We start from the raw sequence: 54957 nt of genomic DNA on the forward strand, positions 1-54957 counted from the left end.
CTCCACCTCGCCGCACCTGGTGCTCTTCCCCGCAGGGTTCCTGTCGGTGACCGTGCTGGCCTTCATCCTCATGGGCGATGCGCTGCGAGATGCGCTCGACCCGAAACGGAGCTGACGGACATGAGTGACGACAAGACCGGCCCGATTCTCGGAGTCTCGGATCTGACGATCGACTTCGAAGTCGACAAGACCTGGCGCACCGCCGTGCGCGACGTCTCGTTCGACCTCGCTCGCGGCGAGATCCTCGCCATCGTCGGCGAATCGGGCTCGGGTAAGTCCACCACCGCCATGGCGGTGCCCGGCCTGCTGGCCGACAACGCCCGCGTGAGCGGCAGCATCACGCTCAACGGTCGCGAACTGATCGGCCTGAAGGAACGTGAGCTGAACTCGGTGCGCGGCAAGGACATCGCCGTGATCTTCCAGGAGCCGATGACGGCTCTGAACCCCGTCTACACCATCGGGTGGCAGATCACCGAGGCCATCCGCGCGCACAGCGAGCTCAGCAAGGCGCAGGCCAAGGACCGTGTCATCGAGCTGCTGCGGCTCGTCGAGATGCCGGAGCCGGAGAAGCGCGTCAAGTACTACCCCCACCAGTTGTCCGGTGGCCAGCGCCAGCGCGCGATGATCGCCCAGGCGTTGGCATCCGAGCCGTCCGTGCTCATCGCGGACGAGCCGACCACGGCACTCGACGTGACCGTGCAGGCCGAGATCCTGCAGCTCATGCGCGACCTCCGCGGTCGGGTCGACGCGGCGATCCTGCTCATCACCCACGACATGGGCGTGGTCGCCGACATGGCCGACCGCATCCTCGTCATGCGCGGTGGCGACATCGTCGAGCAGGGCACCTCCGGCGACATCTTCCATCGTCCCGATCACGCCTACACCCGCGAACTCCTGGCCTCCGTGCCCCACCTCGGTTCCCGGACCGGGCAGGCGGGCACCGACGACACCCCCGACGTGCGGTACGCGCTCGAACTCGTCGACGCCGTCATCGAGTACCCGGGTTCGCGTCGCTCCGGTGGCTTCCGCGCGGTCGACGGTGTCAGCCTCACCATCGAGCCGGGCGAGGTGGTCGGTCTGGTCGGTGAGTCCGGATCGGGCAAGTCGACCATCGGCAAGGCAGCCGTCGGCCTGCTCAAGCTGCATTCGGGGTCGTTGTCCATCGCCGGAACGGACATCACGTCGATGTCGACCCGCGACCTGCGTCCGGTGCGCAGCAAGGTCGGCATCGTGTTCCAGGATCCGGGTTCGTCGCTGAACCCGCGGTGGCCCATCGGCCAGTCGATCGGCGAGCCGATGTTGCTGCACACCGAGATGGACCGTGGTCAGCGCAACACCAAGATCGAGGAGTTGCTCGATCAGGTGCACCTGTCGCGGGACATGCGCAACCGCTACCCGCATCAGCTGTCGGGTGGTCAGCGCCAGCGTGTCGGCATCGCCCGCGCCCTGGCTCTCGAACCCACCCTCCTCGTCGCCGACGAGCCGACGTCCGCGCTCGACGTGTCCGTACAGGCCAAGGTGCTCGAGCTCTTCCAGGAGCTGCAGCGGGAGTACGGCTTCGCATGCCTGTTCATCAGCCACGACCTCGCCGTGGTCGAGGTGCTGGCTCGCCGCATCGCGGTCATGAGTGCGGGCAAGCTGGTGGAGTTCGATCGGACCGACACCATCCTGCGCTCGCCGGCCGACCCGTACACGAAGCGGCTGCTCGCCGCGGTGCCCGTTCCCGACCCGGAGCAGCAGGCCGTCCGGCGCCGCGAGCGTGCCGAGTTGATGGCTGCCGAGCGGAACGCCGGATCCACCGCGACGTAGGACCACCGATAGCCTGACCGGATGACCAGCTCAGCCACAGATCCCCTCGGCCCGATCCTGGAGCTCGAGGGGGTGCGCGACGCCGCCGAGCGGGCGCGGAACGCGTTGGGCGAGGTGCACCGGCACAAGGCCAACCGGCGCGGATGGAAGGCGACGGCAGCCGAGGCGGCGGTCCGGGCCGCGCGGGCCTCCGCCGCGATGGAGGGGTCCTCCACGGCAATGCCCGAGGACGGTGAGGCCGCTCCGCCCCTGCTCGCCGGCGCGCTCCGGGTGGCCCAGGCTCTCGACGGCGACTCCCTGCCGATCACGGTGGGCGTCTGGCAGCGGGCGCCGCTGCAGGCACTGGCGCGGCTGCACCTCCTGGCCGCCGCGGACCTGGCGACGACACAGGACGATCTCGGACGACCCCGTGCGGACGCAGCCGACCGCCTCGCGTTCCTGGCGGATCTCGTGACCGGCGCCACGAAGGCGCCCGCCCCGGTGCTGGCCGCCGTGGTGCACGGAGAACTGTTGGCGCTGAAGCCGTTCGGCACGGCCGACGGCATCGTGGCCCGGGCGGCCTCGCGGCTGGTGGCCGTGTCCACGGGCTTCGACCCCCACAATCTCGGTGTCCCGGAGATCAGTTGGGCGAAGCGGCTCGCCGCGTACCGCACCGGCGCCGACGGTTTCGCCCGCGGCACCGAGCAGGGCGTGGGGAGCTGGGTGCTGTTGTGCTGCGGCACCTTCGAGGCCGGAGCAGCCGAGGCGACCACCATCGCGGACAACTCCGTCTGACGCATGAAACGGGCGACGCTGCCGAGTTCTCACCTCGACGACGTCGCCCGTCAGCACGAACGTCGGTTACCAGGCGTGCAGAGTGGGTTGCGGCGGAGCGGACTCCGCGAGGCCTCGGCGAGAAATCGTGCGCCCGGGACTCGTGTCCGCAACCAGTGCGAAGTTCTCATCCCTGATGCGCGACTTTCGCAGGCCCACAACGCTTGTGCCATCATAGCGGCGCGCTACGCGTGGGTACTGATCGGTCGTGCTGGGGAAAGCCCGGCTGGGAGAGCGATCCTTCTCTTCCGGCCCGCTCTTGGCCTTCCGTCTTCCCGTACGACCATTTGTACTCTGTGACTCGCGCCACAGCAAGGGTTTCGCGAACCCGATCGATTCAGCGTCGCCGACGCAGCAGCGTGTACGTCGCGGCGCCCGCGGCCAGGGCGCCGAACGAGACGGCGGCCATGCCGGCCACCGTGCCCGACGACGGGGCCTGGAACCGGGCGCGCAGCGAGACCGGGTCGGAGAACGTGAGGATCGGCCATCCCCTGGCCGACGCCTCGCGGCGCAGGCCTCGATCCGGGTTCACCGCGGTGGGATGTCCGACCGCGTCGAGCATCGGCAGATCGGTGATCGAGTCCGAGTAGGCGTAGGACCGAGACAGGTCGTATCCCTCGCGCTCGGCCAACTCCTCCATGGCGGTGACCTTGCCGGGCCCGTAGCAGTAGAACGAGAGCTCGCCCGTGTACTTGCCGTCCTCGACGGCCATCCGGGTACCCATGTCGTGGTCCACGCCCAGAGCCTCCGCGATGGGCGCCACGACCTCCTCGCCGGAGGCCGAGACGATGACGACGTCGTGGCCGCGCAGCTTGTGGTCGGCGATGAGGTCGGCAGCCTCGGCGAAGACCAGCGGATCGACGATGTCGTGCAACGTCTCGGCGACGATGGCTCGGACCTGCTCGACGTCCCAGCCGGTACACATGTTGGCGATGTGGATGCGCATCCGTTCCATCTGGTCGTGATCCGCGCCCGACACCAGGAACAGGAACTGCGCGTAGCTGCTCTTGAGCACGCTCCGGCGGTTGATGAGACCCCCGTCGAAGAAGGGCTTGCTGAAGGCCAGCGTCGAGGACTTGGCGATGATCGTCTTGTCCAGATCGAAGAACGCGGCGACGCGGCCGGGGGCGTCCGGGCGGAGGGGTGTGCTCACCCCGTCAGCCTAAGGGTGCCCGGAGGTGGATCGCGGGTCACGGTGTCTCCACCTGCTTCGACGGCGCGACGGACCGACGGTCGTCCGTGTCGGTGCGGGTGGTCGGCGGTGTAAGATTTCGACTACCCGGTCTCGAACCGGGCGTGTTCAGCCCGACCCCCCGGGGCTGAACTCCGACGACCCCCGCCTCCTCCCCCCCTGGCGGGGGTCGTCCCCTACTTCCGGTGCGCTAGCACCTTCTCCGCGCTGGCGCAGGCGCCGTCCCCGGGTACCGAGTTGTCCACAGGTTCGGCTCGTCGCCCTGGCGGACCGACCGCGGACGCCGCACGATCGACGGCGTGACCGACCTCGATTCAGCACTCCTGGTGATCGTGCCCGACACCGCACTCTCCGATCGCGTCCGGCGCATCGCCGCCGCCGCGGGTCGGGAGTCGTCGCACCTCGGCGCGCTGCCGGACCGCGCGCTGTGGCAGTCCTCGGACATCGTCGTGCTGGGAACGGCAGCTGCCGAACGAGCAGTGCGGGAACACCTTCCGAGGCATCCCGGTGTCGTCGTGGTGACCGACGGACCGGCGGACGTCGAGGCCTGGCAGAGCGCGTCGCGGCTCGGCACCTCCCGTGTGCTCGCGCTGCCGGCGCAGGAGGCCGATCTCATGGGGGTGCTGTCCGCGGCCGCACGCGTCCCCGTCGGTGGCGGTGTGGTCGTGACGGTGGTGGGCGGTTGCGGCGGCGCCGGTGCGTCCGTGTTCGCCGCGGCATCGGCCGTCGTCGCGTCCCGGTCCGGGCGCACCGTGTTGATGGACGGAGACGAGGCGGGCGGCGGGATGGACCTCGTCACGGGACTCGACGGCACACCGGGCCTGCGCTGGCCGGAACTGGTGATCGACGGCGGAACCGTCACGGCCGACGCACTGCATCACGCGCTGCCCGGGCGCGGCGATCTGGCGGTGCTCTCGACCCGGCGCGAGCAGACGAACACCATCACGGCAGCGGCCTGGCGCGCCGTCGTCGACGCCGGAGTCACGGCGGGCGAGGTCGTCGTGTGCGACGTACCGCGCGCAGGCCCCATTCACGAGATGTCCGTGCAGGCGGCAGATCTGGTGGTCGTGCTGGTCCCGGCGACGGTGCGGTCGGCCGCGGCGGCGCAGTGTCTCGCCCGGTCGATCACCTCGACATCGGCCAACGTGGGAGTGGTGGTCCGCGGTCCCGCGCCGTCCGGACTGACGGCCGCGGAGGTGGCCGACGTGGTGGGTCTTCCCCTGCTCGCCTCCGTGCGCCCCGAGCGTCGGCTCGCCGCGATGCTCGACGGGCGTGGACTGGTCCTCGGCCGCCGATCTCCCCTGGCGCGAGCTGCCGGCGACGTCCTGGCGCTGCTCACCTCGGCGCCCACGACATGACGGGATGGGTGTCGACGGATCTGCTCGATCGCGTCCGGGTGCGCCTCGTCGACGCCGACCGGGATCCGACGCCCGCCCTCATCGCGGAGGCGCTCCGGGCCGAGGCGGGCGGCGTGCTCGGTGACGCGGATCTGCTGCGCGCACTGCATCTACTGGACACCGAGTTCCGCGGTGCCGGCGTGCTCGACGCCGTCCTGCGCGAGCCCGGCGTGACCGACGTGTTGGTCACCGGACCCGACGACGTGTGGGTGGACCGGGGACAGGGTCTGCGGCGAGCCGGCGTCGGGTTCGGGGACGAGGCCGCCGTGCGCCGCCTCGCCCAGCGGCTGGCGCTGTCGGCCGGGCGGCGGCTCGACGATGCGCAGCCGTGGGTGGACGGTCGTCTGCCCGGAATCGATCCCGGGTCGTTCGGAGTGCGACTGCACGCCGTTCTCGCGCCGGTGGCGCAGGGCGGGACGTGCCTGTCGCTCCGCGTGCTCCGTCCCGCGACGCAGGGTCTGGCAGCGCTCGCCGCAACCGGCGCGTTCGCCGACGGCGCCGAGGATCTGTTGCGCCGCATCGTGTCCGGACGCCTGGCCTTCCTCGTGGTCGGTGGCACAGGAACCGGCAAGACGACATTGCTGGCGGCACTCCTCGGCGAGGTGGACGCGGCCGAGCGCATCATCTGTGTCGAGGATGCCGCCGAACTGGCGCCCTCGCACCCCCACGTGGTGCGGCTCGTCGCCCGGCCCGCCAACGTGGAGGGAGTGGGCCAGGTGGGAGTGCGCGATCTGGTGCGTCAGGCCCTGCGCATGCGTCCCGATCGCATCGTGGTGGGCGAGGTCCGCGGTGCCGAGGTCGTGGACCTGCTCACCGCGCTCAACACCGGACACGACGGCGGTGCGGGCACCGTGCACGCCAACTCGCCCGACGAGGTACCCGCACGACTCGAAGCGCTGGCGGCCCTCGGTGGCATGGACCGGGCGGCGTTGCACAGCCAGTTCGCCGCCGCGGTGCAGGTGGTGCTGCACACCGCCCGCACGCCGAGCGGGCAGCGTGTGCTGTCGTCCATCGGCGTGCTCGAACGGGACGACCGCGGGCTGTGCACCGTGGTCGACGCCTGGTCGCGAACGCGGGCACGAGGTCCAGGACTCGACGCTCTCACCGCGATCCTGGGCCGACGGGAGGGGTCCGCGTGATGCTCGCGGCGGTCTGTCTCGCGGCGGCTCTGCTGGTGCTGCCCTGCGCGGACGCGCGCCGCCGCCTCGGACCGGTGCGCCGACGCTCGCTCGTGTCCGTGCGAGTGCCGGCGCCTGCCTGGATACCCGTGGCGGCAGGCGCGGCAGCGCTGGGCCTCGGTGCCGCGGTGGGCGCCGCGGTGGCCGTCGTGCTGGGAACCGTCGCCCTGCGGCGCACCCGAGGCGCCGTGCGGGCGGACCGTCGCCGCGCGGGGGACACCCTGGCGGCGGCGCTCGAGACGATGGTGGCCGAACTCCGCGTGGGAGCCCACCCGGCCACAGCCTGCCGCACCGCTGCGCGCGAGCACCCCGGGCCGGTCGGCACCGTCTTCGCCGCGGCCGCGGCCCGTGCGGAACTGGGCGGCACGATGTCGGATGCCGTGCGTGTCGGCGGACACGGGCCGGAGTGGGATCGGGTGGGTGCCGTGTGGCGCGTGGCCGAGGTGCACGGGCTGGGTCTCGCGGCACTGCTCGACGCGGTGCGCTCCGATCTGCGCGATCGCGGACGCTCGGCCCGGCGCATCGAGGCGTCCATGGCCGGCCCGCGCGCCACGGCGATGGTCCTCGCCGCGCTGCCCGCCGTCGGCGTCCTGCTCGGCCAGGCCATGGGCGCAGCGCCCCTCGCGGTTCTCACCGGAGGCGGCGCCGGCGGCATCATGCTGGTCGTCGGAGTGGCCCTCGCCTGCGCCGGGCTGCTCTGGACCGACGCCATCGTCGCGAAGGTGGCACCGTGACGATCACTCTCGTGCTCCTCGCCGCCGCGGTGCTCGCGCTCCCGCCCGCCGTCGGTGTGCGCGCCCGGCTCCGGGTGCCGGGCGCGAACGGTTCCGCATCGGTGGGGGTGGCGCCGACGGACCACCACGCCACCGCGGGCGCGTTGGACCTGCTGTCCGCCTGTCTCCGTGGGGGACTCGACATCGGCAGCGCATCCTCGGCGGTGTCCTCCGTCGCGCCCGAACCCATGGCGTCGGCACTGCGCCGCGCCGCCCAGTTGCTCACTCTCGGAGCGGATCCCGATGCAGCCTGGTCGGCGCTGGCGGCGCATCCCGACACCGAGTCGGTGGCACGCGTCATCCTCCGCTCGGCGCGGTCGGGAACCTCGATGGCCGATGCGACCGCCGAGGCGGCAGCCGATCTGCGCGTGCGGGCCGACGATGCCGCCGCCGCCGCGGGCGAACGCGCCGGAGTGATGGTGAGCGGACCGCTGGGGCTGTGCTTCCTGCCCGCGTTCGTCTGCCTCGGCATCGTGCCCGTGGTGATCGGGCTGGCCGGGTCCGTCCTGAACGGCGGGGTGATGTGACCCCCGCCCGAGAACGCCGAGGGGGAACGTCCTCCTCGGAACACGAAGGGGGAGAACATGAGCAAGTTCCTGACCGAGGTGGGCGCGCGCATCCTGACGGTGGCGCGGGAGGACGACGGGATGTCGACGGCCGAGTACGCCATCGGAACCATCGCGGCGGCGGCGTTCGGTGCCGTGCTCTACACGGTGGTGACGGGCGACAGCATCGTGACCGCGCTGACGTCGATCATCGACAAGGCTCTGCAGACACAGGTCTGACGGGGGACTCGGGTCTCACGGGCGACAGCGGGGCGGTGACGGTCGAGGCGGCGCTGGCGATCTCGTCGATCGTCGCCGTCCTGGTGTTGTGCCTCGGTGCGCTGGTCACCGTCACCGAGCACATCCGGTGCATCGACGCGGCGCGGGAGGGTGCCCGGCTCTCGGCGCTCGGAGACGAGAGCGCGGTGACGTCGGCGACGGTGGTGGCCCCGCCCGGTGCGCGGGTGACGGTGACGCGCGTCGGCGATCTGGTGACGGTGCGGGTGGAGTCGTCGTCGCCGCTGCCCGGGTTGACGGTGTCGGCGAGTGCGGTGGCGACGGCGGAGCCGACGGATGGATGACCGCGGCTCGGCGACCGTGGTGGGGGCGTTCGTCACGGCGGCGCTGGTGGTGGTGACCGCGGCGGTGGTCTCGGTGGGTGCCGCCGTCTCGGCCCGTCATCAGGCGCAGTCGGCGGCGGACCTCGCTGCACTGGCGGGTGCCGCCGCACTGACGTCGGGGTCCGAGGCGGGGTGCGCGGCGGCGACGGCGTCGGCTGCCCGGATGGATGCGGTGCTGGACGGATGCGCGGTGGAGGAGTGGGACGTGCAGGTCCGGGTGCGAGTGCGGATCGCGCTGCTGCGCTTCGGGGAGAGGGACGCGGTGGCCTCTGCGCGGGCGGGGCCGGTGGAGGAGTGATCGTGGACCAGCACCTCGGTATGTCGGTCAGCGCGACTCGGCGAGCCTGCGTACTTCCGGTGCGACGGGGCGGCCGAACAGTAGGTCAGCAGTCCGACACTCTTCGGCCGCAACTGGTGCCTCGGTGATCGTGGACTATCGACCCCGGATTCCGGGGTCTGGATTCCACGATCGCGCCAGCAGGAGCACGCCCATGCCGATGGTCCACACGTTCAGGGTGTCGAGGGCGAGCCGCTCGGTGACACCCGAGCCCAGTCCCCATTTCCCGGGGCTGAGGAAGGCGATGCCGCCCACCACGGCGATCGCACTGCAGGCGTAGGTGAATCGCGAGGCGACTCGACCGACGGATCGTGCGACACACAGCATTCCGGCGAGCTGCAGGCCGAAGTGCACCTGCGCCGCGACGGTGTGGGGGACCGGTGCGACGTCCATCGGGAGGAACCCGACGGCGCACGTCGCGAGACCGGAGAGCGCCACGAGGATCCACCCCGTCCGTGCGATGCCCACGGAGGGACGTACCAGGAGCGCCGCGCCCGCTGCGGTGGCGCCGCCCACGGCCACGAACGTCGCGTTCATGACGACGTGATCGGGCGAGCAGTAGTCGGTGCACGTCGCCGCACCGAGGGCGCTGATGACGTCGTCACGCCAGCTGTACGGGGTGGTCCAGGAACGCGAGACGATCACCTGCATCGGCCAGTAGAGGACTGTGGCGATCCACAAGGAGGCGACGCTCCGACGCAGGGTCATGACACGACGGTAGACACCGGCGTCGTGACCGGCGCATCATGAGGTGAGTCACACGTGTGACGTGCGGTAACGCGCAACCGGGTTATCGCAGGCCGAGCATCGGGGGAATCGGAATGTCGAGAGTGGCGGACGTCAAGGACGAGGCACGATCGCGGCTGCGGTGGTTCGCGGTGCACGGAGTGGTGCGCTTCTTCGCCACACGCGGCATCAAGATCGGTGACCCGCAGGCAAAGCTCATCGCCGATCCGGTGACTCGCGCGAACCCCGGTGTCGTCTACCAGGAGATTCGCGACCGGGGAAAGATCGTCAAGGGCCGCGTCGCCTACCTCACCGTCGACCACGGGCTGATCTTCGACCTCCTGCGCTCGGACGACTACCGCACCGTCGTCGTGGGCGGCAATCTCCCGAAGCCGCTGCGGGCGATCGAGCGTCGCACCCGAACCGCCGCTCTGCACCCGCTGGCGCCGCCGTCGCTGCTGTCGGTCGAGCCGCCCTCGCACACCCGCTACCGCAAGCTGGTGTCGTCGGTGTTCACCGCGCGCGCCGTCAACGCGATGCGCGACAACGTGCAGCAGGTGGCCGACACGCTTCTCGACGAACTCGTGGCCGCGGGCGGCGGCACGGTCGACATCGTGTCGTCGTACTGCGCCAAGCTTCCGGTCGCCGTCATCGGTGACATCCTCGGCGTGCCGGAGGCGGACCGCGACAAGGTGCTCGAGTTCGGCGAACTCGCGGCGCCCAGTCTCGACGTCGGTCTGACGTGGTCGCAGTTCCGCGAGGTCGAGCAGGGCCTCGAGGGCTTCGACCGGTGGCTCGCCACCCACATCGCGGGATTGCGCGACAACCCGGGCGACGATCTGATGAGTCAGCTCATCGCGGCGTCCGAGGACGGGGTGTACCTGAACGATCGGGAACTCCGCGCCACCGCGGGTCTGGTGTTGGCGGCAGGGTTCGAGACGACGGTCAACCTGCTCGGCAGCGGCATCAATCTGCTGATGAACAACCCCGACCAGCTCGCGCGACTGCAGGACGATCCGTCGCTGTGGGGAACGGCCGTCGACGAGATGCTGCGGCTCGAGTCGCCGGTGCAGATGACGGCCCGCGTCGCGAAGGGTTCCGTCACCCTCGAAGGCATGGACCTCGAGGCCGGCGATCTGGTGGTGTGCGTCCTCGCGGCCGGTAATCGGGACCCGCAGGTCTTCGACGACGCCGACACCTTCGACGTCGGTCGGTCCAACGCCAACAAGCACCTGTCGTTCTCGGGTGGGCGCCACTACTGCCTCGGCGCCGCACTCGCGCGCGCGGAGAGCGAGGTGGGACTGCGCACGCTGTTCGACCGCTTCCCGCATCTGTCGTCCGCCGGCACCGGCGTCAAGCGGGACACCCGTGTGCTGCACGGGTTCCGCACGCTACCGGTGGCGCTCGGCGAACCGGCCACCGTGTCTGCCTAACTCTCCAGACAGGCGAGGACGGCGTCGAGCACGCGCACGGCGCCGTCCTTGTCCAACGGATCGTTTCCGTTGCCGCACTTGGGTGACTGCACGCAGGACGGGCACCCCGAGACACACTCGCACGACGCGATGGCCTCGCGGGTCGCGGAGAGCCAGGTGCCGATGACGGCGTGGCCGCGGTCGGCGAATCCGGCGCCACCGTCGTACCCGTCGTAGACGAAGACCGTCGGCAGACCGGTGTCGGCGTGCAGTGCCGTCGACACGCCGCCGATGTCCCATCGGTCGCATGTCGCGACGAGGGGCAGCAGACCGATGGCCGCGTGCTCCGCCGCGTGGAGCGACCCGGGGACACGTTCGGCGGTCACGCCGGCGGACTCGAGCAACTCCGGCGTGATCGTGTACATGACTGCGCGCGTGTGGAGTTCCTGCATCGGCATGTCGAGTTCCACGGAGTCGAGGATCTCTCCGGACGGCAGTCTGCGGAGGTATCCGACCACCTGGTGGCTCACCTGGACCTGCACCAGCGCGACGTCGACCTCCCCGTACGACTGCTGTTCGTGCACGTCCTCGATCACGATGTCGGTGATCTCGCGCGCCGAGGTGGTCCACTCGGGCTCCTCGGGGTGCACCACCGCGAGGCCTTCCTCGAAGTCGAGCGTGTCCACGACGAACGACTCGCCCTGATGGATGTGGACAGCGCCGGGGTGGGTCGTCGAGGGCGCGCGGCCGGCGTCGACGGTGCCGAGCATGCGTCCGGTGGAGCCGTCGACGATCGCGATCTGCGACCCGATACCGCCCCGGATGTCCACCGCCGCATGGGGGGTCGCGTCCGCGGTGATGTACCACCCGTGCGGCCGACGGCGGAGCAGACCCCGGTCCGCGAGGGACTGCGCGACGTCCTGAGCGCCGAGCTCGATCACCTCGTCGTCGGTCAGCGGGAGTTCCATGGCCGCGCAGAGCAGCTGTGGCCCCAGCACGTAGGGGTTGGTGGGATCGGTGACCGTCGCCTCGATGGGCTTGTCCAGCAACGCGGCCGGATGGTGCACGAGGTACGTGTCGAGCGGGTCGTCCCGGCCCACCAGGATCACCAGCGACCCCTGGCCGCGGCGACCGGAGCGGCCGGCCTGCTGCCAGAACGACGCGACCGTCCCCGGGAAGCCGGCAACGACGACGGCGTCGAGCCCCGCGATGTCGACGCCGAGCTCGAGTGCGTTGGTGGTGGCCACGCCGAGCAGGGTGCCGTCGGACAGCGACCGCTCGAGTTCGCGGCGGTCGTCGGCGAGGTATCCGGCCCGGTATGCCGCGATGCGCTGCGGCAGATCGGGATCGACGTCCGCGAGCAACCGCGCGGTACCCAGTGCCGTCAGCTCCGCGCCGCGTCGGGAACGGACGAACGTCAGTGTTCGGGCGCCCTCGACGACGAGGTCGGCCATGATGCGTGCGGCCTCGGAACCGGCGGCGCGCCGGATCGGCGCCCCGTTCTCACCCGTGACGTCCAGAAGCGGTGGCTCCCAGAGGGCGACGGTCCGGGGACCGTGGGGAGATCCGTCCTCGGTGATCTCCTCGCACGGTGCACCGACCAGGCGACTGGCCGCAGCCCCGGGATTCGACGCGGTGGCGCTGGCGAGAACGACGACGGGCGCGGCGCCGTAGCGCGCGGCGATGCGCCGGAGTCGTCGCAGGATCAGGGCGACGTTGGAGCCGAACACCCCTCGATACGAATGACATTCGTCAACGACGACGTACGCCAGGTTGCGGAAGAAGTGCGCCCACCGCTGATGGCCCTTGAGCAGCGAGATGTGCAGCATGTCGGGGTTGGTGAAGATCCACCGTGAGTTCGCCCGGGCCCACTGGCGCACCTCGAGGGGTGTGTCGCCGTCGTACGCACTCGGAGCGATGTCCGGGAAGCCCCGCGCGGCGAGCGAGTCCGTCATGTCCACTGCAGCCCGAAGCTGGTCTGCCCCCAGCGCCTTGGTGGGCGCGAGGTAGAGCGCGGTGGCGCGCGCGTCGGTCGACAGACGGGACAGCACGGGCATCCGGTACGCCAGCGACTTGCCCGATGCCGTGCCCGTCGAGACCACCACGTTGCGGCCCGACCACGCGAGCGACGCGGCCTCTGCCTGGTGGGTCCACGGCTGCGGGATCCCGCAGTCCTGGAAGACCTCGACGACCGCGGGCTCGAGCCACTGCGGCCATGCGGCGTACCGGGACTCACGTCCCGGCAGCTCCGCCGCGTGGGTCAGCGGAGACTCTCCCGGCGGCGTTCCCGCCAGCGCTCGTCCGAGCAGCATTCCGCCGAACGAGGAGGCCGGTGCGTCGGTCGTCGTGCTCACTGTCTCTCACTCCCTCGGTGCTCGTGTCGATCGTAGAAGAACGGGCGGACAGAGCCCGCGAGGATATTTACGAAGTTGTTGTCTCGTCGACTGTCGCGCCGCCGTCCGACGTGGTTCACTGTTCTCGGTCGCAGCTTCTGTGTTCGTTTTCACGCTCGCAGGATCTAATGTTGCGAGCGCGGTGCGTGAAGCTCTGCCCACGGGGTGACTCTTGGGGGGGATCATCACAGCGGTCGGAACCGGCCCGATGGACTGTAAGTGCCGTTCATCGCATCCGGTGTTCAAGAAAAGGATAGACAAGCATGGCACAGGGAACTGTGAAGTGGTTCAACGCCGAAAAGGGCTTCGGCTTCATCGCACCCGAGGACGGCTCCGCTGACGTCTTCGTCCACTACTCCGAGATCCAGGGCAGCGGCTTCCGCACCCTCGAGGAGAACCAGCGCGTGGAGTTCGAGGTCGGACAGGGCACCAAGGGCCCCCAGGCCACGGGCGTCCGCGCCGTCTGATCTCGATCGGACAGTCTCTACCGACACGTCCCCCGTCGCCTTCCGAGGTGGCGGGGGACGTCTCGTTTCCGTGACACTGCGTCGCGGACACCACGCCGGCGGGGCGTTCGTGGCTTACTGTCGCGATCGTGAGCCAGTTGTCCTTCTTCTCCGCCGAGTCGACGCCGCCCGACGCGGCCGACCTCGCCGGGCTGCTGGCTGCGCAGGGTCAGCCCGTGATCGTGTCCGGGCGCACGCGCATCTCCGTCGTCGTCGACGCCACCTGGCGTGCCCACGCGGTGGCCGACCTGATCGAGTCGTGCGGCTTCGACGCCGAGATCACGACGACCGACGAGGGACGGCCACTGGTCCGGACCGAGCCGGTGCCCGAGCTGGCGTCGCTCGCCGCGGAGTGGGTCCGGGGAGCGGTGAAGGCGGTGCCCGGGGGTTGGGTGCCCGGACCGCGCGCCCTGCGGGCCTGGGTGGTCGCGGCGGGACGGCAGGAGGCAGGCGGCGCCCGGTTCGTCCTCGGACTCGATCCGCACGCCCCCGACACGCATCCGGTGCTCGCCCAGTCGTTGATGCGCGCCGGTGTGGCGCCGACTCTGGTGGGAACCCACGGAGGGACGCCGGCACTCCGGATCACCGGTCGACGTCGGGTGACCAGGCTCATCGAGAACATCGGCGAGCCGCCACCGGGCGCTCTCGCCGCGGGCGGGTGGCCCGTCCTCGTGTAGAGGAAGAGGGGGACTCGGACGGAGGTCACCGATGGTCGATGGGCCGCGGTGTCACATACGAGTTGCACGTGTGTGTCACTCTGTAGTGTGTCGGCTTCGAACGGTTCGGGGTATCGACGCAGGTGAACGGGTTCCCTCTCGCGGGGACCAGGAAGGTTCGGCAGCAGGTGGCAGCAGGAGACAGCACGGGGAACTCGTCGTCCGGCGCGTCCGGGCTTCGGCGTCTCGTGATCGTCGAGTCACCCACCAAGGCCAAGAAGATCGCGCCTTATCTGGGCAAGAACTACGTGGTCGAGGCCTCGGTCGGGCACATCCGAGATCTCCCGCGTGGTGCTGCAGACGTTCCGGCCAAGTACAAGGGCGAGTCCTGGGCTCGTCTCGGTGTCGACGTGGACCACGACTTCGAGGCTCTCTACGTCGTCAGCCCGGAGAAGAAGGGCAAGGTCGCCGAGCTCAAGAGCCTGCTCAAGGACGCCGACGAGCTCTACCTCGCCACCGACCCCGACCGCGAGGGCGAGGCCATCGCGTGGCATCTCCTCGAGACGCTCAAGCCGAAGATTCCGGTTCGACGGATGGTCTTCCACGAGATCACCGAGCCGGCCATCCTCGCCGCCGCCGCCGACACCCGCGAACTGGACACCGACCTCGTCGACGCCCAGGAGACGCGCCGCATCCTCGACCGCCTGTACGGCTACGAGGTCTCGCCGGTGCTGTGGAAGAAGGTCATGCCGAAGCTGTCGGCGGGCCGCGTCCAGTCGGTGGCCACACGTGTCATCGTGCAGCGCGAACGTGAGCGCATGGCGTTCCGATCAGCCGAGTACTGGGACATCTCGGCGCAGCTCGACGCCGGCGCCGAGGCGACGCCGCGGGCGTTCGGTGCGCGCCTGGTCAACGTCGACGGCTCTCGTGTCGCGTCGGGACGCGACTTCGGTGCCGACGGCAAACTCAAGTCCGAGGGCGTCACCGTTCTCGACGAGGCGCGCGCACGCCGGTTGTCCGAGGCTCTGGACGGAGTCGATCTGACCGTCGCGTCGGTCGAGTCCAAGCCGTACACGCGTCGTCCGTACCCGCCGTTCATGACCTCGACCCTGCAGCAGGAGGCCGGGCGCAAACTCCGCATGTCCTCTGAGCGCACCATGCGTATCGCACAGCGGTTGTACGAGAACGGCTACATCACCTACATGCGTACCGACTCGACGAACCTGTCGGCGTCGGCGATCGATGCCGCACGTCGTCAGGCCACCGAGCTGTACGGCCCCGAGTACGTGCACGACACCCCGCGGCAGTACACCCGCAAGGTGAAGAACGCGCAGGAGGCGCACGAGGCCATCCGCCCCGCCGGTGACTCCTTCGCGACGCCGGGCCAACTGCACAGCTCGCTGGACACCGACGAGTTCCGCCTCTACGAACTCATCTGGCAGCGCACGGTCGCATCCCAGATGGCGGATGCGCGCGGAACCACTTTGTCGCTGCGAATCTTGGGCACCGCGGGTACCGGTGAGGACTGCACCTTCGCCGCGTCGGGACGCACCATCACGTTCGCCGGCTTCCTCAAGGCTTACGTCGAGAGTGTCGACGACCAGGCCGGGGGACAGTCCGACGACGCCGAGTCCCGGTTGCCGGTTCTCGAGCAGGGGCAGGCGGTCACGGCCACCGGTCTCGATCCCGACGGTCACACCACCAACCCGCCGGCCCGCTTCACCGAGGCGTCGCTCATCAAGACGCTCGAGGAACTCGGCATCGGTCGCCCGTCGACGTACTCGTCGATCATCAAGACCATCCTCGACCGCGGATACGTCTACAAGCGCGGCAGCGCCCTGGTGCCCTCGTGGGTGGCGTTCTCCGTGATCGCGTTGTTGGAGGCGCACTTCGGCCGGTTGGTCGACTTCGACTTCACCGCAGGCATGGAGGACGACCTCGACGCCATCGCCGGTGGCCGCGAACGACGTGGAGACTGGTTGTCCGCCTTCTACTTCGGCGGTGAGAACGGCACGGAGGGGTCGGTCGCACGGTCCGGCGGACTGAAGAAGATGGTCGGCCAGAACCTCGAGGACATCGACGCCCGCGTCATCAACTCGATCCACCTGTTCGACGACTCCGAAGGTCGCGACGTACACGTCCGCGTCGGTCGCTACGGCCCGTACCTCGAACGGATGGTGCAGAACCCGGACGATCCCGACGGGGATCCGATCTCGCAGCGCGCCAACCTGCCCGACGACCTTCCGCCGGACGAGCTGACGCTCGAGTTCGCCGAGAAGCTGTTCGCGACTCCGCAGGAGGGTCGCAAGCTCGGTGTCGACCCGCTGTCGGGTCACGAGATCGTCGCCAAGGAAGGACGATTCGGGCCGTACGTCACCGAGGTCATCCCTGAGGAGCCCGAGCCCACCCCGGACATCGTTCCGGTGGAACAGCATTCGTCCGACGGGGGCGGCGGCACCGCCGTGGCCACCAAGGCGGCGAAGAAGGCTCCCGCCAAGAAGGCCGCGAAGAAAGCGACCGCACCGAAGCCGCGAACGGGTTCGTTGCTCAAGTCGATGGATCTCGCGACGGTCACGTTGGACGACGCGCTGAAGCTGCTGTCGTTGCCGCGCGTGGTGGGCGTCGATCCCGAGAGCAAGGAAGAGATCACGGCTCAGAACGGGCGCTACGGTCCCTACCTCAAGAAGGGCACCGATTCCCGCTCGCTGGCCACCGAGGACCAGATCTTCACCGTCTCCCTCGAGGAGGCTCTGAAGATCTACTCCGAGCCCAAGCGGCGCGGACGTCAGGGTGCGGCCACGCCGCCGCTGCGCGAACTCGGTGTGGACACTGTCAGTGGTCAGCCGATGGTGATCAAGGACGGCCGCTTCGGTCCGTACGTCACCGACGGTGAGGCCAACGCCAGCCTGCGCAAGGGCGACGAGGTGGGCACCATCACCGACGAGCGGGCCATGGAACTCCTCGCGGATCGTCGCGCTCGCGGGCCCGTGAAGAAGAAGGCCACCAAGAAGGCGCCGGCGAAGAAGGCTCCCGCCAAGAAGGCGGCAGCGAAGAAGACGCCGGCCAAGAAGGCTCCCGCGAAGAAGGCGGCCGCCAAGAAGACCGCTGCGAAGAAGACGCCGCCCGCCGAGTCCTGAGGACCGCACCTGTCCGCGATTGCCCTTAGCTTTCTCCTCACACACGAGGAGAGGGGCACATCATGGCGGGGACGTACACATCCGTGGGGCCGTCGGTCGACGTCACGGGCGAGAAGCTCGATCTGGTCACCATCCTGGCCGATCAGCGCGGGATGCTCGCGATCACGGCGCGGGGGATCACCGATGAGCAGGCGCGTCGGCGCACGACCGTCAGTGAGTTCACGCTCGCCTCGCTGATCGCGCACGTCGCGTCGGTGATCCGCGGGAACGTGACCATGCTCGAGGAGCGCGACGAGACTTCGACCGTCGACTTCTCGGGATCGGGCGAGCCCGAGGTGCCCGAGTCGATCGAACAGGTGCTGGCCGAACTCGACTCCGCCGGCCGCGCGCTGGAGCAGTGCATCGCCGCGCTCGGCAACCTCGACGACCTGATCCCGCAACCCACCGCACCGTGGGCGCCGGAGCGCATCTGGTGGACGGCGCGGCGCGTACTGCTGCACCTGTTGCGCGAGATCGCCCACCACAGCGGGCACGCCGACATCCTCCGCGAGGCTCTGGACGGGCAGTCGACGATGGGTGTGGTGGCGGGTGACATGGGGTTGGAGTTCTAGGCGCGATTGCCGTCCTGGACGCGCACCTCCCCGCAGTTCGCGACCGTCCCGTGCCTGCGCGTACTGCCGAGGGCTGCGCGTCCTTCTGCTGCTGTGAGCGCTGCGCGGAGACGATCGGCGAGAGCCGACGTCGCCAGGTCGTTCCACGTCCACCGTTCGATCCGCCACTCCAGTGAGCGCAACCGGTCCTCGCGCAGTTTCTCGGCGATCACCACATCCGCTGCATCCCCGTACTCGCGGTACTTCGCAAGCCCGTCGAACTCGCCGATCACTCCGTCGAACAGGAAGTCCGGCCGTCCCACGAAGCGTCCGCGCTCGTCGAGGACGTCGCATTGGAGCGCAGGAGCGGGGAGGCCGTGCCGGTGCAGGTAGACCCGGCTCCGAGACTCACCCACGCTCTCGGCGCCACCGTCCATGAAGGCGATGGCCCGCCGCGCCCTGTCGATCCCGCGACGACCGTGCGCTCGGGCCAGCGTCGCAGCCAGATCGTCCGCCGATGTTCGGCGCAGAGCAGCATCGCCGGAGTAGACCGAGGACTCGAACGGCCGACTACAGGCGAGGTCGACCACTGTTCTGGCGAGCGAGGTGACACGCACTCCGTCGACCGTCGTCACGTCGTCCGGGTGCAGTGGCGATGCGTGCACGACGCGCGACGTGCCGGCCCGACCACCGCCGGATCGATTCGCCGTCAGGTGTGCTCGACGATCGATGTCGGGCCACAGGTCGATGCCGTGGACCAGCGCTGCCGAGCTGTGGCTCACCACCAGATCGCTGTCGGAGGAGAGGACGGCGGCGCGTAGCTCGAGCAGTCGGCGGGTGCGGTCGTCGGACAGGTCGGTCGTCGCCGGATCGACGTAGACGCCGCGGCGCACGGGAACGATCGAACCGGACCGGACAGCAGCGCGGACCTCACCGTCGGACACGCCGCGTCGTCGGAGATCGACTCGGGGGATCAGAGACATGTATCGGAGGGTGCGCGATCCGGCCGTCGAGTCGTCGGCCGTGATCCACAGGCTGGGGATGGAGAACGTACGCGCACCTCTCGGCAGTTCGCGACGGTCCAGGGCCTGCGCGAACTGCTGCGAGATGCGGGGTCGAGCCCACCCCTGGAGCGGTACTCTCACTCTCGAACCACTGACCTACTTCGGGAGTACTGATGGCCGGCGGACTCGTAGCCCTGCTCGACGACGTGGCAGCGCTTGCCAGGCTGGCGGCGGCGTCGATCGACGACGTCGGTGCCGCGACCGGCAAGGCGACGGCCAAGGCTGCCGGTGTGGTCATCGACGACACCGCCGTGACGCCGCAGTACGTGCGCGGCCTCGCCGCCGAACGTGAGCTCCCCATCGTGCGGCGCATCGCCCTCGGGTCGCTCCGTAACAAGCTGCTCATCATCCTGCCGATCGCGCTGCTGCTGAGCCAGTTCCTGCCGTGGCTGCTGACGCCGATCCTCATGGTCGGCGGTGCCTACCTCAGTTACGAAGCGATGCACAAGATCTGGGGCGCCATCTCCGGACACGGCGCTCACGATCACGAGGAGGACGGACCTCGCGACGAGGACGCTGTCGTCGCCGGAGCTGTGCGCACCGACCTCATCCTGTCCGCCGAGATCATGGTCATCGCGCTCGACACCATCGCCGCCGAGGGTTTCTGGAGCCGACTGATCATCCTGGCCGTCGTCGCCGTGGTGATCACCGTCCTCGTCTACGGCGTTGTCGGTCTCATCGTGAAGATGGACGACATCGGTCTCCGGTTGGCCGACACCTCGTCGGGCATCGCGCAGACCGTCGGGCGCGGCCTGGTCAAGGGCATGCCCAAGGTCATGGCGGTGCTGTCCGTGGTGGGCACCGCGGCGATGCTGTGGGTCGGTGGCCACATCCTGCTCAACGGCATCGACGAGCTGGGGTTCCACCCGATCTACGAGTTCGTCCACCACATGGAGGACGCGGTCCACGACGTCGCCGGTATCGGGGGTGTGCTGGCCTGGATCGTCAACACGCTGGCATCCGCGCTGATCGGTCTCGTCGTCGGCTCCATCGTCGTGGCCGTGATGACCGGGGTGTCCTCGTTGCTGGCCAAGCGTCGCGGTGGGGCTGTCGCACAGGAGCACTAAGCTCTCCTCCCATGGCGCGAGTGTTCGAACGGCTGGTCGGTCAGCACGAGGTGGTCGCCGAGCTGTCCGACGCGGCGGCGGCTGCGCGTGAGGGTGACATCGGTTCCCGCATGACGCATTCGTGGTTGTTCACCGGGCCTCCCGGGTCCGGCCGCTCCATCGCCGCTGTCTGCTTCGCGGCTGCGCTGCAGTGCACGGATCCGGACGTCATCGGGTGCGGCCACTGCCACGCCTGCACCACCACCATGCACGGCACCCACGGCGACGTGCGCCGCATCGTGCCGCAGGGCCTCAGCATCTCGGTCAAGGAGATGCGCGAGGTGGTGCAGATGGCAGCGCGTCGCCCCACCACGGGGACGTGGCAGATCGTGGTCATCGAGGACGCGGACAGGCTGGGTGAGCGCGCCTACAACGCGCTCCTCAAGGCGGTCGAGGAGCCGCCGGCCCGCACCATCTTCCTGCTCTGCGCACCGTCCGTGGATCCGGAGGACATCGCCGTCACCATCCGCTCGCGCTGTCGGCACGTGGCTCTGGTGACGCCCAAGCCCGACGACATCGCACGCGTACTGCGGGAGAACGACGGCCTGGACGAGAAGACCGCCGCGTGGGCCGCCTCGGTGGGCGGCGGACACGTGGGCCGCGCGCGCCGCTTGGCGACGGACCCCGAGGCACGCGAGCGACGGCAGCGGGCACTGGGCATCGCCAAGGCGGCGCTCCGCCCCGCCACCCAGTACGCGGTGGTCGAAGAACTGGTGAAGGCCGCCGAGTCCGACGCGGTGCAGATCAACGCCGACCGCGACGAGCGGGAGACCGACGAACTGCGGACGTCACTCGGCGCCGGCGGCACCGGCAAGGGTGCAGCGGGCGCGCTGCGCGGATCCGCCGGCGTGCTCAAGGAATTGGAACAGCGGCAGAAGTCGAGGCGCACTCGTACCGGTCGAGACTCGCTGGACCGGGCACTCATCGACCTCGCCGGGCTGTACCGCGACGCTCTCGCACAGTCGTACGGCGCCTCGTCGACGATGACGCACCCCGACATGGAGGACCAGGCCCGTGGCCTCGCCTCGGTGTCGACTCCCGAGTCTTTGCTGCAGTGCATCGAGGCGATCCTCCGGTGCCGCGAAGCGCTGGAGATGAACGTCAAGCCCAAGTTCGCGGTCGACGCGATGGTCGCCACACTGGGCGCGGCGGCCCGCTGACCCCCGTTTTGAGTTCGGGCGGGGGGACCGGTTAAACTTGCGATGGCTCCTCAGGGAGCCACGCCGCCTTAGCTCAGTCGGTAGAGCATTTCACTCGTAATGAAAAGGTCAAGAGTTCGATTCTCTTAGGCGGCTCCACACAGTTCAGAAAAAGCGGCCTCGCGATACGCGTGGCCGCTTTTCTGGTCTCTGATCCCCTGTCCTAGCCGTTGACATCCATCTCTGCGGGAGCCTGTCGCACCGAGAACAGATTGCCGAACGGATCGAGCATCTGGCACAGACGTTCACCGGTGAAGACCGTCTTGGGTCCCCGGTGCGCAACCGCTCCGTGGGCTGTCCAGTCCGCGACGATCGCATCCACGTCGGTCACGGTCCAGTAGGCGGAGACTCCGGCCGGCCCCGACGAGTTGTAGTCGTCGTTCTCGTGCAGCGTGAGCCGCACCCCGTCGATGTCGAAGGCCACCAGTGCCCCGCCCCGTTGAATCGGTGTGCGACCCAGCCGGGCGGAGTACCACTCGACTGCGGCCTCGAGATCGTCGACGAAGTAGAAGACGTTGCCGACGGGCCCGAGGGCGAGGGGGGTGGTCATCGGGCGAGGAAGTCGAGAATGTCTGCGTCCAGGGCCTTCTGGTAGTCGCCGTAGATGCCGTGCGGTGCGCCCGGGTACACCTTCAACGTGCCGTCCCGGACGAGGTCGATGGACTTCAGGGCCGCCGCCGCGATGGGGACGATCTGGTCGTCGTCACCCTGGGCGATGAAGATCGGGACCGTCAGCGCCTTCAGATCCTCGGTGAAGTCGGTCTCGGAGAACGCTCTCACGCAGTCGTAGGCGGCAGCGAGGTTGACGTGGTCACGGCGGCGTGAGGACCGAATCCACTGCATGCTGGAGAATGGCGGTCGCTCGGTGCAGCGTGGCGGGATCGGTGGGCATCGCCCGGTCCCAGAACAGGCCGTCGAGAACCGTGTTGAGGAACGCGGCGTTCAGCGACTGATCACCCTGTGGCGCTGCACCTTCGGCGGCGAGAATGTCGAGCCACTGCTCGACTCTCCGTTGCGCTTCCTCGGCGAAGGACGCGTAGGCGGCTCGGATGTCTGCGGTGGGTTCGGGTACTGCGAACGCCTCGACGGTGCTGATCAACGCGCGCCGCGCCTGCGCACCGACGGCAGGCACCAGGACCTGCTCGAGGCAGCGCACGAGGCGATCCCGAGCCGGTATCGATCGGTCGTGGATGACGTCGGCGTCCGGTGTCACCACGTCGTAGATCGTGGCGAGAACGGCCTCGCGCAGTGCGCGCTGGGTGGGGAAGTGATGACGGAGAGAACCCATGCTCACTCCGGCGCGCGCGGCGACCGATCGCACGCTGAGTGTCGACGCCGGGTCCTCACCGATCATCTCGCAGGCAGCGATGAGTATCCGCGCCCGCGTGTCCGGGCCGGGTTCCTCCGGTGTCGGCATCGCGTCCTCTCTGTTCCTCTGCGCTCGTTCCTGCTCTGAGCAGGACCGATCACGCGACCAGCACAATGTGCTAGCACGGTGTGCTAGCGTCGTCGCCATCGTTCGCGACAGTACAGCGTGCTAGTGGCACGGCCGGCGGAAGAGGAGCGAATCATGTTCGATCGAGTCAGGCGCCGCCGCGCGGCTCGTCGGGTGCGACCCGGCGACGGGCGAGCACTGCAGCCGTTCCGATGGTGGCAGTTGCTGGGACGTGCGCTGTTTCATCTCCCACCGTCGGGCCCCCATGAGCCGGAATGGTCCGTCGACATCAGGCACTGGCAGGACCAGGCCTCCGGTTCTGTCACGGCCGATCTGTACAGAGACGGTCTGTGCGAAGCACGGTCGGCACTGCCCGCCGCGTTCCCCGTCGAGGACGGCCGCATCGAGGTCGCGATGAGTGGTTTCGGTGTCAAGCGGTGCCATCTCGTCTCCGCTGACGGGAGCGAGCGGCAGCTGAGCCCCGACCCTCGCTCGGCCGAAGGGCGCCGGGCCCGATTCGACAGGCGGCACCCCGCGGCGAGTTCGGTCATCGGCGTCGTCTCGATCGCCCTCGTTCTCAGCGGAGTCCTGTCGCTCGCGGTGTATCTCGTCGAGACAGTGTCTCGAATTCCGCCGATCGCCGAGTCGGTCGGTGTCATCGCCGCACCGATCGATCTGCCGACGTGGTCGACGGTCGCCTCCACCGTCGGTGCCGCCGTGGGCAGCACGGAACGCGCTCTGCGACTGCGTTATCACTGGCTCGACGCCGCCGGTAACTGATCGGCCGTCGGCCACCCCCGCTACCGAATGGACATCCCGTGAACCGATACGACACGCGTACTGCTGCGGTGGCCGCGATCAGCCTCGTTCTCGTCGGCTGCTCGACGACCTCCACCGCGTCTCAGCCCGATACTGCAGTGCAGCAACCATATTCCATGCCCGACCTCGAGTGGGCCTCATGTCCCGACGACGTCGGTGACCCAGCGGAGGAACCGTCGCGCCTGCAGTGCGCGTCGGTGCCCGTGCCGATCGACTACGACGACCCCGACGCTGGACAGATCGACGTCATGATCTCTCGGCTGCCCTCCCAGAAGCCGGAGGAACGGCGAGGGGTGCTGTTGCTCAACCCGGGCGGCCCCGGTGGTACGGGGCTCGACCAACCGACGTTCCTGGTGAATCGGGGCATGCCGCAGTCCGTGCTGGACAGTTACGACCTCATCGGCATGGACACCCGTGGGGTGGGCCATTCCAGTCCCATCAGCTGCGGCTTCACCGACGACCTGCACTACTACGGCGCAGTCCCGCCGTACGCGTACGACCAGGCTGCCTTCGACGAGCAGGTTCGTACTGCGAGAGAAGTCGCGCGCCGGTGCGCCGCCGAGGACGACGGCCTGCTGCGCCACGTGAGCACCGCGAACATGGCGCGGGACCTCGACCGCGTCCGAGCTGCTCTCGGCGAGGACACCGCGAGCTTCCTCGGCTACTCCTACGGCTCGGCGCTGGGCGCGGCCTATGCGTCGATGTTCCCCGAGAGCACCGACCGAATCGTGTTGGACAGCAACATCGGTGACACCCATCTCGATCGAGCCGGGATGCGGCGCTATTCCCGAGGAATGGAAGACACCTTCCCGGATCTCGCCCGGTGGATGGCCGAGCGTCACGACCGATACGGTCTAGGTGCGACCGAGGACGAGGTGCGGGCGACGTACTTCGACATCGCCTCCAGGCTCGATGCCACGCCCGTGAACGGGGTCGACGGTCGCTCGTTCCGTCTGGCCACCTTCGTCACGCTGTACAACCCGGCGACGTACGAGACTGCGGCCGATGCGTGGGTCTCGTACCGGGACGGCCTCGCGGCGGGTCAGGGTGGGGACCTTCCGCAGGGGGCTCCGGTACCGTCGGCCGGCGACAACTCGTGGTCCGTCTTCCTGGCGGTCACCTGCAACGACGTCGAGTGGCCGCACGACGTGACCACGTACGAGAATGCCGTCGCCACCGACAGGGTCGACTACCCGCTGTTCGGCGCAGCGGCGGCGAACATCATGCCGTGCGCGTTCTGGGCCCATGCCCCGACCGAACCCCCGGTCTCCATCGACTCCGACGGACCGACGAACATCCTCATCGCGCAGCATCGACGTGATCCGGTCACGCCCTTGCGCGGCGGTGAACTGCTCGACGAGCGCTTCGGAGATCGTTCCCGGCTGCTCACCGTCGACGGCAGTGGGCACGGTGTCTTCGCGCTCGGAACCAATCCCTGCGCGCAGGAGGTGGTCACCGAGTATCTCGTCGGCGGCACCATGCCGGAGAAAGACGCCCAGTGTCCTCGGGCGACGCAGTGAGCACCGGCTGACGCCGTGACATCTGTCATGACCGGTCGATGACAGTGTCACCGTATCCGGTGCACGCAGGCACTGGCAGCGGTCGGTCAGCTCGACGACTCTGGTTGTCGATGAACACATTTGACCGGATCGACCGAGGCGCAAGGAGGGCGACATGACGAACCCGCCACACGACAGCACGCAGGACGCACCGACCACCGATGCCGGCGCGAGGGTGGTGGACAGTCTGGGTGGCACCAGCGGAATGCTCCGCACCGCGATACCGGTGATCGTGTTCGTCGTCGCCAACTCGATCTGGACGCTGCCGATCGCGATCGGCGCCGCGGTGCTCGTCGCACTGGGACTGACCGTCCATCGCGTCCGAGGTGGTGAGTCGATCGCCGGGGCGAGCGGCGGTCTCGTCGGCGTTCTCGCCGCCGGCGCCGTCGCGGCGATGAGTGGCAGTGCGAGCGGCTACTTCCTCCTCGGCATCTGGACCAGCCTGGTGGCCGGCGTCGTGGTACTCGCATCGGTGCTGATCCGCCGACCGGTGACCGGCCTGCTGTGGAACGCGCTGCACGGCAACCGATATGCCTGGCGACGGAACTCCTCGGTGCGCCGCGCCCACGACGTCGCCACTCTCACCTTCGCGGTGCTCTTCGGTGCCCGGTACCTCGTGCAGGACTGGCTGTACGACACCGACGCCACCGGCTGGCTCGCCGTCGCGAGAATCGCGATGGGTGCGCCGTTGTTCGCGGTCGCCGTGGTGGTCACCGTCTGGGCGTTCCGGCGTTCGACCACCCACTTCGTCCGTTGAGAGACACCACTGACAGACAGCTCGACACCCGCCCCACCAGAGGAGAGGACCTCCCATGACCACTGCACCCGATCTGATCGCGATCAACGACCTCTTCGGCCCGCCCGCCGCGGTCGGTGCCCGAATCTCTCCGGAAGGCAACAGAATCGCCTTCCTCGCACCGTGGAGGAACAGGCTCAACGTCTGGGTGCAGGACATCGCCCCGGATCTCTCCGCCGTGGGTGATGCACGATGCGTGAGCGCTGACGAGACCCGCAGCGTCATGAACTTCCAGTGGACCGACGACCCCCGGTGGCTGCTGTACCTGCAGGACAGCGGAGGCGACGAGAACCACCACGTGTTCCGTGTCGATCTCGACGATCCCCGCAGTCCCGCCGTCGATCTCACGCCGTTCCCCGGCGCTCGTGCGATCGAACTCCTGCCCGTGCACGGGAGTGCAGGCAGCTACACGGTGATGCTCAACGCGCGGAACCCTGCCGAGTTCGACCTCCACAGGATCGACGTCGCGACGGGTGAGATCACCGTGATCGGACGCAGCGCCGGGACGGACCGGTTGCTGATGCTCGCGGAGGACGACACGCTCGTCGAGCAGGAGATGACCGACGACGGCCACCTGCTCCTGTCCCGGGTCACCCCGTCGGGAACACGGAATCCGATCGCGTCGATCGACGCGACGGACTACCCGATCGGGATCACCCCGACTCAGATGACCCCGGACGGTACAGGCTTGTGGATGGGCTCGACCCGCGGCCGCGACCTGACGCACCTCGTGCGCCTCGACCTCGACACCGGCGAGGAGACCGTCGTCGACTCGCACCCGACGTTGGAACTCGACGCAGCCCGCCGCGCTGTCGAACAGACATCGTCGCCCTTGATCTGCGACGCCGAGACCGGCGGCCTGCTCGGGGTGCGATACCTGGGCGAGCGCCAGGAGATACGGGTCCTCGACGAGCGCTTCGGAGAGGTTTTGGCAGCACTCGAACTGCTCTCGGACGGCGATGTCGGCGCACTGTCCTCGGACCGGAGCGGACTGCGCTGGACCGTCAGTTTCGTGCACGATCGGGATCCCGCCGTCACCTATCTCTACGACCACACCACGGGTGCGAGCCGCCAGTTGTTCCGTCCGTATCCGCATCTCGAGCCGACCGCGATGGCGCCGATGGAACCGGTGACCATCGAGGCGCGCGACGGGCGTGCGCTGCCGTCCTTCCTGACGTTGCCTCTCGGCGTCGACCCGACCGCGCTGCCGATGGTGCTGTTCGTCCACGGCGGCCCATGGTATCGCGACTCGTGGGGTTTCGATCCCGCCGTGCAGATGCTCGCCAACCGCGGGTATGCGGTGCTGCAGGTCAACTTCCGCGGTTCCACCGGCTACGGGAAGGCTCACACCAACGCTGCGGTGGGGGAACTCGCGGGCGCGATGCACGACGACCTGGTCGATGCGGTGGAGTGGGCCGTACAGCAGGGGTACGCCGATCGTGAGCGCGTCGCGATCATGGGCGGCTCGTACGGCGGGTACGCCGCGTTGGTCGGCGCGACCTTCACCCCCGACGTGTTCACCGCGGCGGTCGATCTGGTCGGCATCTCGGACCTCGCCAACTTCATGAGGACACAACCGTCCTTTCTCCGGGCCAGCCTGGTCAACAACTGGTACCGGTTCGTCGGCGACCCGAGTGATCCGGAGCAGGAAGCGGACATGCTCGCGCGGTCCCCGATCAGCCGTCTCGACGCGTCCACGGCGCCCCTGCTCATCGCGCAGGGAGCCAACGACCCTCGTGTCACCAGAGCCGAGTCCGACAACGTCGTCGCCACCCTCCGCTCGTGTGGGGTCCACGTCGACTACCTCGTCTTCGACGACGAAGGACACGGGTTCGTCAACCCCGAGAACACCATCGCGTTCTACCGCGAGGTCGAGCGGTTCCTCGCCCAGCACCTGGGTGGGCGCGAGCATTCCGCGAGTCCCTCGTCCGTCCACGCACCGAGCGGGTCGCTGTCGTGAGCCGCAGAACGGCAGGAGTCACCGTGGCAGTCACTGCGCTGGTGCTCGCCGGGTGTGCGCAACCGCGGACCGAGCCGGATCTGAGCAGTGTTCACGACCAGGACGTGGCCTTCGAATCGTGCGACGGGTACGCGGTGACGTCGGCCGATGCCACTGCGTTCGCCGCCGACCCGACCTTCGAGTGCGCTCGCGTGACCGTGCCGTTGGACTACGACGATCCCGACGGTCGGACGGCGCAGATCGCCCTGTTGAAGGCACCCGCGCGGGGTGAGCGAATCGGATCACTGCTGCTCAATCCGGGTGGGCCCGGTGGGCCGGGAATGAGCATGGCCGCCGCGGGTGCGACGACCTTGGCGGACAGTCGCGTGACCGAACACTTCGACCTGATCGGCTTCGATCCTCGCGGGGTCGGTGCGTCGACACCGGCGATCGACTGTTTCACCGATGCCGAGAACGACGCCGGCGAGGCGTACACCACGGTGCTGACCGGCTCGAGAACGCTGACGGAGGACGACTCGCGTCGCCTGGTCGAACGCTGCGCCGAGCGCTCGGGCGGCGACGACGTCCTCTCGGCGGTCGGAACTCGAGATGCCGCGCGGGACATGGACATTCTGCGAGAGGTGCTCGGCGACGAGAAACTGAGCTACCTCGGTCAGAGTTACGGAACGAGACTGGGAGCGGTGTACGCCGAGATGTTCCCTCAGAACGTGCGCGCCATGGTCCTGGACGGCGCCATCGACCCCGCTCAGAGCACGGCCGACCGCAGAGTCGACCAGTTCACCGGCTTCCAGCGCTCGTTCGACGAGATGGCCGCGTCCTGTGCGGCGTCTCCGGACTGTCCGCTGGGCCCCGATCCGAGCAGGGCGGTCGAGAGGTTCCAGGACATCGTCAGGCCTCTCGTCGAGAATCCCATCGTCACCGAGAGCGGTCGGCGCCTCGACTTCGACGCTGCATACGGAGCGGTGGTCGCGGGACTCTACGACTCGACGGTGTGGCCTGTCATCATCCGAGGGATAGCCGAGGTCACTGCGAGACAGGGAGACACGTTGCTGAAGATCCTCGACGTGTTCGGCGGCCGCGACGAGGACGGCACCCACCCCAACTTCAGCGAAGCGCTCTACGCCGTCAATTGCATGGACGAGGACCGCAACACACCGGAGGAGGAAGTCGAGCTCAAACGGAGAATTCAGGAGATCGCGCCGTTCACGGACGCGGGACTCGGTCCGGAGGGGGCTCGTGATCCGTGCGAGTTCTGGCCGGCCGAGCCGACACTCGGAATTCCCTACGCACAGGATGTCGAGGGCGTTCCCGACACTCTGACGATCTCGATCACGGGTGATCCGTCCACGCCCTACGAAGGGGGTGTGAACCTCGCGGACACTCTGGGCGGAACGCTGCTCCCCGTGGACGGCGAGCAGCACACCGTCGCGATCTCCGGTGCGAATGCCTGCGTGAACGACATCGTGGCCGACTATCTCGTCGAGCTGGCCACACCCGAGGCAGGGACTCGCTGCACCCTCTGAACGCTCGCTCAGGCGGTGCGCGCGAGGTGAAGTCGCAAGCGCAACACGGCGTCTCGCACGCGAGTCTTGACGGTGGCGTGAGGTACGCCGAGCCGCTCGGCTGCTTCGCGGCAGGACAGGCCCTGGAAGTAGACCAGGTCGACTGCGCTCCTCTGCAGACTGGTCAGTTCGATCAGCGCCTTCGTCAGCAGATCGTTGTCGGCGTTCGTCCACACCGCTTCCCAGACGCCGTCGTGAGCGCGGTCGAAATGCGATGCGGTGTACGCCGTGTCCCGTCTCGCCGACGCCGTGTCGGAGCGCGAACGGTCGATCGCTCGTCGGCGCGCGAGAGTCGCCAACCAGGCGTGAGGTGTCCCTCGGTCGGAGTCGAACGTTCCGGCCGAGGTCCACACCTGGAAGTACGTCTCCTGAGCCGTGTCCTCGGCGCGCGCACGGTCTCCGAGAACTCGCAACGCCGCTGCGAACACCACGGGTCGAGTGACCAGCATCAGTTCGACCATCGCGCGGTCGTCCCCGGAGGCGATCAGGCCGAGCAGGACACCGCATCGGTCGCGAAGGTCTCGGTCCAGCGCAGCGGCCTTCGCCTCGGTCGCTGCACGATCGGACCGATCGACATCGAGAAATGGTGGGCGCGCTCGTCGCGGAGATGCGTACTCCGCCGTGGTCATGGGCTGATTCTGCATCATGCGGGCCCCGACGCTCGCATGAACGGACACCGCGTATCTCGCGTCGTGCGCCGTGCGGTCCGTTTCCTGAGCAGCGGGCGACCAGGAGTTCGTGAATCGCGCCAGTCTCGGTGTCAGGAAGTGTTCGAGGGTCGGTAACCCGTGAGAAGCGCCGTGAGATCGGATGTGTCGTTGCTCTCCCGGGTTCCCGTCCGACTCCGACTGATCGGCGTCGGGTGACTCACGGATGGTCGACAGGCCGGGGCAGTGTCCCGTGTCGGATCAACTGGTCGTAGATGCCCTCGAACATCGTCGACATCTCCTGCACCTGAGGGGGAGTGAGGGCATCGAAGAAGACGGACCGCACGAAGTCGATGTGTCGCGGCGAGACATCGGCGAGGGTGTCGTTACCTCTGTCGGACAGTGCAACTCGGGTCACTCGACGGTCGTCGGGGTCGGTCGCCAGGGTCACGAGTCCCCGTGCGCTCAGGCTGCGGAGCTGATGCGAGACCCTGCTGCGCTCGGAGCCGATGCGGGTGGCGAGGTCGGACACCGAGAGCGTGCGCTCGGGATCGCTGACCAGCGCCACCAGTACGTCGTAGTCGGCCAGGGAGATGCCGTGATCGCCGCGCAGCTGGTGATCCATCTCGTAGCGCAGCCGCAGGTGCACCTTCATGTAGGCGTACCAGGCCCGTGTCTCCTCCTCGCCGAGAAAGGCGTAAGGAGACTCGGATGCCACGTCGTACTCGGTCATCGTCCTGTTGTACCCGGCCGACGACGGACGGCCCGCATCGAGGCGGCCACCGACCTCAGGTGAAGATGACGGTGTAGACCTGTGCCAGGAGGCCGTCGCGAACGATGCCGACATCGGCTCCGCGGACGACGGGATCGGAGCCCTCGGGTCCGAGTGCCCACGCCAGGTAGCCGGCGTCCTGCATGAGGTGAACGCTGCCGTCCGCGGTGAACACGAATCCCGGTGCGTCGTCGAGGATCGCCTGCACCTTGGCATCGAGTGCGTCGTGGCCCTGCACCCGAGCCTCGGCATCAGAGAAGACGACGTCCTCCGTGTACGTCCGCGCGATGGCGGCCCGCCTCGCCGCGGGGTCCCGTTCGCCGAAGACCTGCAGGAGGTTGGCGTGCATCAGCTGCTCGATCGACTCTGCCATCGCTGGGCTCCAGTTCCATATGGGTGAAGGTTCACCCAAATTAGGCGCGGCCGGTCTCCACGTCAACCGCGTCGCGAGAGGGTGGCGCCACAATGGAACGGGTCAATGGACCGTCCGTGGGGGATCTGCCATTCATGCCCGAGTCGACCTCCGGTGATGGATCCTGATCGTGGAGATCGAGAGTGTGGTGTGACCTGCCGGGTCACCCTCGCGGTCAGAGCTGAGTCGGGCGATGAACTATGCGGAAATGTCCACCGATCTGTTGCAGGAACGGTACGAGCGGCTGGTGACGGACCGCCGTTCCGCCATTGCCCGCGACGCGCCACCGGACGACGTCGTGTCGGTCTCCAACGAGTGCACCCGGGTGCGCCGCGAGTTGGACCGTCGCGCCCGTCGAGTTCTGTGATCGATGAAACCCGTGGGCTCGATCTTCCGCCCCCTGCGGCGGTGCTGAGAGACGATGGGGGTGTGCTCGACGACGATCGAATTCCCCGTGATCCCCCGACCCCCGACGTCCCGACGCGGTTGCGGCGCGCCGGAGCCGGCGGAGTCGCCACGGTGGAGAAGACCCTCGCCGTGCTCGAGGTGGTGGCCGATCGCGGCGGCGCCACCGCCAAGGAGGTCTCCGAGGTGCTGGGCTTCCCGCTGCCCACGACCTACCGTCTGCTGCAGGTACTCGTCGGTTGCGACTACCTCGTTCATCTCCGAGCGCGACAGCGGTTCGAGCTGGGATACAAGTTGGCTCGTCTCGGTGTCAGCCTGCATCGCCAGGTCGGCGTGCCTGTGCCGGTGCGGCAGCGTATCTCGAAGCTGCACGAGACACTGGGGACGGCAAGCTACTTCGCCGTCTACCGCGGGTCCGACGTTGTGGTGGCGCATGTCGCCGACTGCGCCACCCACCCCCGCATCACGCCGCTGAACTTCGGTTTCCACGAGGCCGGGCACGCGACTGCCTTCGGCAAGATCCTGCTCGCTGCGATGTCCCGCGAGGACGCAGCCGAGTACCTCGACACCCATGGCACCGAACGGCTCACGTCCACGACCATCACCGACCGCGACGAACTGGAACACCACCTCGCCGAGGTGTCCCGTCGTGGGGTGGCATGGGAGCGTGAGGAATTCGTTCCGACGAAAGCGTGCGCTGCAGTGGCTGTCCATGATGCGTCGGGTGCGGTCATGGGAGCCGTGGCCATCAGCACCCCCGATCGGGAAGTGGACCGTCGACGGGCGGCCGAGGTGGAGCACGCGTTGCGGTCCGCGGCGAACGAGATCAGCCGGTGGTTGCGCACCGGCTGACCTCGTCCGCGTCAGGAGAACTGGATGCCACCGTCCACGAGCATCGTCTGACCCGTGACGTAGTCGGAATCCGGAGATGCCATGAAGCTCACGAGCTTCGCCACATCGTCGGGCACCGATACTCGGCCCAGCAGGATCGACTGGGCGTTCTCGGCGAGCGCCTCGCCCTTCTGCTGGCCGTGCTTCGCGGCGAGCTTCTCGTCGATGAGATCCCACATCGCCGTGCCGACGATGCCGGGGCCGTAGGCATTGACGGTGATGCCGTGTTCGGCCCACTCCATGGCCGCGGCCTGGGTGAGACCGCGTACGGCCCACTTCGTCGCCGAGTAGGGGCCGAGAAGTGCGAAGGGTCGGAACGCGACGATCGAGGCCGCGCCGATGATCTTGCCGCCGCCTCCCTGCGCGATGAACTGGTTGGCCGCGGCTCGGTAGGAATTGAAGATGCCTTTGACGTTGACGTCGAAGATTTTGTCGAAGTCGGCGCTGTCGTACTTCAGCAGCTCCTCGACCTGGGCGATTCCGGCATTCGCGACGAAGACGTCGAGGCGCCCGCCTGCATCCACCGCGGTACGTACCAACGATTCGACCGAGGATTCGTCCACGACGTCGACCGCGGCGCCCGTGGCCACACCGCCGGCACCGACGATCGTCTCGACGGTCTCGTCGACACCGTCCTTCGAACCAGGCAGGTCGGCGACGACGACGTGAAGACCGTCTCGGCCCAGGCGTTCGGCGATACTCTTGCCGATTCCTCGGGCTGCTCCGGTGACGACGGCGACGCGTGGGTTCTGGCTCATGGAGACCTCCGTGACTCGGTGAATGATTCTCATCCAGATCACACCTGCACGGTCTGGGGCGTCCAGGGTCGTTATCGCGGAGTGAGAACGGGGACGTTTGGATGATTCGTCCGCGGGCACGCCGCACTCATGACCGATCCACACGACGAACCCACACTCGACGACGTCCTGGTTCCCACGGAGGACGCGCACCCGGACCGCCGGGCTCACGCCAAGACACCGAGCCATCTCGACGACGACGAGCTCGAGCAGAGAACGCAGCACGAGCGAGACGAAGTGCAGGACTGACGGGGCGCCTCAGCGCCCGAGGAAATGCGGATCGCGCCCGATGAATCCGAGAAGCCTCGTCTGATCGTCGGCGTCGTCGGGTACTGCGACAGCCGGCCCGTACTGGCCGGACGACCGCATGAGCTCCTCGATCGGCCGCATGCCGCCGACCAGTTCGGCGCAGTAGTCGGCGTCGAGTGAGAGATCCTGCCCGCCGGCCGCGGCGAGGTCCCACGAGTGCATGAAGACGTCGGGTACGTAGAACTGGCCGACCGCCGCGGGAAGTGGCATCTCGCCGATCATCGGATGGTGGAACGGGGTCGCGGCGTCCGGCCCGTCCAGCACTCTCTGCACGGCGTCGCTGTGGACACGCCAGGCATCGACCGGGTCCTCGAGTGGTGAGCGCCCACGATCGAGTTCCAGCCCGGTGGCCGTCGCCAGAAACGCCGGGAACCAGTCGACGAGGTGCGCCACCACATCCCGTGCGGTCCAGCCGTCCACGGGCGCCGGGGCATCCTAGGCCGACGTGGACTCGACGAGCGTGGTGAAGGTCGCGGCGACGGCGCGGTGACGGTCGGCGGTCTCGCGCGGCAGTGTCATGCGCGCACTGTGCTCCGTCGTTGCCCTCACGTCAATCGTGCGCGAGCGAGTCCGAGCCGAGCAGGGTGCCCGTGTCGGCGGGCGCTCGGATCGTTGCGTCACCGGTCTCCCCGCGCACAGGTTGCGACCCGAATTCTGCCTGTGCCGCTGCGCTGTTCGACGGTGACGGGTCATTGATATCGAGCCCCGGTGAACTCGAACGGCGGGTGAGTCGACGTCGGCATGAACAACGTGGATACGACGTGGATCAGGCGACGGCGCCGTGCGGTCGTCAGCCGAATTCGGGTGTCGGTCCGAAGTGGGGAAGTCTCGTCGACAGTGGTTGCCGAGCCGTCGACTGTTCCGGGCGACCGTGCGCGATGAGCCCGAGTTCTGCGATGTGTGAATCGAAGGCATCGCGACCGACCCGGGTCAGCTCGACCCACGTCACCAGTCGCGAGTCCCCGCGGGAGAGTGATGTCGTCTTCTTCGTCGACACGTAGCCCTCGTCCGACAGAGCTCGGAGATGTTTGGACAGAGACGCATCGCTGATCTCGAGGGTGTCGCGGATGATGGCGAAATCGATCTCGTCGACTCGGCGTAGAAGCCCGCAGATGCGCAGCCGGACCGGTGCGTGGATGACGGCATCGAATCGTGGTTCGGGGCCCCGATCCTCGGTCACGACCGTGGTCCGGAGTGCGCCCGGCCGGACGGGCGTCGGACGTCGTCTGCGTGCAGATGGCGTCGGTACTCGCGGTCGAACAGGCGGCCGCCGAACAGCACGAGCACGAAACACAGCGCCTGTGGCACGAGGACCCACCACGCGGACAGAGATGCCACCAGACCGTAGGAGACACTCAACGATCCGAGCACGGTCACCAGGAGCCCACCGAGAACAGACCACCCGACGGCACCCACGCCTGACGGGCGTACCCCCGTCAGGCGGGGATAGAGCACCGTCGTCACGATCGCGGCCGCGACCAGAACGGACGTCGACACCGAACGCACGTGGCCGTCGGGCAGCGACGGTGTACCGACGTACAGGGCGGTCAGTGCCGCGAAGGCCGGATAGAACCACGTCGGCGCCGCGAGACGGTCGGCGAGAACGACTCGGTCGGCATGGATCTCACTCAGCAGGGCGCGAGCATCATCTGGTGACTGATGGCTTTCCATGACGGAAACACTAACACTTTCCGTGCTGGAAAGTGTTACGTTCGACGGGCCGTGCAGTCCACTCGAGGAGGGTCATGAAGAAGCATCCCATCAGCACTCGCGCCGTCGTCGTCACCGGCGCCCTGACGGCAGTCGTCACGGCGGGTGGCACCGTGAACGCCGGTGCGCAACCGATGTACTTCTCACCGGAGCAGCGCATCCACACTCTCGCCGAGGTTCCCCAGTGCCTCGCCGGAACGGTCGATGTCAGAGTGACCAGCGGCTACACCCCTGACGAGATTCACGCTGACTTCACGACCCATCTGTACAGCCCCGCGTGGGTGGGGCTGGCCGACTACGAGTGCTACGTGACCATGTACGCGGACTGGCACAATCACGACACAGGCGCTCGCGGTACCGCCGAACACCGAGTGGCGAGCTGGCGTTTCCAGGGCCCCAACGTGACCAACCCCTATCTCGACATCGACACGGGTGCAGGACCGGTCACTGTCACGTTCAGGACGAACACCCCGCACACGCCGAGCCCCACTTTCGAGGTGCCGGCCCGATGACGGCGATGCGGACGTTCGTCGTTCCGATCGCTGCACTGTGTGCGTCGGCTCTGATGGGGTGTTCCGGCGGGGATTCCGCGACGGATGCGCCGGCTGCTGGGACCACGGTGGCCACGTCGACGGTGGAGTCGACCACCGCGACACCGGCGGTGAAGTCGACCACCGCGACACCGGCGTCGGAGGAGTCCACTGCCACCCCACCGGAGCAAACTCCGGAGGAAGCGGCCGATCTCGTGCCCGGGGGTGCGCCCTTCCAGCCGTCCGGCAACGAGGCAGGCAACGTCGATCCCGCGGTGTTCCTGACCGAACCCGGGAAGTACAACTTCACGTCGCCGATGGGAAACCTGCACTGCGGTATCTGGGCGTCGGACGGTCCAGAGGGACGAGTGGGATGCCAGGCCGAGGACGGCCGAAACCCAGTCGAGGGTGCGCAGTGTTCGAACGCGGCCAACGACAAGGTGGCAATTCGTGTCACCGGTGCGGGTTCGGGGAGCTTCTGCACGACGCAGGGCATCTACGTCGATCAGAACGCTCTGGTGCTCGACGTCGGCCAGGTGCTCTCTGTCGACGGGGTGGTGTGCAAGTCCGGGCCGGACGACATCATCGCCTGCACCGCACCCACGGGCGGGTTCACGTTCTCCCGCGACATCAACTACACGTACTGACCGACGTCAGGGAACGAGGTTGCCGATCTTGGCGGAGATGGTCGAGGTGAGAACCTTCGCGACGACGAGAGCCAGGCCGGGAACCGGAGCGTCGAATCCGATGGTGTAGTCGAGAGCGGTGCCGCCGTCGGTCGTCGGGGTCAGGCGCTGGGTGCCCCAGTGTCCGCGCAGCGGTGAGCCCTTGGTGATCTTGTACTCGATGAGGGTGTTCGGTTCGGAGACGATCGTCGTCTCGTGGAAGGCGGGCAGCGGGCCGAGCTTCAGTGCGCGCGTGGAGCCGACACCGTTGCGCGAGCTGTCTCCGTCACGAACACGCGTGATCTTCGCTCCGAACAGGGGGCCGAGGTTCTCGTGCTCCGACAGGGCTGCGAACACGACATCCGGTGCGGACGTGAACGTGTGGGTGACGTGGACGCGCGTGGGTGCTGCCATCAGAGGGACTCCTGTTCGATGCGGGACCCGATCATGTCAGCACCGGTGCCGCTGTTCCGAGCCGGGAGGCGCCGACGGTCTCGTAGGGTGACGCGGTGTCCTCGAACGAGATGCCTGCGGGTCCCTCCTGGCCGACGCTTCCGTCCCACAGGTCGTGGCTCGACGGCGAATCCGCCCGGTTGCTCGACTTCGGCCGCACTCTCGATCACCCGTCGGGAGGCGCGGCGTGGCTCGATGACACGGGCGAGCCGGACCTGACGCGGCCGGTGTTCACCTGGATCACCGCGCGCATGGTGCACGTGCAGTACCTCGGTGCGCTGCTCGGGCATCCGGGCTCTCGCCGCAGAGCCGACCGACTGTTCGACGGACTCCTGACGGTGCTGCGCGACGACCGACACGACGGCTGGGTCGAGTCGACCGACGACGCGACCAAGTCGGCCTACACGCACGCCTTCGTCGTTCTCGCGGCGTCGACGGCCACCGCGGCGGGTCACCCTCGCGGACCTGCACTGCTCGCCGAGGCACTCGCCGTCGTCGATGCCCGGTTCTGGGACGACCGCAGTGGCATGTGCGTGGACACCTGGAACGCCGACTGGTCGGAACTGGACGACTATCGCGGGATCAACGCGAACATGCACATGGTGGAGGCGATGCTCGCGGCAGTGGACGCCGGCGCCCCCACGGTGTGGCGCGAGCGGGCCGCTCGCATCTGCGACAGCGTCGTCGAGTGGTCCGAGGCCAACGACTGGCGCATCCCCGAACACTTCACCACCGATTGGGAACCGCTGCTGGAGTACAACTCCGACAGTCCGGCCGATCAGTTCAAGCCCTACGGTGCGACGGTCGGTCACGGTTTCGAGTGGTCGCGCCTGATGCTGCAGGTCTCCCTCGTGGCCACCAGCGCGCGCGGCCACGACCACGTGGACGTCGCTCGATCGCTGTATCGGCGCGCCGCCGCCGACGGATGGCAGGAAGGGTCGACGCCCGGCTTCGTCTACACGACCGACTGGACCGGCCGGCCCGTCGTGACCCAGCGATTGCACTGGGTGCTGTGCGAGGCGATCGCCGCCGCCGCGACCCTGCTGCGGTGGACCGGAGAAGGGCGGTACGAGAACGACTATCGCGCGTGGTGGGATCACGCAGCCGACTGCTACATCGACCGAGCGCACGGATCGTGGCACCACGAACTCGACGAGCACAACGCCGTGGCGACGAGTGTGTGGGGCGGGAAGCCCGACATCTACCACGCAGCCCAGGCGGTGTGGACCAGTCGGTATCCCACGGGATCGAGCCTTGCGGCGGTGCTGAGCGGCGGTATGCCCGGTCCACGGTGACCCGATGCCCGTGCGCGTCGTCGCACGGTTCCCCTACTCGCTCACGCTCGGCGACAGTCGAATCGGAGCGACCGCGATCGATGCCGTGGTGGCAACGACGAGTGCCGTGGATGTGACCTGCCGCAGCGGTCTAGAGCAGGTCCACTGCGCCGACCACGCTGGGCAGCACGTGCGTCGCAGCGGACAGAGCGGCGGCGTCGAACGACCCACTCAGCACGCCGACTACGAACCCGGCGCCCGCATGGTGGCCTGCCAGAACGTCGTTCGGGGTGTCACCGGCGACGAGCACCCGGCGCACGTCGACCACGCCGGTCGCCTCCATGCACCGGAAGATCAGATAGGGAGCGGGGCGACTCGCCGGCACCGTGTCGGAGGTGATCACGGCGTCGACCGTGTCTCGGGGGTCGGTACCGACGGTCCACCCCAGCCCGTCCAGGATCGCCTTCGTGATCCCTGCCGAATAACCGGTCTGCAGCCCTACTTTCACTCCGCGCTCGCGCAACTGCCGTAGGGCGTCGGGCACACCCGGGACGGGCGACGGGGGAGTCTCCCGGTAGGCCTCGGTCAGTCGTGTCGTGAAGTCGTCGAACACGACGTCCACGTGCCGGTCGTCGGTCGACGCTCCGAGGCCGTCGAGCAGACCGACGATGGCCTCGCGCTTTCCGGTTCCCTTCCATCGGGACAGAAGCTCGTCGGACACGGAACTGTTCGTCGCGTCGGACACGGCCGCGGCGAGCACGGTGTACACCAGCCCGCCCTCGTCCACGGTGGTGCCGGCCATGTCGAGGCAGGCGAGGTCGAACGAGCGGGCTGTCATGAGCTCTCCTTGACGATGCGTAGGTCGTGAGCCGCGCCGTGCACGGCGGACTGCGTGTTGTCGATGGTGAAGGCGACGCGGTCCGGCCGATACCGGTCGTCCGCGTACTCGAGGGGGGTGCCCGTGCTGTCCGTCGCCCGGCGCCGCTCGCGGAGAAGTGGTGCTCCGGGATCGGTGTCGAGATGGGCGGCGTCGACATCGGTGGCGGACACGGCGTCGATGGTGTGTCGGCCGCCGTGCAGGTCCACCCCCTCGCCGATCAGGTAGGCGTAGATGGACCCGGAATCGGGATCGAAGTCGAACAGTCTGCGGCCGACCGATTCCACGAAACTGGATCGCTCGAGAAGAGCGGGTGCCCCGTCGAGGGTTCGCAGGCGCAGGACGTCGATGACCACGGTGCCGGCATCGAGACCGAGCGCGGCTGCGGCGACGGGTCCGGCGGCCCGGCGTGCCACCTCGAGGGTGCGCTGGCCGGGAACCCTGCCGATGGAGTCGGCCCAGGCGGTGAAGGACATGAACGTCTCGAACGGTTGCGCGACGGCGGTTGCGCACACGACGGGAGGACGACCGCGACCGCCGGCGATGAGCCCCTCGTGGCGGAGTGCGGCGAGGGCGGCGCGGACCGTGCCCCGCGACGCGTCGAACAGCGCGCACAGGCGCGCCTCGGACGGGAGCGGCGCACCGACGGGCAACGTTCCGTCGGTGATCTGACCGCGCAGCGCATCGGCGACGCGGCCGTGCAGAGGTAGAGACATCATGCGCACCCTCCGGTGGATCGGGGTATGGGCGACCTGACTGGACAACTGGTCGTACCGATGACGACTATGCCGCATCGTGCACGGCCGCGGGGCCATGAACTGGATGAACGGTCGGTAAACATGTATGTACAAGTTGCGAGAAGTTCTTGACCGGGCCGAGTTCGGGGAGCAACGTCGTCGCCGTGACCGAGACCCGAGAACCATCGACACCTCCACCGTCCCGTGCCGACATCGTCGTCGTCGGCGCCGGCATCGTCGGATTGGCGCACGCTGCGGAAGCGGTGCTCCGCGGACTGTCCGTCGTGGTCGTCGAACGAGACGATCACGCGGTGGGAGCGTCGATCCAGAACTTCGGACACATCTGCACGACGGCACAGGCAGGGGACGCGCTGACCTACGCTCTCGCTGCGCGCGAGAGGTGGCTGACGCTGGGAAGCAAGGCCGGGTTCGGAGTCCGCGAGTGCGGAACTCTCGTGGTGGCTCGCGGGGCGGACGAACTCGCGGTCCTCGAGGAGTTCGCTGCCGAACGCGGGACCGAGCAGGTCGACATGGGTGTCTGCGCCGGGCCCTTCGACCGCCCCGGCGTCACCGGTGCCGCGCGGTTCACTCACGATCTTCGAGTCGATCCTCGTGAAGCGATTCCCGCCCTCGCCTCCTGGCTCGTCGCGGAGGGAGTGCAGTTCCGCTGGGCGACGCACGTCACGGCGATCGAGTCGAGCGGTGCCGGCGCGACCGTGCACATTCCACACGGCGAGATAATCTGCGACGCAGTGGTTCACGCCGTCGGACACGACGTGGATCGACTGTTCCCGGACATCGCGGCGGGCATCGGAATGGAGCGCTGCCGTCTTCAGATGCTGGAGGTGTCCGCACCCGGCGGTGTCGTGATCGAGCCGGCAGTGCTGACCGGCCTGTCCATGCTGAGATACGCCGGACTGTCGGCGATGCCGTCCGCCGCACTCGTTCGGCGACGGATCGCCGAGGACTCGCCCGAACTTCTCGACGTGGTCATGAATCTCATGCTCACCCAACGTCCGGACGGCGCCGTCGTCCTCGGCGACACCCACCACCATGCCCGGACACACAGCCCGTTCGACGACGAGTTCGACGCCGAGCTTCTTCTCCGTGAGGGCGCGCGCCTGTTCGGCGCTCCCCTCACCGTCCTGCGGCGGTGGCGGGGTGTCTACGCCAGTAGTCCGGACACCGACTTCCTCACCGCTGCACCGTTGCCCGCCGTACGCGTGGTGTCCGTGACCTCGGGCATCGGCATGACCACGGCATTCGGCCTGGCGCCGACCGTTCTCGACTCCTTCTGACCCCGTCCCGCTCGTACCCACGCTTCCCCCATACCAGGAGACCTTCCCATGCGCGTGTCCCGTTCGACCGCCGCCGTCATCACGGCCGCGGTCACCACTCTCGCTCTCGGCGCCTGCGGTTCGGGTGGTGACGCGGTGGATGCGTCACCGACCTGCCCCGGTGGCACCATCCGCTTCGGCGTGGAGCCTTTCGAGGATCCGGCGAAACTCACCCCGGCCTTCCAGGTGGTCGGAGAAGCCCTGTCGGAGAAGCTGAACTGCCCGGTCGAGGTGACCGTGGTGGACAACTACTCGGCGGAGGTGCTCGCGATGCGCAACGGGCAGCTCGAGCTGGGAGTCTTCGGTCCGCTCGGGTACGTCTTCGCCAGCCAGGAGGCGGATGCGCGGCCGCTGGCGTCGTTCGGAACCGCCGACGGGGTGTTGTCGACCTACACGGCCGGCGTCTGGGTTCCGAAGGACTCCGACATCCAGTCGATCGAGGATCTGCGTGGCCGCAGTCTCGCGTTGTCCGAGCCGGGGTCGACCTCGGGTGATGCGCTTCCGCGGATGGCGCTGCGCGACAGCGGCATGCAGGATTCCGACGTCTCGATCACCTACGCGGGTGGTCATCCGGAGGCCCTCCTCGCCCTGGCGAACGGCAAGGTCGACGCAGCGGAGATCAACTCCCAGCAGTTGGCGACGTCCACGGGCGAGGGCCAGTTCGACACCTCGCAATTCCGGCAGGTCTGGGCATCCGATCCGATTCCGAACGACCCCATCACGGTCGCCGGCGGCACGAGTGAGGAATTCCAGAAGGCGGTCGCGGACGCGTTGCTCGATCTGCCCGCCGATGCGGTCGCCGAGGCCGGAGCACTCCTCGACGTCGAACCCGCAGGACAACTCCTCCCGGTCGACAAGAGCACATATCAGCCGCTGTTCGATCTCGCGACCACGCTGGGTCTGACGTCCGAGGACGCGGGATGAGCGCACCCACCTCGACATCGGCGCCGGCGGTGACAGCGCCGCTTGCCGCCCCGGGTTCCGGCGGCGCTGCCGCACTGACGGTGCGCGGCGTCAGATCCTCGTTCGGTGACCGGACCGTGTTGCACGGCATCGATCTCGACGTGCACTCGGGCGAGGTGGTGGGCATCCTGGGTTCCAACGGATCCGGGAAGTCCACACTGCTGCGGTGCATCGTCGGTCTCACCGAGATGGACGCGGGAACGGTCACCATCGTGGGAGACGCGACCGCGTCGATGGTGTTCCAGCAGATCCACCTGGTCGGGCGGCGATCGGTTCTCGACAACGTCTGCGCCGGCGCGTTGGGGCGGTTGTCGCTGCGACGATCGTGGTCGACGTTCGCCTTCGGTCGTGAGCTCCGTGAGGAGGCGATGGGCTGTCTCGATCGAGTGGGTCTCGCCGACCGTGCCCACGACAGGGCCGATCGACTGTCCGGCGGCCAGCAGCAACGTGTGGCCATCGCTCGCGCGCTGTGCCAGCGCGCTCCTGTGCTGCTGGCGGACGAGCCTGTGTCCGCGTTGGATCCGGCGTCGGCGATGCAGGTCATGGAACTCCTGCGCTCTCTCGCGTCCGACGGCATCGCTGTCGCGGCCGTCCTGCATCAACCGGATCTCGCCCGCCGCCACTGTCATCGCATCGTCGGAATGGACCAGGGTCGCGTCGGATTCTCCTGCGCCGCCTACGACCTCGACGACGACACGGTCGCGGCACTGTACGGGTCCGGCGACATCGCACTCGACGAGAAGGACTCGGATCGATGACCACCCTCACTGTCCGGCGTCTGGCCGTCCCGCCGCGGCCCCGCCGCCGACTGGTGGTGCTCGCCACCGCTGCCGTCGTCGTCGGGCTGATACTGCTGCACGCCTGGGCCGTCGAGGAGACCGATGTCTCGGTGTCCGCACTCGTCGGTGGGTGGGAAGGGATAGTCCGCTTCCTCGAATCGGCTGTGCCACCCGACTTCACGTGGTCGACGGTGGTGCGCCCCGGAATCGAGGCCTGCCTCGTGACCCTGGCGATCGGACTCGTCGGGACGACGTTCTCGATTCCGTTCTCGGTCGCACTGGCGGTGCTCGGTGCGCGCACCACCAACCGCAACGCTGTCGTCTACCAGGCCTCGCGGGGAGTGATGTCGTTCCTGCGGGCCGTGCCGGACATCGTGTTCGCTCTGATCTTCGTCACCGCCGTCGGTCTCGGTCCGTTCGCGGGCGTACTCGCGATCATCCTGCACAACACGGGAGTGATGGCGAAGCTGTGGTCCGAGGCGATGGAGGAGATGGACGAGGGCCCGATCGACGCGCTGCGGGTGTCCGGCGCATCGAGCAGCCAGGTGGCGGTGCACGTGGTGCTCCCCACCGTCGTTCCCCAGTTCGTCGGACTTCTGCTGTACCGCTTGGACGTCAACGTCCGTTCGTCGCTCGTGCTCGGACTGGTCGGTGCCGGCGGTATCGGCTTCCTGATCAATCAGTCCATCTCACTGTTCCGCTTCGACGAGATGATGACGTACATCCTCATGGTCCTGGTCCTCGTCGTGGCCGTCGATCTGCTGAGCGGCGCCGTGCGCACGCGGTTGGGCGCATGACGCCGATCGCCGCGGTCTGGTCGGGTGACAGATTCTCGATTCGCGAACTGCCCCGGCCGGAACTGGATCCCGGGGACGTTCTGGTCGAGGTGGAGATGTCGACCGTGTGCGGAAGCGACCGCCACACCGTCGCTGGGCATCGCCGAACGCCGGTGCCCACGGTGCTGGGCCACGAGTCGGTCGGCCGCGTGATCGAGGTGCGCGGCGATGCCGGCGTCGCCGTGGGGGACCGCATCGTCTGGACGGTGGGGACCGCATGCGGCGCGTGCCGGCCCTGTGCCGGCGGGGTGCCGCAGAAGTGTCGGAACGGACGCAAGTACGGACACGAGCGCATGACCGAGACGTGGATGTTGAACGGCGGTTTCGCGTCCCACGTTCATCTGGTGTCCGGAACCGGCACCGTGGTGGTACCCGAGCGCCTTCCCGCCGCACTCGCCGCACCGGCGGGCTGTGCGACCGCGACCGTCGTCAATGCGGTCCGTCGGGTCGGACTGGGGGAGGGTGACCGTGTCGTCGTGCTCGGGTGCGGGATGCTCGGCCTGACGGCTATCGCCTACGCCCGCGACCGGGGTGCCGCGTCGATCGTCGCGTGCGATCCCGATGCGGACCGACGAGCGGCAGCACGCGAGCTCGGCGCGGACGTCGGATGCGCCCCGGAACATCTGGCGGACGCCGCGGCGACGAACGGGGCCGACGCCGTGTTCGAGATGTCCGGGGCACCGTCGTCGGTGCGTGCCGCACTGGACGTCGTCTCGATGGCCGGGCGAGTCTCGCTGGTCGGGTCGGTGTTCCCGACGTCTCCCGTGTCCGTCGATCCCGAACGCCTGGTGCGCGAACTGATCACCGTGGTGGGAAGCCACAACTACCGACGAGACGACCTCGTGGAAGCGGTCGCCTTCCTGGCACGAACACCCGCCGCCACGCTGCTCGCGGACCTCGTGGGTCCGTGTCTCCCACTGGCCGACGTCGGTCGCGCGTTCCAGGACTCCGGGCCGTCGTCCTCGTTACGCACCGCTCTCGTCGTCTGACCGTCCCCAGTGCCCCACCGCCTCGTCGAGGGTGAGAACGTCCGCGTACTTCGCACGCAGGTCGAGCAGGTTCGACTCGTGCATCCCCGCCTCCCGATCACCACATGCGTCCGCGACCACGAGTGGCCGGAATCCGTGTTGCAGAGCGTCGGTGGCGCTGGCGCGGATGCAGCCACTGGTGGTCAGGCCGCAGATGTAGAGGGTGTCGACACCGCGTGCGGTGAGGGTCGCGGCGAGCGACGTGCCGAAGAAGGCACTCGCGTACTGCTTCGTCACGACGGTCTCGCCCGCTGCGGGCCGCGGGGCCGACGGGAAGTCGCCGAGCGCCGAGCCCTCCTCGAACACGCTCAGCGCGGGGATCTTCCGCATGAACAGCCCACCGTCGGCGCCGCCGGCCTGATAGCTCACGCGAGTGAACACGACCGGTACCCCGGCGTCGCGGGCTGCCGCGACGAGAGTCGCGGCAGCGGCGACGGCGTCCTCCACGGGAGCGCGCAGGGGCGACCCGTCGACGAGGTACGCCTGCACGACGTCGACCACCAGTACCGCCGCGCTGCGCCCCGGTCCGAGATCGCCGGCGAAACCCGACTCGCGATACGACCCGAGCGTGTCCGTCACGCGCGCACCGCCTTCCGCACGTTGACGGGCGGACGTGGCGCCGGCAGACCGGTCTCCTCCTCGCACCGTTCGAGGATGACCTCGAGGGTCGGACCCTTGTCGAACACCTCGATCTCGCCCCGCTCGGCTGCCATGCTCTCGCGTCGGCCCGCGGATGCGTCGGCATCGATGACACCGTCCGCGTCGCAGACGACGCCGTAGCCGGTCAGAGCGCCGTCGGCGCTGACGAGGCCGCGACGCACCTCGAGCGCCACCAGCTCGGGATCGCGCGTCAGCGGGTCGCCCCAGCCGCCGCCACCCCACGTCACGAAGTGCAGCACATCGCCCCGCGACACCTCGACGTCGTGAATCTTGCTGGGGAGGATCTCCGTCTCACCCGACGCGCGGATCAGCCACTTGCGTCCGCGTGCACCGGGTTTGCCGCCGTTCACACCCCACGGATAGGTGAGCCAGCGATCGTCGTGGATCGCGATGGTGCCCGGCTCCTCGAAGTAGTAGGCCACGTCCACGCCGTTGCCGCCGCGATGCAGACCGGCGCCGCCCGTGTCGGTGACCGTCTCCCACCGCTCGATGCGCAGCGGGTAGTACGACTCCAGGTACTCGCAGGGGATGTTGACGAACGACGGCCACAGCGAATGTCCGTCCGGACCGTCACCCATCGGTCGGCCGGGGATGCCACCGAAACCGATGGAGTACAGCTGGAACCACTCACCGTCTCGCGGTCCGCCGTCGTAGTGGCCCGAGTACATGAAGTGGGGTGACGACGAGAACCCGGCGGCGTTGAGGATGTCGGGATTGTTCTTGCCCAGGAGCCCACCGAAGAGGTCGAACACCCGCCCGATGCCGTGGTTGCGGCCGTTGAGCGCCGCGGGATAGCGCGGTTTCCAGAACGAGTCCTCGGGAATGGTGACGTCGATCAGCGGATAGAAGCCGTCGTTCCAGAGGATCTGCGGATCCGCCACGGTGATGACGTAGATCCCGAAGAACATCCGGACGAGGTTCTCGTTGATGAAGTAGTTGATCGGGCCGACCGCCTGCGGCGCCGCCTTGCTGAAGTCGAGGTGGATCTTCTCGCCGTGCCGGGTCAGTGTGATCGCGAGTTCGTAAGGTCCGTAACCACATCCGTCGTCGCAGATGAAGTCGTTGAACTCGATGGTCTCACCGTCGACGAAGAGCATCGCGAGCAGCACCTTCATCGCCTGGTAGTTGCGGTCCAGCAGTGCGTCGAGGGCGGACAGGTAGACGTCGACACCGAATCTGTCGCACAACTCGACGATGCGCCGGGACGCCGTCGAACACGCGGCGACGAGGCCGTTGAGATCGGCTCTGTTCCAGTCGGGCTTGCGGACCTGGTTGAGGATGATGTCGAGCGCGGTCTCGTTGAGCTGCCCCTCGCTGTACAGCTTGAAGGGCGGGATGATGACACCCTCCTCGAAGATGGTGTGCGCGTCGGTGGGCATCGACGACGGGGTCTTTCCGCCGACGTCGGACATGTGGCCGAACATCGACGACCATCCGACGACGCGGCCGCTGTGGAAGATCGGCAGCACGATGAGCCAGTCGTTGGCGTGGCTGATGGCGGCACCGCACGCGTACGGATCGGAGGTGAGGAGGATGTCGCCCTCACCGACGGTGCCGTTGAAATTGTCGAGGAAGTCGGGCACGGACAGACCGAACTGCCCGACGACCATCTTCCCGCTCGGATCGGCGATGAGCGGGAACTCGTCGTGCTGCTCGCGGATACCGGGTGAGAGTGCGGTACGGAAGAGCACCTCGTCCATCTCGTATCGGGCGTTGCGGAGCGCGTTCTCGATGATGTCGAGCGTGATCGGATCCACGGGAACCGTGGTGAAGGGCGTGGTCGAGGTCTCGATGATCGTGGCCATCAGGTCTCCTGAGATGAGTTCCGGGCGAGAGGGGATCAGCGGGGAGCGATGAGAAGGCTGGCGCTGGAATGGACCGTCGCGGCGTGACCGGAGAGGACCAACGTGGTCGAGTCCATCTCGGTGATCACGGCGGGTCCCTCGACGACGTTGCCTGCCAGCAACTTCGCCCGGTCGTAGATGCCGGCCTTCGCGTACTCGCCGTCCATCCACACGTCGTTCGTGGACACCAGTGCGGCCGACGGATCCGCACCGCCCTCCTCGAGCGGCTGGAAGGCCACGTCCGGTCGCGGCCCGCTGACCGTGACGCGCAGGTTGATGACCTCGCGTTCGTTCTTCAACAGGAACGAGAAGAGACGCTCGTGCTCGGTGTCGAATGCCGTTCCCAGAGTGGACAGCAGATCGCCGGACTCGAGTGCGCTCGCGTCGAGATCCACGGGGATCTCGAAGCCCTGGCCCTGGTACCGGAGATCCACCTGGTACTTCGCCGTCTGCTGATCCGCGGGCACGCCCTCGGCCGACAGTCGTGCGGCCGCGGACGTCGCGAGTTCCGCCAGGGCGGTGCGCAGCTCGGCGTCGTCGGTGTCGGAGAACGCACGGATCATCGTGCGAGCGCTCTCGTCGCGGACGCAGGTGGTGGCGTCTCCGTAGGCGCAGAGGACGCCGGGCGACGGCGGGACGATGACGGGCCACGCGCCGGTGAGACGCCCGAGTGCGTTGGCGTGCAGCGGACCTGCGCCACCGAACGACACCAGTGCGAAGTCGCGGGGGTCGTAGCCCTGCTGCACGCTCACCAGTCGGAGTGCGCCGAACATGTTCTCGTTGACGATGTCGACGATGCCCGACGCCGCTTCCTCGGGACTGCCGAGCCCGATGGCGTCGGCGATGGTCGCCACTGCCGTCCTGCTCGCGTCGACGTCGAGGCTCACCTCACCGCCCGCGAGGGCGGCAGGCAGGTACCCCAGCACGACGTTGGCGTCGGTCACCGTCGGCTCCGTGCCGCCGTTGCCGTAGGCCGCAGGCCCGGGGTCGGCTCCCGCGGACTGCGGACCCACCCGCAGCGCCTTCGTGAGCTCGGGGACATGGGCGATCGACCCGCCGCCGGCGCCGACCGTCCGGACGTCCACACTGGTGGCGCGCACAGCGAGGTCGCCGACCTTGGTCTCACGACCGATCCGCGGCTCACCGCCGAGGACCAGTGCGACGTCCGTCGACGTGCCGCCCATGTCGAAGGTCAGGAAGTCGGAATAGCCGGCCTGCTCGGCGAACCACACCGCGCCGGTGACGCCTCCCGCCGGGCCCGACAGCAGCAGGGACACCGGTGACTCGGCCGCCTTGGCCGACTGCACCAGGCCACCGTCACTGCGCAGGATCGACAGCGGCGCCGTGATGCCCTTGTCCTGCAGCGACCGGTCGAGGTTCCGCACGTAGCGGGAGACCTCCGGCTGCACGTAGCTGTTGGCCACCGTCGTCAGAGTGCGCTCGTATTCGCGCATCTCGGGAAGCACCTGGCTCGAGATGGAGACCGGAATGCCGGGCAGTTCGCTCTCCGCCCAGGCCGCGACCTGCTTCTCGTGCGAGTTGTTCGCATACGAGTTGATCAACGAGATGGTCAGCGCCTCGATGCCCGCACCGGCCAGTCGACGCAGTTGCGCGCGGGCCTGCTCCTCGTCGAGAGGAGTGATCTCCGACCCGTCGGCAGCCAGTCGCCCGACCACCTCGACGGTGTTCTCGAGCGCCGCGAGCGGTTCCGGCTTGGGCCAGATGATCCACCCCGCGAGCCCGCCCGGGACGAAGGAGCGCGCGATCTGCAGCACCTGGCGGAACCCGTCCGTGGTGACGAGCCCGACGCGCGCACCACGTCCCTGCAGGATGGCGTTGGTCGCGACCGTGGTGCCGTGCAGAACCTGCCCGATCTCCGACGGCTCGATCTCGGCCTCCGCGCAGACCTTCGCGATGCCGTTGAGCACACCGATCGACTGGTCCGCAGGGGTGGACGGTGTCTTGGCTCTGAAGGTGGTGCCGGTCGTCTCCTCGAGAAGCAAGACGTCGGTGAAGGTGCCGCCGACGTCGACGCCGAGTCGATAACGCATGGTGTTCTCCCGTGCTGTGAGGGTGAGAGGAGCGAAGGTCAGATGATGCCGCGCTCCGCGAGCGCCGCCCGGTCGGATTCCGTGACTCCGAGGAGTCGTCCGTAGATATCGGAGTTGTGTTCTCCCAGTTCGGGTCCGGCGTGCCGGACCGAGCCGGGACTGTCGCTGAGCTTCGGTGCGACGTTCGCCATGGGGATCTCGCCGAAGTCCGGGTGCGCCAGACGCACGATGGCCTCGCGCGCGGCGAAGTGCGGATCGTCGAACATGTCCCGCGCCGTGTAGATGCGGCCGGCGGGAACGCCCGCCTCGTGCAGGAGGTCGAGCACGGTGTCGGTGTCGAGGGCGGACGTCCAGGCCCCGACGATGTCGTCGAGCTCGGTCATGTTCTTCCCGCGCGCCTCGTGGTCGCGGTAGCGGGCGTCCTCGATCAGGTCGGTCCGGTCCATCGCGGTGACCAGTCGGCCGAACACCGAATCCTGGTTGGCCGCGACGAGGATCATCTCGCCGCCCAGGGTGGGATAGACGTTGCTGGGCGCGATGTTCGGCAGCACGGAGCCGGTCCGCTCACGCTGATACCCGCCGATCTCCCACTCGGGCAGCAGGGATTCCATCATGGCGAGCACCGCTTCGTAGATGGCCGAGTCGACGAGCTGCCCCCGTCCGGTGTTCTCCCGGTGATGCAGCGCGGTGAGGACGCCGATCGTGGCGAACACGGCTGCCAGTGAATCACCGAGGGAGATACCGGTACGAGAGGGCGGCATCTCGGGATTGCCGGTGACGTAACGGATTCCGCCCATGGCCTCGCCGATGGACCCGAAGCCCGCCCGCGGTGCGTAGGGGCCGTTCTGGCCGTACCCGGTGACCCTGGCCATGATGAGGCGCGGATTGATCTCCCGCAGTGCGTCGAACCCGAGGCCCCAACGCTCCATCGTGCCGGGGCGGAAGTTCTCCACCACGATGTCGGCGTCCGCGATGATCCGGCGGGCGAGGTCCTGACCCTCGGCGCTGCGCAGGTTGCAGGTCACGGACTTCTTGCCGCGCGCGACGACGGGCCACCACAGGGACTTGCCGTGCGGCTTCTCCCGACCCCACTGGCGCATCGGATCGCCGGTGCCGGGCGGCTCGAGTTTGATCACCTCGGCGCCGAAGTCGGCCAGCAACTGTCCGCAGAAGGGGCCGGCGAGAAGCTGACCCATCTCCACGACACGCAGATCGGACAGTGGGCCGGTGGGGGCCTCGCTCATGAGGACTCCTTCGTCTGGTCGGTCGTGAGGGCTTGGAGCAGAACATGTTTGGCGGCGCGGACGTGGGCGCGCATCACCGAGTCCGCCCACGTCTCGTCGCCGGCGCGCAGAGCCGCGACCAGGTCGCGATGGTGGGCGTGACTGCGTGCGAGATCGACGGGGGCATAGCGATGGAAGGTGCGCATCACCAACGGCAGCTGGATCACCGCTCCGAGCATCGAGATGAGGCGGGTGCTGGCCGCGGCAGTGCGCACGATGGCGTGGAACTCGTCGTTGAGCTGCGCCATCAGGTCCAGGCGTTGATCCGCTCCGTCCCCGGCCGCGGTTTCCATGAGGTCGCACAGCTCGGCGAGTCGGTCGACGTCCTTCTCGCCGATACGTGAGGCCGCCCGTGCCGCGGCCATGGCCTCGAGCGTCATCCTCAGGTCGTAGATCTCCTCGAGGTCGTCCGCCGTCCACCGGTACACCCGAGCCCCGCGATGCGGCAGAACCTCGACGAGTCCCTCCATCTCGAGCTGTCGCAGCGCCTCACGCACCGGTGTCCGGCTGGTCTCGGTGAGTTCGGCGATCTCGACCTCTCCGAGACGTGCACCGGGCGCATACGTCCCGGACACGATGCTGTCGCGGATGTGCGCGTAGACGCGGTCGACGGCTCTCGCCATGGATGCGACTCCCTGTGGTCGGTGGTGAATTGTTCACAATGTAGGCCCATGACGATGGCGTGTCCCGGTAATCGTCGTTAAATTCTCGTTTCCGATCCGCTATTGCATACAACGGCGTGTCGGCGCAGGATGGGCCCATGACTGCGGTGCAACTTGTCGAGGTGGGTCCCCGTGACGGACTGCAGAACGAGGACGCTGTCCTCTCCGTCGACGACAAGATCGAACTGATCACGCGCAGCGTCGCCTCGGGTGCCACGCGCATCGAGGCGGTGAGCTTCGTGAACCCGAAGCGGGTGCCGCAGATGGCCGGCGCCGAGGAGGTCATGGCAGGCGTCCCGCGTGACGGCTCCGTCTCGTACATCGGGTTGGTGCTCAATCGACGTGGACTCGACCGCGCTCTGGCGGCCGGCGTCGACGAGGTCAACGTCGTGGTCGTCGCGACGGAGGAGTTCAGCAAGCGCAACCAGGGGTGCTCCGTCGACGAGGCGGTGGCGGCGGCGCACGACATCATCACGGATGCGCGTACTGCGGGCGTGCCGGGCACGGTCACCATCGCCGCATCGTTCGGGTGCCCGTTCAGCGGTGAGGTGGATCCGGTGCGAGTCGGCGAACTCGTCGCGCGGATCGCCGAATTCTCACCGGCCGAGATCGCCCTCGCCGACACCATCGGCGTGGGAGTGCCGGCGAAGGTTCGTCGCCTGGCGGAGCTGGCCACCCGGAACGCTCCGAACATCCCGCAGCGCTGGCACTTCCACAACACGCGCAACACCGGTTACGCCAACGCGCTGACCGCACTGGAGATGGGGGCGCAGGCCCTCGACGCCAGCATCGGCGGCTTCGGTGGGTGCCCGTTCGCACCCGCCGCCACCGGGAACATCGCGTCCGAGGACCTGATCTACGCGCTCGACCGCTCCGGCGTCGAGACGGGAGTGAGCATGGACGTGCTGGTCGACGCCGCGACCTGGCTCGGCTCGGCGCTGGGCAAGGACGTGCCGGGGTTCCTCGGGCGTGCGGGTGGCTTTCCTCCGCGGTGACCTGCGGGAAAGACGGCCGTGACTCGTGTTCCCGCGGGCGTTTCGTGTTCCCGCGGTAGATGCAACGCCTACGGGAACACGAAAGGCAAGCGGGAAGGCCGGAGGCCGGCCGTGACTCGGGAAGGCCGGAGGCCGGCCGTTTCTCAGCGGGAAGGCCGAAGGCTCAGACGACCCGGAACCGTTCGAGGACCACGAGAGTCGAGTCGTCGATGGTGAGGCCGGCCAGCGTGTCTGCCATCTCGTCGGATCGCCAGAACCGTTCGTGCCCGGCACGCCATGCGGCGACGTCGGCGTGACCCTCACCCTCCGCGACGGCATGCGCATCGTCGACGTCGCCGAGAACGCTGACGCGTACATCGGTGATCTCGATGACGCAGGCAGTGGCGCTGCCGGAGTCGATCACCCGTTGACGCTCGCCCACTCGGGGCAGCGGCTCGTTCTCGTACTCCACCCGCAGTGAGGTGGTCGCCGTCTTGCGGCCTGCGACGATCACGGACACGAGGGCATCGCGCAGCGGCCCGGGGAAGGCGAACTCGGCCACGGGGAGAGAGTCGATGTCGGCCATTCCTCGAGTATGGCGCACGCGGGTCGGGGTTCCCGCGGACGTTCCCGGTTGCTGCGGACGCTGCGACACCTACGAGAACCTGTGCGGTCAGCGGGAAGGCCGGAGGCCGGTCGAGGTCAGCGGCTCAGCGAGTACACGAGCGTGTCCGTCCACTCACCCTTGCACCAGCAGTCCTGCAGGCGCAGTTCCTCGTCGCGTAATCCCACGCGCTGGGCGAGACGTGCGGAGGCTGCGTTGCGCGCGTCCATCTCCGCGGTGACGCGCCGGACCCGGTCCAGAGCGAGTACCTCGTCGAGCACTGCCTGCACCGCTTCGGTGGCGTAGCCGTGGCCGGAGACGTCGCGCGCGAAGGTCCACCCGAGTTCGACAGTGTCCTCGGCGACGAACCACGCGGAGACAGTGCCGATCACCCGGCCGTTCAGCTCGACCAGAGCATTCAATGCCCCCGTGTCGAGACTCGTTCGCTCGCAGCGTCTCTGCACTGCGATCCGTGCGTCCTCCGCCGTCCACGGCTCGTGCATGAGGTACCGGCAGACCTCGGGATCGGTGTAGAAGTCGAGCCGGTGCTCGTCGTCGGGGGAATAGGTGCGCAGAGTGAGCCGCGCGGTGACGGCGACGACGGTCACGAGGGCGGCCTCGTCACCGCTGCCAGGACGAGGAGGAGAGCCGCCGCGGCGCCACCGACCAGAAATCCTGTACCGGGAGAACGGGAGTCGACCACCACGCCGATACCCGCGGAGGCGAGAGCAGCGCCCGCGTTCACCGCGGTGTTGATCCAGCTCGACGCCTCGGTGCGCACGTCCGCGGTGGTGAGGTGATCGGACAGCAGGTACCCCGTCACCAGGGCGGGTGCGATGCAGAAGCCCAGCAGGAACAGTCCGACATGCAGCGGCACCGTGGTCGAGACCAGCGCCAGCACGGAGGTGAGGACGGCCATCATCAGGACCGTCGTCAGAAGTCGACGGGTCAGCGAGCCGGCCCAGCTCCGGCGCCCGTACAGCAGTCCACCGCAGACACTTCCGGCTCCGAGCGCCGCGAGAAGAGTTCCGGCCGATCCGATGGCTCCCTGCTTCGCGGCGAAGGCTGTGGCGGCGATCTCCACGGTTCCCAGGACGGCCCCGACCCCTGCCATCGCTGTCAGGACACCGACGAAGCCGGGCCGTCGGAGTGGGCGCGACGAGGGAGTGGTCCCTGTCGTGCGCGGGCCGTGTCCGCGCGAGTGCCGGCTGGTGGTCATGCCGACCGTGCCGACGACGGCGACGCATCCCGTGGCGGCGAGTGCGATCGACGGGGACAGGGCGGTGACGAGGGTGGCGCCGAGGAGGGGACCGATGGTGAACATCGACTCCTCGCTCACGGCATCGAGACTGTAGGCGCGGGTGCGGGTCGGCCCCGGCGGCGTCAGCGAGCTCCAGACGACACGCATCGAGGCGCCGAGTGGGGGAGGGAAGAATCCGGTGACCAGACTGCCGAGCACCAGGGACCAGGCCGGGGCATCGACGTACGTCAGAAAGGCCAGAGTGCCCAGGGCCGTGGCGAATCCGACGGCCATCGAGACGAGGGCTCGCCGCTGACCGATGCGGTCGACGAGACGTGCCCGATACGGTGACGCCACCACATTGGCGACACCGAACGCACCCGTCGCGGAACCCGCGACCGCGAACGATCCGGTGGCACGCTGCACCGCCAACAGGATGACCAGTCCGACCATCGCGAAGGCCAGGCGGCCGAGCAGTGCGGGGAGGAAAGCGCGTGCGGCACCGGGTAATCGGACGATGCCGAGATAGCCGAGCGGATCCGCGGCGCGGTCGTCAGTGGGAGGAGGGTACGCCACCGGTCACCATGTCGAAGACGGCGTCGAGTTGAGCCCGGCCCTCGTCGACGTCGGGGT

The 54957-nt window shown here is 68.4% G+C and carries 58 protein-coding genes, 1 tRNA gene and 2 pseudogenes (2 of these 61 only partly in view); 35 read left to right on the forward strand and 26 right to left on the reverse strand.

Annotation, left to right across the window (positions count from 1 at the left end; translation table 11 throughout):
• The 3 genes in view from HQ314_RS16315 to HQ314_RS16325 are tightly spaced (at most 21 nt apart) and all read left to right on the forward strand, a layout consistent with a single transcriptional unit that may run on beyond the window.
• A protein-coding gene (locus HQ314_RS16315) for an ABC transporter permease (protein WP_222650610.1) crosses the window boundary here: on the forward strand, window positions 1-115 show its 3' portion. Its footprint begins 812 nt before the window's first position; the window shows 115 of its 927 coding nt (coding positions 813-927); its start codon lies off the left edge, out of view; it ends in the stop codon at window positions 113-115.
• Between the two features lie 5 nt (window positions 116-120).
• A complete protein-coding gene (locus HQ314_RS16320; protein WP_261770335.1) occupies window positions 121-1809 on the forward strand; it encodes an ABC transporter ATP-binding protein in 1689 nt (562 codons plus the stop codon).
• A 21-nt stretch (window positions 1810-1830) separates the two neighbouring features.
• The gene (locus HQ314_RS16325; RefSeq protein WP_222650611.1) at window positions 1831-2583 is read left to right on the forward strand and encodes an oxidoreductase; all 753 of its coding nucleotides are present in this window, start codon (window positions 1831-1833) and stop codon (window positions 2581-2583) included.
• 376 nt (window positions 2584-2959) lie between these two features.
• Here HQ314_RS16325 and HQ314_RS16330 read toward each other — a convergent pair whose 3' ends face one another.
• The gene (locus HQ314_RS16330; protein ID WP_027506702.1) at window positions 2960-3775 is read right to left on the reverse strand and encodes an HAD-IB family hydrolase; all 816 of its coding nucleotides are present in this window, start codon (window positions 3773-3775) and stop codon (window positions 2960-2962) included.
• 338 nt (window positions 3776-4113) lie between these two features.
• Here HQ314_RS16330 and ssd point away from each other — a divergent pair, with 338 nt between their 5' ends.
• Genes ssd through HQ314_RS16365 form a run of 7 tightly spaced genes read left to right on the forward strand, consistent with a single transcriptional unit; the run spans window position 4114 to window position 8625 of the window.
• Window positions 4114-5172 (forward strand): septum site-determining protein Ssd, encoded by a 1059-nt coding sequence (gene ssd, locus HQ314_RS16335; protein ID WP_222650612.1) that lies wholly within the window; start codon window positions 4114-4116, stop codon window positions 5170-5172.
• Entirely contained in the window at window positions 5169-6350 is a 1182-nt protein-coding gene (locus HQ314_RS16340) for a TadA family conjugal transfer-associated ATPase (protein ID WP_222650613.1), read from the forward strand. Before ssd ends, HQ314_RS16340 begins: the two co-directional genes overlap by 4 nt.
• The gene (locus HQ314_RS16345) at window positions 6350-7123 is read left to right on the forward strand and encodes a type II secretion system F family protein (protein ID WP_261781804.1); all 774 of its coding nucleotides are present in this window, start codon (window positions 6350-6352) and stop codon (window positions 7121-7123) included. The genes HQ314_RS16340 and HQ314_RS16345 overlap by 1 nt, the downstream gene beginning before the upstream one ends.
• The gene (locus HQ314_RS16350; RefSeq protein WP_027506706.1) at window positions 7120-7689 is read left to right on the forward strand and encodes a type II secretion system F family protein; all 570 of its coding nucleotides are present in this window, start codon (window positions 7120-7122) and stop codon (window positions 7687-7689) included. The genes HQ314_RS16345 and HQ314_RS16350 overlap by 4 nt, the downstream gene beginning before the upstream one ends.
• 57 nt (window positions 7690-7746) lie before the next feature.
• Window positions 7747-7947 (forward strand): DUF4244 domain-containing protein, encoded by a 201-nt coding sequence (locus tag HQ314_RS16355; RefSeq protein WP_222633341.1) that lies wholly within the window; start codon window positions 7747-7749, stop codon window positions 7945-7947.
• Window positions 7948-7982: 35 nt separating this feature from the next.
• A complete protein-coding gene (locus HQ314_RS16360; RefSeq protein ID WP_222650615.1) occupies window positions 7983-8288 on the forward strand; it encodes a TadE family type IV pilus minor pilin in 306 nt (101 codons plus the stop codon).
• On the forward strand, window positions 8281-8625 hold the full coding sequence (locus HQ314_RS16365) for an Rv3654c family TadE-like protein (protein WP_222650616.1): 345 nt from the start codon (window positions 8281-8283) through the stop codon (window positions 8623-8625). Before HQ314_RS16360 ends, HQ314_RS16365 begins: the two co-directional genes overlap by 8 nt.
• 135 nt (window positions 8626-8760) lie before the next feature.
• Here HQ314_RS16365 and HQ314_RS16370 read toward each other — a convergent pair whose 3' ends face one another.
• On the reverse strand, window positions 8761-9372 hold the full coding sequence (locus HQ314_RS16370) for a DUF998 domain-containing protein (protein ID WP_222650617.1): 612 nt from the start codon (window positions 9370-9372) through the stop codon (window positions 8761-8763).
• A 113-nt stretch (window positions 9373-9485) separates the two neighbouring features.
• Between HQ314_RS16370 and HQ314_RS16375 the strand changes: the two genes are divergently transcribed.
• Window positions 9486-10823, forward strand: coding sequence for a cytochrome P450 (locus HQ314_RS16375; RefSeq protein WP_222650618.1), 1338 nt, complete (start codon window positions 9486-9488; stop codon window positions 10821-10823).
• Here the strand turns inward: HQ314_RS16375 and HQ314_RS16380 are convergent.
• Window positions 10820-13114, reverse strand: a complete 2295-nt coding sequence (locus HQ314_RS16380; RefSeq protein WP_222650822.1) for a DEAD/DEAH box helicase — start codon at window positions 13112-13114, stop codon at window positions 10820-10822. The genes HQ314_RS16375 and HQ314_RS16380 overlap by 4 nt on opposite strands.
• A gap of 344 nt (window positions 13115-13458) precedes the next feature.
• On the opposite strand from HQ314_RS16380, the gene HQ314_RS16385 reads away from it, so the two are divergent.
• The 4 genes from HQ314_RS16385 (at window position 13459) to HQ314_RS16400 (ending at window position 18105) form a co-directional block, all read left to right on the forward strand.
• Window positions 13459-13662 carry a cold-shock protein gene (locus HQ314_RS16385; protein ID WP_005248460.1) on the forward strand — a complete coding sequence of 68 codons (204 nt, stop codon included), beginning with the start codon at window positions 13459-13461 and terminating at the stop codon, window positions 13660-13662.
• Between the two features lie 128 nt (window positions 13663-13790).
• The gene (locus tag HQ314_RS16390) at window positions 13791-14378 is read left to right on the forward strand and encodes a hypothetical protein (RefSeq protein WP_222638935.1); all 588 of its coding nucleotides are present in this window, start codon (window positions 13791-13793) and stop codon (window positions 14376-14378) included.
• A 167-nt stretch (window positions 14379-14545) separates the two neighbouring features.
• On the forward strand, window positions 14546-17494 hold the full coding sequence (gene topA / locus HQ314_RS16395) for a type I DNA topoisomerase (RefSeq protein WP_222650619.1): 2949 nt from the start codon (window positions 14546-14548) through the stop codon (window positions 17492-17494).
• 62 nt (window positions 17495-17556) lie between these two features.
• Window positions 17557-18105: a DUF664 domain-containing protein gene (locus tag HQ314_RS16400; RefSeq protein WP_222650620.1), complete on the forward strand. Its 549-nt coding sequence runs from the start codon at window positions 17557-17559 to the stop codon at window positions 18103-18105.
• Here the strand turns inward: HQ314_RS16400 and HQ314_RS16405 are convergent.
• Entirely contained in the window at window positions 18102-19229 is a 1128-nt protein-coding gene (locus HQ314_RS16405; RefSeq protein WP_222650621.1) for a type IV toxin-antitoxin system AbiEi family antitoxin domain-containing protein, read from the reverse strand. The genes HQ314_RS16400 and HQ314_RS16405 overlap by 4 nt on opposite strands.
• A 32-nt stretch (window positions 19230-19261) precedes the next feature.
• On the opposite strand from HQ314_RS16405, the gene HQ314_RS16410 reads away from it, so the two are divergent.
• The 3 genes from HQ314_RS16410 (at window position 19262) to HQ314_RS16420 (ending at window position 21552) form a co-directional block, all read left to right on the forward strand.
• Complete coding sequence (locus tag HQ314_RS16410; protein WP_222647574.1) at window positions 19262-20215, forward strand: DUF808 domain-containing protein; 954 nt, start codon at window positions 19262-19264, stop codon at window positions 20213-20215.
• 11 nt (window positions 20216-20226) lie between these two features.
• Window positions 20227-21414, forward strand: coding sequence for a DNA polymerase III subunit delta' (locus HQ314_RS16415; RefSeq protein WP_222650622.1), 1188 nt, complete (start codon window positions 20227-20229; stop codon window positions 21412-21414).
• 62 nt (window positions 21415-21476) lie between these two features.
• Window positions 21477-21552: transfer RNA gene (locus HQ314_RS16420), tRNA-Thr, on the forward strand.
• Between the two features lie 64 nt (window positions 21553-21616).
• On the opposite strand, the gene HQ314_RS16425 is transcribed toward HQ314_RS16420, so the two are convergent.
• From HQ314_RS16425 to HQ314_RS16435, 3 genes and pseudogenes are all read right to left on the reverse strand, one after another.
• Window positions 21617-22003 carry a VOC family protein gene (locus tag HQ314_RS16425; RefSeq protein WP_222650623.1) on the reverse strand — a complete coding sequence of 129 codons (387 nt, stop codon included), beginning with the start codon at window positions 22001-22003 and terminating at the stop codon, window positions 21617-21619.
• Window positions 22000-22260: pseudogene (locus tag HQ314_RS16430) on the reverse strand (alpha/beta fold hydrolase); the annotation flags it as partial. The pseudogene HQ314_RS16430 and the gene HQ314_RS16425, both read right to left, overlap by 4 nt.
• A gap of 4 nt (window positions 22261-22264) precedes the next feature.
• Window positions 22265-22870, reverse strand: coding sequence for a TetR/AcrR family transcriptional regulator (locus tag HQ314_RS16435; RefSeq protein ID WP_222633215.1), 606 nt, complete (start codon window positions 22868-22870; stop codon window positions 22265-22267).
• A gap of 153 nt (window positions 22871-23023) precedes the next feature.
• On the opposite strand from HQ314_RS16435, the gene HQ314_RS16440 reads away from it, so the two are divergent.
• The 5 genes from HQ314_RS16440 to HQ314_RS16460 all read left to right on the forward strand — a co-directional run bounded on the left by HQ314_RS16440 (window position 23024) and on the right by HQ314_RS16460 (window position 29545).
• The gene (locus tag HQ314_RS16440) at window positions 23024-23668 is read left to right on the forward strand and encodes a hypothetical protein (protein ID WP_261781762.1); all 645 of its coding nucleotides are present in this window, start codon (window positions 23024-23026) and stop codon (window positions 23666-23668) included.
• Window positions 23669-23706: 38 nt separating this feature from the next.
• Window positions 23707-25227 (forward strand): alpha/beta hydrolase, encoded by a 1521-nt coding sequence (locus tag HQ314_RS16445; protein ID WP_222650624.1) that lies wholly within the window; start codon window positions 23707-23709, stop codon window positions 25225-25227.
• Window positions 25228-25381: 154 nt separating this feature from the next.
• Entirely contained in the window at window positions 25382-26023 is a 642-nt protein-coding gene (locus tag HQ314_RS16450) for a DUF3159 domain-containing protein (protein WP_222650625.1), read from the forward strand.
• A gap of 55 nt (window positions 26024-26078) precedes the next feature.
• Entirely contained in the window at window positions 26079-28022 is a 1944-nt protein-coding gene (locus HQ314_RS16455) for a S9 family peptidase (RefSeq protein ID WP_222650626.1), read from the forward strand.
• Between the two features lie 23 nt (window positions 28023-28045).
• Window positions 28046-29545 carry an alpha/beta fold hydrolase gene (locus HQ314_RS16460; protein ID WP_308119445.1) on the forward strand — a complete coding sequence of 500 codons (1500 nt, stop codon included), beginning with the start codon at window positions 28046-28048 and terminating at the stop codon, window positions 29543-29545.
• An 8-nt stretch (window positions 29546-29553) separates the two neighbouring features.
• Here the strand turns inward: HQ314_RS16460 and HQ314_RS16465 are convergent, their stop codons facing one another.
• From HQ314_RS16465 to HQ314_RS16475, 3 genes are all read right to left on the reverse strand, one after another.
• Window positions 29554-30213 (reverse strand): sigma-70 family RNA polymerase sigma factor, encoded by a 660-nt coding sequence (locus tag HQ314_RS16465; RefSeq protein WP_222650628.1) that lies wholly within the window; start codon window positions 30211-30213, stop codon window positions 29554-29556.
• 238 nt (window positions 30214-30451) lie between these two features.
• Window positions 30452-30964, reverse strand: a complete 513-nt coding sequence (locus HQ314_RS16470; protein WP_056443434.1) for a MarR family winged helix-turn-helix transcriptional regulator — start codon at window positions 30962-30964, stop codon at window positions 30452-30454.
• 55 nt (window positions 30965-31019) lie between these two features.
• A complete protein-coding gene (locus HQ314_RS16475; protein WP_222650629.1) occupies window positions 31020-31376 on the reverse strand; it encodes a nuclear transport factor 2 family protein in 357 nt (118 codons plus the stop codon).
• A 247-nt stretch (window positions 31377-31623) separates the two neighbouring features.
• Here HQ314_RS16475 and HQ314_RS16480 point away from each other — a divergent pair, with 247 nt between their 5' ends.
• The gene (locus HQ314_RS16480) at window positions 31624-31782 is read left to right on the forward strand and encodes a hypothetical protein (RefSeq protein WP_197027825.1); all 159 of its coding nucleotides are present in this window, start codon (window positions 31624-31626) and stop codon (window positions 31780-31782) included.
• Between the two features lie 62 nt (window positions 31783-31844).
• Entirely contained in the window at window positions 31845-32672 is an 828-nt protein-coding gene (locus HQ314_RS16485; protein WP_197027824.1) for an IclR family transcriptional regulator, read from the forward strand.
• Window positions 32673-32683: 11 nt separating this feature from the next.
• On the opposite strand, the gene HQ314_RS16490 is transcribed toward HQ314_RS16485, so the two are convergent.
• The gene (locus tag HQ314_RS16490; protein ID WP_222650630.1) at window positions 32684-33469 is read right to left on the reverse strand and encodes an SDR family oxidoreductase; all 786 of its coding nucleotides are present in this window, start codon (window positions 33467-33469) and stop codon (window positions 32684-32686) included.
• 129 nt (window positions 33470-33598) lie between these two features.
• Here HQ314_RS16490 and HQ314_RS16495 point away from each other — a divergent pair, with 129 nt between their 5' ends.
• The gene (locus HQ314_RS16495) at window positions 33599-33757 is read left to right on the forward strand and encodes a hypothetical protein (RefSeq protein WP_200933861.1); all 159 of its coding nucleotides are present in this window, start codon (window positions 33599-33601) and stop codon (window positions 33755-33757) included.
• 9 nt (window positions 33758-33766) lie between these two features.
• Here the strand turns inward: HQ314_RS16495 and HQ314_RS16500 are convergent.
• The 3 genes and pseudogenes from HQ314_RS16500 to HQ314_RS16510 form a co-directional block, all read right to left on the reverse strand.
• Window positions 33767-34240: pseudogene (locus tag HQ314_RS16500) on the reverse strand (TIGR03086 family protein); the annotation flags it as partial.
• Window positions 34241-34607: 367 nt separating this feature from the next.
• On the reverse strand, window positions 34608-34997 hold the full coding sequence (locus HQ314_RS16505) for a transcriptional regulator (RefSeq protein ID WP_222650631.1): 390 nt from the start codon (window positions 34995-34997) through the stop codon (window positions 34608-34610).
• Complete coding sequence (locus HQ314_RS16510; protein ID WP_222650632.1) at window positions 34994-35488, reverse strand: hypothetical protein; 495 nt, start codon at window positions 35486-35488, stop codon at window positions 34994-34996. The genes HQ314_RS16505 and HQ314_RS16510 overlap by 4 nt, the downstream gene beginning before the upstream one ends.
• A 74-nt stretch (window positions 35489-35562) precedes the next feature.
• Here HQ314_RS16510 and HQ314_RS16515 point away from each other — a divergent pair, with 74 nt between their 5' ends.
• Both HQ314_RS16515 and HQ314_RS16520 read left to right on the forward strand, forming a co-directional pair.
• Window positions 35563-36039 carry a hypothetical protein gene (locus tag HQ314_RS16515; RefSeq protein WP_222626384.1) on the forward strand — a complete coding sequence of 159 codons (477 nt, stop codon included), beginning with the start codon at window positions 35563-35565 and terminating at the stop codon, window positions 36037-36039.
• Window positions 36036-36704: a hypothetical protein gene (locus HQ314_RS16520; protein WP_222650633.1), complete on the forward strand. Its 669-nt coding sequence runs from the start codon at window positions 36036-36038 to the stop codon at window positions 36702-36704. Before HQ314_RS16515 ends, HQ314_RS16520 begins: the two co-directional genes overlap by 4 nt.
• Window positions 36705-36710: 6 nt before the next feature.
• Here the strand turns inward: HQ314_RS16520 and HQ314_RS16525 are convergent, their stop codons facing one another.
• A complete protein-coding gene (locus HQ314_RS16525; RefSeq protein WP_037186314.1) occupies window positions 36711-37136 on the reverse strand; it encodes an SRPBCC family protein in 426 nt (141 codons plus the stop codon).
• Between the two features lie 95 nt (window positions 37137-37231).
• Here HQ314_RS16525 and HQ314_RS16530 point away from each other — a divergent pair, with 95 nt between their 5' ends.
• Complete coding sequence (locus tag HQ314_RS16530) at window positions 37232-38470, forward strand: AGE family epimerase/isomerase (protein WP_222650634.1); 1239 nt, start codon at window positions 37232-37234, stop codon at window positions 38468-38470.
• A 130-nt stretch (window positions 38471-38600) separates the two neighbouring features.
• Here HQ314_RS16530 and HQ314_RS16535 read toward each other — a convergent pair whose 3' ends face one another.
• Both HQ314_RS16535 and HQ314_RS16540 read right to left on the reverse strand, forming a co-directional pair.
• Window positions 38601-39287, reverse strand: a complete 687-nt coding sequence (locus tag HQ314_RS16535) for a phosphonatase-like hydrolase (RefSeq protein WP_222638915.1) — start codon at window positions 39285-39287, stop codon at window positions 38601-38603.
• The gene (locus tag HQ314_RS16540) at window positions 39284-40045 is read right to left on the reverse strand and encodes a GntR family transcriptional regulator (RefSeq protein ID WP_156380592.1); all 762 of its coding nucleotides are present in this window, start codon (window positions 40043-40045) and stop codon (window positions 39284-39286) included. The genes HQ314_RS16535 and HQ314_RS16540 overlap by 4 nt, the downstream gene beginning before the upstream one ends.
• Before the next feature lie 182 nt (window positions 40046-40227).
• Here HQ314_RS16540 and HQ314_RS16545 point away from each other — a divergent pair, with 182 nt between their 5' ends.
• From HQ314_RS16545 to HQ314_RS16565, 5 genes are read left to right on the forward strand one after another with little or no spacing between them, the layout of a single operon-like run.
• On the forward strand, window positions 40228-41361 hold the full coding sequence (locus HQ314_RS16545) for a TIGR03364 family FAD-dependent oxidoreductase (protein WP_222650635.1): 1134 nt from the start codon (window positions 40228-40230) through the stop codon (window positions 41359-41361).
• A gap of 48 nt (window positions 41362-41409) precedes the next feature.
• Window positions 41410-42324 (forward strand): phosphate/phosphite/phosphonate ABC transporter substrate-binding protein, encoded by a 915-nt coding sequence (locus HQ314_RS16550; protein ID WP_222646867.1) that lies wholly within the window; start codon window positions 41410-41412, stop codon window positions 42322-42324.
• Window positions 42321-43121, forward strand: a complete 801-nt coding sequence (locus HQ314_RS16555) for a phosphonate ABC transporter ATP-binding protein (RefSeq protein WP_222650636.1) — start codon at window positions 42321-42323, stop codon at window positions 43119-43121. Before HQ314_RS16550 ends, HQ314_RS16555 begins: the two co-directional genes overlap by 4 nt.
• A complete protein-coding gene (gene phnE / locus HQ314_RS16560) occupies window positions 43118-43939 on the forward strand; it encodes a phosphonate ABC transporter, permease protein PhnE (RefSeq protein ID WP_222650637.1) in 822 nt (273 codons plus the stop codon). Before HQ314_RS16555 ends, phnE begins: the two co-directional genes overlap by 4 nt.
• Window positions 43936-44967 (forward strand): zinc-binding dehydrogenase, encoded by a 1032-nt coding sequence (locus tag HQ314_RS16565; protein ID WP_222650638.1) that lies wholly within the window; start codon window positions 43936-43938, stop codon window positions 44965-44967. Before phnE ends, HQ314_RS16565 begins: the two co-directional genes overlap by 4 nt.
• Here the strand turns inward: HQ314_RS16565 and HQ314_RS16570 are convergent.
• From HQ314_RS16570 to HQ314_RS16590, 5 genes are read right to left on the reverse strand one after another with little or no spacing between them, the layout of a single operon-like run.
• On the reverse strand, window positions 44944-45585 hold the full coding sequence (locus tag HQ314_RS16570; protein WP_222650639.1) for an isochorismatase family protein: 642 nt from the start codon (window positions 45583-45585) through the stop codon (window positions 44944-44946). The genes HQ314_RS16565 and HQ314_RS16570 overlap by 24 nt on opposite strands.
• Complete coding sequence (locus tag HQ314_RS16575) at window positions 45582-47471, reverse strand: hydantoinase B/oxoprolinase family protein (protein ID WP_222650640.1); 1890 nt, start codon at window positions 47469-47471, stop codon at window positions 45582-45584. Before HQ314_RS16575 ends, HQ314_RS16570 begins: the two co-directional genes overlap by 4 nt.
• Before the next feature lie 35 nt (window positions 47472-47506).
• Window positions 47507-49561 (reverse strand): hydantoinase/oxoprolinase family protein, encoded by a 2055-nt coding sequence (locus HQ314_RS16580; RefSeq protein WP_222650641.1) that lies wholly within the window; start codon window positions 49559-49561, stop codon window positions 47507-47509.
• A 38-nt stretch (window positions 49562-49599) separates the two neighbouring features.
• On the reverse strand, window positions 49600-50805 hold the full coding sequence (locus tag HQ314_RS16585; protein ID WP_056443476.1) for a CaiB/BaiF CoA-transferase family protein: 1206 nt from the start codon (window positions 50803-50805) through the stop codon (window positions 49600-49602).
• Window positions 50802-51467, reverse strand: a complete 666-nt coding sequence (locus HQ314_RS16590) for a GntR family transcriptional regulator (protein WP_222650642.1) — start codon at window positions 51465-51467, stop codon at window positions 50802-50804. Before HQ314_RS16590 ends, HQ314_RS16585 begins: the two co-directional genes overlap by 4 nt.
• A gap of 137 nt (window positions 51468-51604) precedes the next feature.
• Between HQ314_RS16590 and HQ314_RS16595 the strand changes: the two genes are divergently transcribed.
• On the forward strand, window positions 51605-52501 hold the full coding sequence (locus tag HQ314_RS16595; RefSeq protein WP_222650643.1) for a hydroxymethylglutaryl-CoA lyase: 897 nt from the start codon (window positions 51605-51607) through the stop codon (window positions 52499-52501).
• 163 nt (window positions 52502-52664) lie between these two features.
• Here the strand turns inward: HQ314_RS16595 and HQ314_RS16600 are convergent, their stop codons facing one another.
• From HQ314_RS16600 to HQ314_RS16615, 4 genes are all read right to left on the reverse strand, one after another.
• A complete protein-coding gene (locus HQ314_RS16600) occupies window positions 52665-53066 on the reverse strand; it encodes an ASCH domain-containing protein (RefSeq protein WP_222650644.1) in 402 nt (133 codons plus the stop codon).
• A gap of 116 nt (window positions 53067-53182) precedes the next feature.
• Window positions 53183-53692, reverse strand: a complete 510-nt coding sequence (locus HQ314_RS16605) for a GNAT family N-acetyltransferase (protein ID WP_027506509.1) — start codon at window positions 53690-53692, stop codon at window positions 53183-53185.
• Window positions 53689-54900, reverse strand: a complete 1212-nt coding sequence (locus HQ314_RS16610; RefSeq protein ID WP_222650645.1) for an MFS transporter — start codon at window positions 54898-54900, stop codon at window positions 53689-53691. The genes HQ314_RS16605 and HQ314_RS16610 overlap by 4 nt, the downstream gene beginning before the upstream one ends.
• Window positions 54878-54957, reverse strand: the final stretch of a protein-coding gene (locus HQ314_RS16615) for a TetR/AcrR family transcriptional regulator (RefSeq protein ID WP_027506507.1). The gene runs 565 nt beyond the window's last position; the window shows 80 of its 645 coding nt (coding positions 566-645); the start codon falls outside the window, past its right edge; its stop codon occupies window positions 54878-54880. The genes HQ314_RS16610 and HQ314_RS16615 overlap by 23 nt, the downstream gene beginning before the upstream one ends.

Origin of the sequence: Rhodococcus sp. BP-332, from assembly GCF_019836065.1 — a bacterium.
GTDB lineage: Bacteria > Actinomycetota > Actinomycetes > Mycobacteriales > Mycobacteriaceae > Rhodococcoides.

What these genes read in the sequence shown, in the direction of transcription:
- HQ314_RS16320 (WP_261770335.1), top strand. Translation starts at nt 121, where the DNA reads ATGAGTGACGACAAGACCGGCCCGATTCTCGGAGTCTCGGATCTGACG.
- HQ314_RS16325 (WP_222650611.1), top strand. Translation starts at nt 1,831, where the DNA reads ATGACCAGCTCAGCCACAGATCCCCTCGGCCCGATCCTGGAGCTCGAG.
- HQ314_RS16340 (WP_222650613.1), top strand. Translation starts at nt 5,169, where the DNA reads ATGACGGGATGGGTGTCGACGGATCTGCTCGATCGCGTCCGGGTGCGC.
- HQ314_RS16345 (WP_261781804.1), top strand. Translation starts at nt 6,350, where the DNA reads ATGCTCGCGGCGGTCTGTCTCGCGGCGGCTCTGCTGGTGCTGCCCTGC.
- HQ314_RS16355 (WP_222633341.1), top strand. Translation starts at nt 7,747, where the DNA reads ATGAGCAAGTTCCTGACCGAGGTGGGCGCGCGCATCCTGACGGTGGCG.
- HQ314_RS16365 (WP_222650616.1), top strand. Translation starts at nt 8,281, where the DNA reads ATGGATGACCGCGGCTCGGCGACCGTGGTGGGGGCGTTCGTCACGGCG.
- HQ314_RS16370 (WP_222650617.1), bottom strand. Translation starts at nt 9,372, where the DNA reads ATGACCCTGCGTCGGAGCGTCGCCTCCTTGTGGATCGCCACAGTCCTC.
- HQ314_RS16375 (WP_222650618.1), top strand. Translation starts at nt 9,486, where the DNA reads ATGTCGAGAGTGGCGGACGTCAAGGACGAGGCACGATCGCGGCTGCGG.
- HQ314_RS16380 (WP_222650822.1), bottom strand. Translation starts at nt 13,114, where the DNA reads ATGCTGCTCGGACGAGCGCTGGCGGGAACGCCGCCGGGAGAGTCTCCG.
- HQ314_RS16385 (WP_005248460.1), top strand. Translation starts at nt 13,459, where the DNA reads ATGGCACAGGGAACTGTGAAGTGGTTCAACGCCGAAAAGGGCTTCGGC.
- HQ314_RS16400 (WP_222650620.1), top strand. Translation starts at nt 17,557, where the DNA reads ATGGCGGGGACGTACACATCCGTGGGGCCGTCGGTCGACGTCACGGGC.
- HQ314_RS16410 (WP_222647574.1), top strand. Translation starts at nt 19,262, where the DNA reads ATGGCCGGCGGACTCGTAGCCCTGCTCGACGACGTGGCAGCGCTTGCC.
- HQ314_RS16415 (WP_222650622.1), top strand. Translation starts at nt 20,227, where the DNA reads ATGGCGCGAGTGTTCGAACGGCTGGTCGGTCAGCACGAGGTGGTCGCC.
- HQ314_RS16425 (WP_222650623.1), bottom strand. Translation starts at nt 22,003, where the DNA reads ATGACCACCCCCCTCGCCCTCGGGCCCGTCGGCAACGTCTTCTACTTC.
- HQ314_RS16435 (WP_222633215.1), bottom strand. Translation starts at nt 22,870, where the DNA reads ATGCCGACACCGGAGGAACCCGGCCCGGACACGCGGGCGCGGATACTC.
- HQ314_RS16440 (WP_261781762.1), top strand. Translation starts at nt 23,024, where the DNA reads ATGTTCGATCGAGTCAGGCGCCGCCGCGCGGCTCGTCGGGTGCGACCC.
- HQ314_RS16450 (WP_222650625.1), top strand. Translation starts at nt 25,382, where the DNA reads ATGACGAACCCGCCACACGACAGCACGCAGGACGCACCGACCACCGAT.
- HQ314_RS16455 (WP_222650626.1), top strand. Translation starts at nt 26,079, where the DNA reads ATGACCACTGCACCCGATCTGATCGCGATCAACGACCTCTTCGGCCCG.
- HQ314_RS16465 (WP_222650628.1), bottom strand. Translation starts at nt 30,213, where the DNA reads ATGACCACGGCGGAGTACGCATCTCCGCGACGAGCGCGCCCACCATTT.
- HQ314_RS16470 (WP_056443434.1), bottom strand. Translation starts at nt 30,964, where the DNA reads ATGACCGAGTACGACGTGGCATCCGAGTCTCCTTACGCCTTTCTCGGC.
- HQ314_RS16475 (WP_222650629.1), bottom strand. Translation starts at nt 31,376, where the DNA reads ATGGCAGAGTCGATCGAGCAGCTGATGCACGCCAACCTCCTGCAGGTC.
- HQ314_RS16480 (WP_197027825.1), top strand. Translation starts at nt 31,624, where the DNA reads ATGTCCACCGATCTGTTGCAGGAACGGTACGAGCGGCTGGTGACGGAC.
- HQ314_RS16490 (WP_222650630.1), bottom strand. Translation starts at nt 33,469, where the DNA reads ATGAGCCAGAACCCACGCGTCGCCGTCGTCACCGGAGCAGCCCGAGGA.
- HQ314_RS16495 (WP_200933861.1), top strand. Translation starts at nt 33,599, where the DNA reads ATGACCGATCCACACGACGAACCCACACTCGACGACGTCCTGGTTCCC.
- HQ314_RS16510 (WP_222650632.1), bottom strand. Translation starts at nt 35,488, where the DNA reads ATGGAAAGCCATCAGTCACCAGATGATGCTCGCGCCCTGCTGAGTGAG.
- HQ314_RS16515 (WP_222626384.1), top strand. Translation starts at nt 35,563, where the DNA reads ATGAAGAAGCATCCCATCAGCACTCGCGCCGTCGTCGTCACCGGCGCC.
- HQ314_RS16520 (WP_222650633.1), top strand. Translation starts at nt 36,036, where the DNA reads ATGACGGCGATGCGGACGTTCGTCGTTCCGATCGCTGCACTGTGTGCG.
- HQ314_RS16525 (WP_037186314.1), bottom strand. Translation starts at nt 37,136, where the DNA reads ATGGCAGCACCCACGCGCGTCCACGTCACCCACACGTTCACGTCCGCA.
- HQ314_RS16535 (WP_222638915.1), bottom strand. Translation starts at nt 39,287, where the DNA reads ATGACAGCCCGCTCGTTCGACCTCGCCTGCCTCGACATGGCCGGCACC.
- HQ314_RS16540 (WP_156380592.1), bottom strand. Translation starts at nt 40,045, where the DNA reads ATGATGTCTCTACCTCTGCACGGCCGCGTCGCCGATGCGCTGCGCGGT.
- HQ314_RS16550 (WP_222646867.1), top strand. Translation starts at nt 41,410, where the DNA reads ATGCGCGTGTCCCGTTCGACCGCCGCCGTCATCACGGCCGCGGTCACC.
- HQ314_RS16555 (WP_222650636.1), top strand. Translation starts at nt 42,321, where the DNA reads ATGAGCGCACCCACCTCGACATCGGCGCCGGCGGTGACAGCGCCGCTT.
- phnE (WP_222650637.1), top strand. Translation starts at nt 43,118, where the DNA reads ATGACCACCCTCACTGTCCGGCGTCTGGCCGTCCCGCCGCGGCCCCGC.
- HQ314_RS16565 (WP_222650638.1), top strand. Translation starts at nt 43,936, where the DNA reads ATGACGCCGATCGCCGCGGTCTGGTCGGGTGACAGATTCTCGATTCGC.
- HQ314_RS16575 (WP_222650640.1), bottom strand. Translation starts at nt 47,471, where the DNA reads ATGGCCACGATCATCGAGACCTCGACCACGCCCTTCACCACGGTTCCC.
- HQ314_RS16580 (WP_222650641.1), bottom strand. Translation starts at nt 49,561, where the DNA reads ATGCGTTATCGACTCGGCGTCGACGTCGGCGGCACCTTCACCGACGTC.
- HQ314_RS16585 (WP_056443476.1), bottom strand. Translation starts at nt 50,805, where the DNA reads ATGAGCGAGGCCCCCACCGGCCCACTGTCCGATCTGCGTGTCGTGGAG.
- HQ314_RS16590 (WP_222650642.1), bottom strand. Translation starts at nt 51,467, where the DNA reads ATGGCGAGAGCCGTCGACCGCGTCTACGCGCACATCCGCGACAGCATC.
- HQ314_RS16595 (WP_222650643.1), top strand. Translation starts at nt 51,605, where the DNA reads ATGACTGCGGTGCAACTTGTCGAGGTGGGTCCCCGTGACGGACTGCAG.
- HQ314_RS16600 (WP_222650644.1), bottom strand. Translation starts at nt 53,066, where the DNA reads ATGGCCGACATCGACTCTCTCCCCGTGGCCGAGTTCGCCTTCCCCGGG.